Genomic DNA, 57,671 nt, shown 5'->3' on the forward strand with positions numbered 1-57,671 from the left:
GTTATAAACTGAGAAAGAGCCGGAGTATCTTTACATAATAAAGTAAAGTCGTAGCCATTGAGGTGGCGATTTCGCGGATGCATTAAATAAACCTATCTGTTAGCAATGTTCAGTACAGATTGTATCAAATTAATCATTACAAAGTGTTGTTTTTAGGTTTTTTTAAACAGGCAGGGTGGTCAGAAATTTTATTGGTTTCTGTTAGCATAAAATGACTAAAAACCAATTTTCATGCATTTAACTTTCTAATTTTAAGTGTTAACTGAATTCACAAAGGTAAGCTAAGTGATAAAGTCATGTGTGTTCTTAAATGCAGTTTATCTGTTTGATAATCGAGGTAAAGTAATCTTTTCATTAATACGAGTCATAAAACGGCTATGAATAATAATTCAAAGCTGGTAAATTTTAATTTCAACTAACTGAAAAGTAATAAAAATAATGATAAAAAAAATACTTAAAGGAATGGGTATAACGCTCTTAGTTATAATTTGCTTGTTTGTAATCCTAGCGGTTTGGACTTCATTTAAAGCCTCAGGATATAAAGAAACAGCGATACCTTATTTAACCCCAGCATTAACTGAAATATCTAAATGGGACGCACAAACATTAAAAAGTTACATGACCCCAACCTCAATTGAGGGTGTTTCAGATGACGACTTGTCAAAAATTGTTCGAGCTTTTTCGAAATTAGGCGATTTGAAAGAACTCGGTGAGTATCAATTTATTAATGTCAGCACTAAAGCTGTAACAGGCGATGGATCAGGTAATTTTGTTACTTATAAAATCCCAGCTTCTTTTGAAAATGGTGAAGCACAAATAACAGTGACTTTAAAAGAAGAGGGTGAATCGTTTTCCATTTATCATTTCAATATAAATTCAATGGCAATGATTGAATGATAATTAAAGGTAAACTTTAACCGCTGCGAGTAATTAAAGCTTGCGGCTGGTTTGTGCAGAGGGAAAGTGAATTGTTTGCTTGTGCCTTTAAGTATAGTATTTAGGTACTAATGTGTTGAGTGATCATTTTCAAAGGAGTGTTTATGTCTAAATTTAAAAAAGTTCTTATAGCCTTGGTAATATTGGTAGGGCTTGGGGCCATTGCTAAACAATATAATGAGCAAAATCACATGGAAATGGCCATAGAGCAATGTGGCGACAAAGACAGTATCGCACGGGTGGACTCTAAGGGTTTCGAGTGTAAAAAAACATAGCAAGGAAATCACTTTTCACAGTTGGTTTTCATCCTGAGCTGCATGTTTAGCCAACTGTGAAAAAACGATAATAAGGGAGTTGTCCATGTCCGCTTATCGTCTTTAAGCATGCAACTCAACTCAATTTCATTTGGTTCATTCCGTTATATTTTTATTAAAACTCCCGCTCTTACGTTTACAAAGTCTTGTTGTATTTAAGGGCTACTTACTTGATCACATCATGCTTGCTTTGCTAGTAATACTGACGTAACGTATTGCTGGTACGATGAGTTTATAATAATAAAAAGGTCAACCGTGACATTAAAACAACAGTCTGTATTTATAAAATTAGCTGAAAATCAAACCCTCCATATGCGCCGTATTTGTAAAACTGATGCAACCGGGCCTGCGGTGTTTTTTATGCATGGTGCAGTCGAGAATGGCAAAATTTTTTACACTCACAGCAATAAAGGTTTGGCACCGTTTTTAGCTGAACAGGGTTATGTGTGCTACGTGGCTGATTTACGGGGCCGTGGTGAAAGTAAACCTGCCATATCAAAATATGCGAGCTACGGGCAAACCGAAGCTATATTAGAAGACATCCCCGCTTTTTTAGCAAAAATAGAACAACTTGAAGGTGCACCTGCACGTTATTGGGTTGCCCATTCATGGGGTGGGGTATTAATGAATAGCGTATTTGCGCGCTTTCCTAATCTAATTAATGATGTAAGGGCTTGTGCGTATTTTGGATCAAAGCGCACGCTTTATAATCATCACCCAAGCAAATACATCCAAGGTAATTTAATTTGGTATGGTTTAGCACCTTTAATGGCGAGAAAACACGGGTTTGTGCCTGCTAAAAAATTGAAATGGGGAAGTGACGATGAAACGCGTAAGTCCCATTATCAAAGTATGCAATGGGCTAAGCGCAAGCCCTGGGTAGACTCAGATGACGGCTTTGACTATGCAAAAGCGCTGCAAGATATAGCTCTGCCCCCTATTTTTCATGTGGCGGGTATAAAAGATAAGGCGCTTTGCCAACCGATTGACATTGAAAAGTTCATGGCTGAGTCAGGTGTAGGTGTGCAAACAATGACAATTTATGGTCGAAAATATGGTCACAAGGTGAATTATGACCATATTAATATGCTTACTCACCCTGAGGCGCGCCACGATCAGTTTGCTGATCTTCTTGAGTGGTTTTCGGCTCATTCACAAGGCGATTCATAGCCGTTTCGTAACGCTTATATTTATCTTTAGCTTTGTCAGTTAATGGTTGTCTGACTGCTGCTTTACTCAGTGTTGCGACTGGCTTATTCGACTTGTAAAACTCTAAAAAGCGATTGCTGTACTTAACGCCTAAAAATTCACACAGAGCACTCAACGTTTGCTCAGGCTCTGTGACGAGTAGCTCATATTGTAAGTCAAAAAGTGCATCGGGCATTACGCTATGCCAGTGCGACATAAGTTGCTGATATAAATCGTAATACTGCTTAAATTCAGACAATGAGCAAAAGTAGGGCTCATTTTCTGCAAAGTAATTACTAAATACTGACCACGCAACAGCCTGATAATCACGTTGTATATTTATAAATTTTGCGTTTGGAAATAATAGATAGATTAATCCAAGTGATTGATAATTTGCTGGCAGCTTATTGATCATATACGGGCGTACATGGGGAGATTGCTTTAATCTTTCTATATAGATATCGCGCGCCGTACTGATCAGCTTTTGATCCAGTTTAGATAGGCACTCGGGGTAAGGTAATTGAGTTTGTTGCTCAATATACGCAACAACCTGATTGCTGATACTGGCATCCTCTCCTAGGCTTGCAAAACTTTCGTGACTAACTAGCATTTGTTCAAGCAAAGTAGAGCCACTTCGTGGCATGCCGATAATAAAAACAGGGGTGATCGTGCCCGTAAAACGTTTATAGCGTGAATCAATTAACGTTGCATCACTTTGGCTGATGATTTGCTGATAAAAAGGGGCGAGTTCATTGGTTTTAAACGTAGTCAGTTGTGACTGTAGTTTATTAGCGAGGGTAAAATAATTAAATGCTTGCTCGGTATCATCTAATAAATCATAGCTTTTACCTAATGCGTAGTAGCAGACCATTTTTAAACGTAAGTTATTGGTGAGTGTTAAAAAGTGATGCAGTTCATTGAGGTAGTTTTGCTCGTGATTAAAGCGAGAAAATTGCACAAGCTCAAAAAGTATATAGGCCTTAACTGGGTATTCACCCATGGCGAGCGCTTGTTGTAAAATACCATAGGCTTTGTCGAGTTCACCATAGGTTAAATAGTGTTGAGCTAAAAAGTAGTGAGGCTCTGGGTTATGACTTGCTATTGACTTTGCATATTCAAGTACAGTGAGCGCATCTTGAGGTGAATGCACGCCATTAAACGCATCGGCAAGTGCATGCAACGGTTCAAGCAGGTAGGGCAGCCTTTCACACGCGCGCTGCAATAGATATACAGCAGCATCATAGCGCTCTAATCGAAGTGCGATTCTGCCTAAACCAAACAATGCTTCACCATTTTCAGGGTTCGCATCTAACAAGGCTTTAAAATGAAACTCAGCTTCTTTTAGTTTGTTTTCAGCAAGTAATTGATTGGCTTTTTCTAGCAGCATAAATACTCTGAAGCGCAAATTAGAGATATTATTATAATGTATATGATGAATAGCTGTTAATGTATATAAGCCAATGAAGATAAATCATCATTGGCTTAACTTACAAATGTATATTGTTAAATATTAAAATTTATAACTCGCTTTGATGTAGTAAAATCCGCCATTATAGTCAAATGGGCCACTTTCGTAGTATTTACCACCTACAATAGCTCGCGAGCCATATGAGCCATCACTAGATACTTCTTGTAACTTTTCAGCCTCAGTATCGAAGATATTATTCGCGCCTATAGACAGTGTAATTGCGTCAGTTGCATAGTAACTCAATTCAGCATCGAAGGTTACTGCAGAACTCCCTGTTTTAGACCAACCATAAGTGTCACCAATATCTGGCTCATCAGCATGTGTTGCAAAGTACTCGCCAAAGTAGTTTGTTCGAACAAACATACTGAATGTTTCCCAATCTTGTGCAAATGTAAATGTTGCACGATGTTCTGGTATGCCTTGTTCAAGACGTTTAACTTTGAAGTCAGAAGTGTATAAGCCAGCATTGTCAACTTCAGTACTGTTGTAATTGTAGGCTAAAGAAAGTTTAGTATCGCCACCGAACAGTTCCATTGTGTAGTTTGCTACAACATCAGCACCTTGTGTATGTGTGTCGAAGTCATTTGCAAAGAAAGTTATTGAACCTCCAAGTAACAACTCTGGGTTAGGATACTGACCTTGTAAAGCATTTACATCATTTTGGTCGATAAATAACTTATCTGTTTGTGCTATACGATCTTCTACTTTAATGTCGTATAAATCGACAGTAAGGAAAAAGTCGCCACTTTGATAAACGCCACCAATAGCAAAACTTTTAGACTCTTCTGGAGTGAGTTCTACACCACCTTTTTGAGCTGATACTGGGTGCGTAGGTGGGTATGTTGCTGATTGGATTAATTCACCATTAACAAGAGAAGTCTGGGTATTTACGACATTAGCTTGGCCTACCGTTGGAGCACGGAAACCTGTTGAATGAGATGCGCGAAGTGAAAACTCGTCTGTTATTGAGTATTGGGCTGTTACTTTATAATTTAATGTATCTCCGAATGTTGAGAAGTCTTCATATCGAAGTGCAGCACCAACTAAAAAATCTTCAGTTAAGTATGTTTCAACATCTAAATATGCGGCGATGCTTTGGCGTTTGCTTATACCTTGAGATTCTGGCGAAAATCCAGCGAAACCATGAGAGCCAACACTAAAGCCTTGTTCTGCTAAAGGCCCTTGTTGCCAAGAAACCTGTTCACCTGAAATAATTTCAAAGCTTTCTTGTCTCCATTCTGCACCAAAAGCGACGTTCAGCATCTCGTCTAAACCAACATCATATGCTTTTGAAATGTCTAGGTTGAATGCTTTTTCAAGCTGAATATAAGAGCCAGCTTCAAAACTATTATCAGCAGGTTGGTTAGCTCCTAATGATGGGTTTACTGTGTTAACCAGTGTGTAGGTTGATTTGTTACGGCCAACCGAACCACTGAAATCATAATAAGCGCCATCTAAAAAACCATCTTTAAACTCGCCTTTAGTACCCATAGTTAAAGAGGTATCATTTATCTCGCCAGTGAAAAGCGGAGTATAGCCCCCAGGGAATAATTCGTTGAAAGCCCAGCAGTTGTCATTATTAGCTACATTATCTATGTAATCTTGTTGAGTTAAAACATTACCTGAAGTGATTGGAATATTTGGACAGGCATCACTATTACCATCCATAGCACCTACTAAAAGGTTTCCGTCAGCATCGGTGTAAACGCCGCCTCTATTTTGAGGATTACGATAATAATAGCCCCCTGTTGCAGTTCTATCTGAATAGTTACCGAACATGTAGAAACTCTTTCCATCGCCCAGGTCTAAGCCAACATTAGCAAACAGAGTTAGATCATCATCAATCTCTGGGTTACCCCAAGTTTGTGCAGGATCATTAACTGACGTGTTACCTGCAGTGATTAAAGCTGCTGCATCTGGGCGCTGTAAAGTACGGCTTGTTGCATCTGCAGTTTTATATTGAAAAGATAAATTAGCAAAACCTTCGTCAGTGAATGGTAGACCAACATTACCATCAATTACTGTCTGATCGCCATCACCTTCGTAATACTCTCCTTGGCGCACAGAGAAAGAGCCACCTTCAGAGGCATCTTTTAATACAAAATTCATTACACCTGCTATTGCATCAGAACCGTACTGTGCTGCTGCACCATCTCTGAGCACTTCGACTTGCTTCATTGCAACAGAAGGGATTACTGAAATATCAGGGCCTTGTGCACCATCATTTACGCCGCCGCCTTGAAAAGCAATTACCGACGCGCGATGACGACGTTTACCATTAAGTAGAATAAGAGTTGAGTCTGAAGATAAACCCCTTAAGTTAACTGGACGAATAAACGATGCAGCGTCTGAAATAGGCTGCTGTCGAACGTTAAATGATGGAACAGATGCTTGAAGCATATCTAACATATCAGTAGAACCATTTTTGCTCAGTTCATCCCCACTAACTATATCAATAGGAACAGGTGAGTCACCGATAGAACGCGGCGCTGAACGAGTACCAACTACTGCGATTTTTTCAACATTTTTGTTAACTTTAGTCTCTTCGGTTGACTCATCTGCAGCAACCACAGAACCCGACACAAACAGACCCGCTGTTGTCGTGGCTAAAGCAAACTTAACAGCTTGTTGTAGCATATTATTTTTTAATTTCATTCTGACTTCCCCAGTTAGAATAGTTATGATTATGCCACCAAATAGGTATTCTAATTTGGTGTAACTAACTTATACCTACTGTTAATTTAATTTGCAAATTATTAACAATATGTTTTATTTTGGGTAACTTGGTCGTGTTTTTTGCAATTATTTGGGGTATGTTACTGAAAACGCATGTGATAAATTATTCGTTGTTTTCTTAAAGGAGGTCAGAATTTATTGTTGAAGCTAAAAAAAATTAAAATTAGTGATTGTTTGTTCGTATTTTGCACTAAAACTGAGTTGGAACGGTTTAATTATTTTGCTTTGATTCGCTTTTTAATTGCCACTGTCGTAATTTCTCACGGTATTCATCCCAAACACACGGGCAACAACTACCGCCTCCACAACATTCGTCAGGCGCAGGCTTTTGTGGCTTAGGTTCATTTACGTGGCGATCTTGGCACATTTAAAAAATAAAACGAGTTAAGAAAAGTGTGCGAAGGGTAAAGCAAAATCTACTATAAGTAAATTATGCTTTGTGAAGTGAGATGCTTATGTGAAAATAACCGAATGCGATTATATAAAGTTATTCATCGGGCCCCATTTCGAGTGGCTAAAATTACCAAAAAGCGTCAGCAATTACGCTTTAAGCGCGCTATGGTGGCACTTAAAATCGCACTTGCCCAAGAAAAGCAAGAAACCAAAGAAATGCTGCAAATCTATAGACGTTATACACAAGGCCACGCAACTAAAGAAGAGCTGCATACGGCCAATGAACAATTTTTAGATATTCTAAAAGGGATTGGGCTGGGTGTGTTTGCTGTATTGCCTTTTGCACCCATTACGATTCCGCTAGTTGTAAAACTAGGGCAGTGGGTTGGTGTTGATGTTCTTCCGAGTTCATTCAATATCAATAAGTCACTTAAAGAGATAGATCAGCAAGTTGCAAAAGAAGAAGCCGAAGAAAAAGATCACAAGTAAGCTGCGTTTATCAATCTGATTTCGCCTATACCCTTTAGCTCAAGTTATTGGTATGCTTAATTACCTTTTCTTTATATTGAGTCGTTTAATGAGTTCATTAATTCGTCATTCTTCTACGGGTATTCCGCTCTCTTTCATTGAAAAAACGCATTTAGCATCGTGGTTATCTGAACAGCCGCAAGCTTTGCAAAACTGGTTAAGTAATTGCGACTTTAAAAACAAGGGGCTTGCGCTCGTAGCTGACAGTGAATCAGGTGATTTGGTTCATGTGTATTGCCTTGTAAACGATATTAACGATTTTTGGCTTGCAGGTGACTTGTCGACTAAATTGCCGGCTGGTTGTTACCAAATTCAGGGTGACAGTGCCTTTGTCGAACAGGTTGCACTTGGCTTTATGTTAGGTGGTTATGAGTTTAGTGAATATAAAGAAAAACCATCGCCACGAGCACAACTTGCTATCAGTGATGAAAGCCTTGCCAAGCGCTTGACTGAATTCGCAAGCGCAATAAATTTAGTACGCGATCTCGTAAATACACCTGCAGCCGATATGATGCCACAACATTTATCACAAGTGATGGCTGATCTGGCTGATAATTTTGATGGTGAGTTTAGTGAATGGGTTGGCGATGAGTTGCTTGAGCAAAATTATCCCACAATTCACATGGTTGGCCGTGCAAGTGAAAACAAGCCACGTTTGTTAGACTTACGCTGGGGCGCAAAAGATGCCCCTCAAATTACCCTTGTGGGCAAAGGGGTGTGCTTTGACTCGGGCGGTTTAGACTTAAAACCAAGCTCGGGCATGCGCAACATGAAAAAAGACATGGGGGGCGCAGCTCATGTCATTGGCTTAGCGCAGCTAATTATGGCAGCGAATTTGCCGATACGTTTACGTGTCTTGGTTCCTGCTGTAGAAAATGCTGTATCGCGTAATGCATTCAGACCGGGTGATGTTATTAAAACCCGAAAAGGTATCACTGTTGAAATTGATAACACGGATGCCGAGGGGCGTTTAGTGTTATGTGATGCGTTAGCAGAAGCACAAAACGACAATCCCGATCTTATTATTGACTTTGCAACGCTCACAGGAGCGTGTCGTATTGCACTTGGTACTGAACTGCCAGGCTTTTTTGCGAACGATAACGAGGTGGCCAGTAAGTTGATGAGCGCCGGAGAAAAGTGCTTTGATCCTGTTTGGCAGTTGCCTTTATTCAGTCAATACAAAGCGTTATTAAAGAGTGATGTGGCTGATATTGCGAACTGTGCATCAACCCCATTTGGTGGAGCTATCACTGCTGCACTTTACTTAAAAGAGTTTATCGAACCGACTACGCCTTGGGTTCACTTTGACGTTATGGCGTGGAACTTACGCCCATTGCCTGGTCGTCCAGTGGGAGGGGAAGCACTCGGTATTCGTGCTGTATTTAACTACCTACAAGACCGTTTTCAATAAGTGTTATATTTGATACAACTCTAACGGTAAATCATCGGGATCAGCAAAAAACGTAAATTGCTTCCCGGTGATTTCATCGACACGAATATCTTCCACATCTACACCTTGTTGTTCTAAGTACTGTTTAGCTTCCGTTATATTGGCCACTTTAAAAGCTAAATGGCGCAGTCCTTGTGCTTCAGGATAACTTGGTCTTGTGGGCGCATTTACAAATGAAAACAACTCTATTTGACTGCCGTCTGGCAGTGCAAGGTCTAGCTTGTAAGAATCACGTTCTTTTCGGTACTGCTCATGGATAATTGGCAATTTTAAAATTTCAGTGTAAAAGTGTTTTGAATGCTCATAATCACTACAAATAATCGCTACATGGTGAACACCTAATAATCCGATTGTTTTCATATATCAACAGTATCCTTGAAACAAAAAAGCGCGGACAATTGCCGCGCTTAATTCATAATATATAGCTTGTTATTCAGCCGCTTTACATGCTGCAACAGCCGGAGCAACAAGTTCTAAGCCTGTTTTATCGCAGGGTGGAAGGCTTGCGTCTGAAATTGAGATAGGCGTTACGCGCTCGCCCCATTTAATGTAGCTTGCAGCCCACGTTAAACCGGCACCAAATGCCGCAGACATAATATTCGAGTTTGGTTTTATAAGGCCTTGCTCAACAGCTTCGCAAATCGCAATTGCAATCGTTGCAGCTGATGTATTACCGTAATCAGCAATGTTGACCATTACTTTTTCGTCAGCCACCTTTAAGCGCTGCTGAATAGCTTGAATAATGCGTAAGTTTGCTTGGTGCGGAACAAGTACATCGATGTCATCAAGTTTTAACTGCGCTTGATTAAGCACATCATCACACGCTTCGCTCATTCCTTTAACGGCACGTTTGAAGATTTCACGGCCTTCAAATAATAAGTTAGACGGGCCAATTGGCGCGTACTTATTAAGATCGCTACCAAAATTTTCGATATGCAAAATATCACGATCTTCGCTATCACAGCCTGTTTTAGTTGCCAATAAACCAGATGGAGTATCAGACGCTTCTAATACAACAGCGCCCGCACCATCACCAAATAATACTGCACTGTCACGACGTTCCCAATTGATGTACCAGGTCATGCGCTCTGCTGCGATAACCACCGCTTTTTTGATCATACCAGCACGAATTTGTGCAGTAGCTGCTTGTAGTGCGTATAAAAAGCCTGAACATGCCGCGTTTGTATCCATTGCTGCTGCACCCACCGCACCAATATTCTTTTGTACAAGTGAGGCTGTATTAGCCACCATTGTTGAGGGGGTACATGTTGCGAGTAAAACAAGATCAATGTCTTTCCCATCAACACCTGCGCATGCAAGTGCGTGTTTTGCAGCGACAGTTGCTAAATCAGCAGTGCTAACGTGGCTTACACGACGAGATTTAATACCCGTACGCGTTGTGATCCATTCATCGTTAGTATCAACGATATTGCTGATTTCGTCGTTGCTAATGCTTGCTGGTGGTATACATTTACCCCAGCCAGTGATTTGGGCATAAGACATAATGTGTTCTCTTTATGTGGTCAGACTTGTTAAAATTTTGCCGAAGTTATATCAAAATTCACTTGTTAAGACTAGCGTAACACACTGCTATGTCGCAAATAATGGCTTTTACTCGGTATTTAAGTTAAACCTAGTATAAAAATGAGGCGAATATGAAAAAAATAAATCTAAAAATAGGCACCTTATCGGTACTGGTTTCTTTGTGCACATTTTCAGTGAGTGCTGACACGTTGCTGATCCATGCAGGGAAAATGTTGGTTGGCGTTGAGCAAGCTGTAAAACAACAACAAACCATCGTGATCAAAAACGATAAAATTACAGCAATTGAAGCTGGTTATTTAACTAAAGAGCAATTAAATCTTACAGATGCAACGATTATTGATTTAAAAAATCAGATGGTGCTCCCCGGTTTAATCGATATGCATGTGCACTTAACATTTGAACGAGATACTAAGCGAAACCCCCATCAGTGGTTAACTGAGTATGAAGCGGATGATGCTCTGCGTTCACTCAAGTATTTAAAGCGCACAGTCGACGCAGGTTTTACCTCAGTGCGTGACTTAGGCAGCCGTTATCAAGTTATTTTTCCATTAAAGCGTGCAATTGAGCGGGGTGATATACCTGGGCCAAGAATTTTTGCGGCAGGCGATATGATTACCCCAACGGGAGGGCATGCCGATATGCACGGGTACCGCCGTGATGTTAGCCAAGCCATTGGCGGTGGTTTAGGCGTGTGTAATGGCGCTGATGATTGTACTCGAGCCGTAAGAGATGTAATAAAAAGTGGGGCCGATGTCATTAAAATCACTGCCACGGGTGGGGTGTTGAGTAATACAGCTGCTGGTGTTAATCAGCAGTTTACCGATGATGAACTTACTGCAATCGTTAATACGGCTCATCATTTAGGTCGCCCAGTTACTGCACATGCACATGGCACAGAAGGTATTAAAGCGGCTTTACGGGCGGGTGTAGACTCAATTGAACATGGCTCTTTTTTAGATATAGACACTGTAAAGCTATTTAAGAAACAAGATGCGTATTTAATCCCAACATTACTCGCAGGTGCTACAGTCAAACAAGAAGTATTAGAAAACCCCAACATGCCAAAAGCAATTGCTGATAAAGTTGAGTTTGTGGCTCCAAAAATGGAGGCATCGTTTAAATTAGCGTTAAAAAATAAGGTTAAAATAGCATTTGGAACAGATTCAGGCGTATCAAAGCATGGTGATAATGCAAAGGAGTTTGAGCTACTTGTTAATTATGGCATGACACCAAAAGAAGCAATAAAATCAGCCACTGTCGAGGCCGCTAAATTATTAGGGCAAAGCGAGCACCTTGGTGACTTGAGTGTTGGTAAACAAGCAGATATTATCAGTGTTAATATGAATGTACTTGATAACATTAGTGAACTTAGAAATGTACGCTTTGTTATGAAAGGCGGAGACGTGCTCAAACAGTAAGGGTAACTACGATGAGCGGTAAAATTAAAGCGACGTTATTTAATCAGCTCATTGAGGCTGAAAGGCAATTGCTAGAACCTGAGATCCGTCAGTCTGCAGATGCACTCGATGCGTTGCTCGATGATGACTTTATTGAAATTTCAGCTAATGGCACGTCGTTTAATAAGTTTCAGGTTTTAACACGTTTACCGACTGAAGTCGTTCCTCAGTTTTATAATCAACACTTTAAAGGGCGGATGCTGAGTGATGAGATTGCCCAATTGAGTTATCAAGCTGCTTTTAGGCGTTCCGCCCGTGCTGAGTTTAATTATTCAATTCGCATGTCGCTATGGCGCTTTAATGGTCAACAATGGCAAATGGTGTTTCATCAAGGAACACCTTGCGCTCCCTTTACTATTTCTATGGATGACGATTAAGTCTCTTAACGCTTTTTATGCAAACTGATCCGGCGATTAGCCGCTTACTTACTTTAAGAAGTGCAGCTATTGCTGTGCAATTTTTTGCTGTTGTTTCGGTATACTTTTTATTTGATTATCAAGTTGCCATCTTCCCTTTACTGGCTGTGATTAGTGTAGAAGCACTGTTCCAATTGCTCAGTATTTTAGCGTATCGCAAAGTGAACCACGCGAAACCGATTGCCGTGTTGATGCAGTTGACTGCTGATATCTTATTTTTATCGATATTGCTGTCTTTGAGTGGGGGCGCCACGAACGCATTTGTGTCGCTGTTACTTTTACCAATTATGATTGCTGCCGTGTCGGTTAATGGTAAAGGATTAGCTTATATAGCTGGGCTTGCCATCGCGGCGTATAGCTATTTGCTGTTTAAAATGCCTGATCACAGTATGCATCAAATCGACATGACTCATCACTTTATTGGGATGTGGGTTAACTTCGTGATAAGTGTGATTGTAATTGCATTTATAATCGGTGCGCTAAATCGGACGATTAAAGCACGCGATGCCACTATAGCAAGAGGCCGAGAGCAGCAGCTCAGGCACGAGCAATTGTTAACATTAGATGGTGCAGCTGCACAAATTACCCATCAGTTAGCAAGTCCTATAGCAAACCTGCAATTTCTTTACGAAGAGCTTAAAGAGCAGCAAGCTGACGACCCCATTATACAAGAAATGGCCAAGCCATTGGAGCAGTGCAATGAGCAACTAGCGCATTTTAGAGCGCTATCATCTGCGCTTAGAACAGGTAAAACGCAAACAATAATACCGGTCGATGTGCTGCAAAAAGAAATAGCAGATGCTGCATTATTACATCATCCAGAACACACGCTTGAATGGTTAAATGAACCACCTAAATGCACTATTCTGAGTGATGCAATGTTATTACCCGCTATTTTGAATTTGCTACAAAATGCAGTATTAGCAAACAATCAGCAGCACTCTCACATAGAAGCTCGTTGGCAGTTTAACGCGGATTCGGTTTCTTTATCTTTACGTGATTTTGGTCAAGGTTTAAGTGAGCAACAAATGGCAGCATTAGGGGGTCAACTTATGCCGAGTCAACATGGTATGGGGATGGCAGTAATGCTTTCTAATGTGACTTTGGAACGCTTAGAAGGCTCACTTACAGTGAGTAATCATAAAGAGCAGGGGGCTGTAGCTACAATCACCCTGAAAGTGGCATGAATTTATTAATAATCGAAGACGACATTAATCTAGCCAACACGCTAGCCAGACGCTTTACAAAACATGGCTTTTGTTGTCAGCTTGCCCACAGTTGTCAGCAAGCAATTGACATTTGTAGTGCTTTTTCACCCAGTCATTTTTTAGTCGATTTAAAGTTAAAAGATGAAAATGGCTTAACGTTAATAAAGCCAATGCGCCAGCAATTTCCGCGTTCACGCATTATCCTTCTAACAGGCTTTGCAAGTATTGCCAGTGCGGTTGAAGCGATTCGTCTCGGTGCAGATGATTATTTACCCAAACCCGTCGATTTTGTATCGTTATTGAGAACATTACTTGAGGGCAGTGAGGCAGAGCAACCTACCCATACTCTGCCACAAACACAAATAATGTCGCCAGAACGACTCGAATGGGAACATATTCAACACGTATTGCATCGTAATCATGGCAATATATCTGAAACAGCAAGGCAGTTGAACATGCACAGACGAACCTTACAACGTAAACTTCAAAAGAAACCCGTTCAGCAATAAAGATGATATTTAAGTATTGTTAAATTAAGTAGCACAACATAAAAAAGGTATTTAGTATTAGAACCAAATACCACTCGTCACATTTGATTTGCTGCTTTGGGATTCCTTAACTAAAGTCAAATTAACCCTATTGGTTGTATGAGTCTGGTGTATGGATTTTTCTCAACTGAATTTTTTTGCCGTATTTCTTGCTGCGCTTGCTTCTTTTCTTCTTGGGGCTGTTTGGTATTCTCCGTGGCTTTTTAAACGCATTTGGATGGAGAGCTGCGGTTTAACAGAACTTGATCTTCAGCAAATCAATCATGTCATGGTGTTTGGTGGCAGTTTTGTGCTGTGCCTATTAATTGCTTTAAGTTTATCTTTATTTATTGGTAGCAATGTTAATGTAGGCGTTGCCGTAGGCACAGGGTTTATAATCGGTTTATGTTGGGTAAGTTGCGCACTTGGCATTGGTTATATTTTTGAGCAACGACCCCTTAAATTGTTTTTAGTGAACGCTGGCTATTCTATTTTACAGTTCTCTTTAACGGGTTTGGTTTTGGGGCTTTGGCCATAGACATGGTAGCATGCGTTTTTTAATCGCGTTTAGTGTGGAGTTTATGGCTAAACCCAATAAAAAAGGCCCGACGAAAACCGTTGATATATTTTGTAGTCAGTGCAAGTGCCAATTATTTAAATACCGCAAAGGCGGCAAAGGTGCATTAGTTAAGTGCTTTGTTGAACGTATAAGCCAAAATTTTACAGCACAGACGGGTGTTTGCCCGCAGTGCCATCGTCATTTTGCCCGCGAAACAATGATAAGAGGCACACCCGCATTAAAAATTATTGGCGGTAAAGTGACGCATAAGTAGCTTATACATAGAATGCGGACATTTATCCTCGTTTAAGTTATCTGCTTTGATACCATTGTTCGGTTTGCTGTTTCAATGAATGAAAACAACCCTCCCCATGGATTGGGCCAGTTGTTTGGGTATAAACAAATGAACAATATGGATTCACGTACGTGATAGCACTTTTATTTGATATTATTGGTATGACGGGTACTTTCTTGGTAGTAGGTGCCTTTTTCATGTTACAACTAAATAAAGCATCCCCGACAGGGCTTGTGTATAACATGATGAACTTAACTGGCGCGGTGCTGCTGTTAATTAGTTTGTGTTATAACTTTAACTTGGCCAGCTTTGTCATTGAAATATTTTGGATTGCGGCATCATTGATTGGCTTATACAAATATTTAAAAACTAAGCGCAGTGAGCGTGTTAAGCAGTTTAGCTAAATGAGACGTTAAACTAATGATACAAGAGCCCATAACTATAAAGTACATGGGCTTTTTTATTACACCAAGTACAGAGCGTCAAAGACTGTATAAAATTAAGTGAATTGGTATAAAAAGATTGCAAGCTTACCCATCTTTTGTATTAATAGTGTAAACAGAGTGTTGCAGTGCAACATTTAATCATTATTACGGGTGTCTCGCAGCATGAAGTTTTTACTATGTTCAACACTTTTTTTAATCGCAAATTCCCCAGCAGCGCTATTCGGCGCAGAAGCTTCTGAAGATGAAGATTTATTTTCACTAAGTTTTGAAGATTTACTCGATGTACATGTTGATATTGCGAGTAAAACAGCGGAAACCCTGTCATCAGTTCCTTCAACAATGAGCGTGTTTAGCCGTCAGCAAATTCAAGCGCTCGGTGTTGATAATGCGTATGAAGTGATGAATTTTGTTGCGGGTATGCAATCAACCCGCGGTGATTGGGTAGGGGCTGTGCCTAAAGATCATGCCCGAGGAGTATACCTAGATAGTGGTAATGTGTTGGTGATGATCAACGGTGAGCGCGTCAATGAATCATCATTTGGTAAGGCTTCGGTCTACATGCCTTACATACCTATTGAGGTAATAGAAAAAATAGAGTTTATTCGTGGGCCGGGCTCTGCTTTATACGGTAGTAACGCCTTTTTAGGTGTGATGAATATTGTCACGACAAAAGAGCGTAATGCATTACAGGCTGTAGCAGGCAACAATGGTCGTTACGGAGCAACAGCACAGTTTTATAAGCATTTTAGTGACACGGTGTCGGCGTATGCGACGTTATCATACGAAAGTAAATCGGGTGAACGCTACCCACAAGACGTAAAAGACCCTCTAAAAGCGGTGTATATTGAGGCAGGGTTAGATTATAAAAAACTTTCACTTCATACACGTTACAATGAAACGCAACTTGATGAGTTTTTAAATCTTGCCGGTTATTCGAAACAAAACCAACACACCAGTGATAATACGTTTATAGGCATTAAATATAATTGGCTTAATACCGATAAATTCAAGCTAGATAGTCATTACTCTTACAGTAAACATGCAATATCAACGGCTGGGTTGATTGCTGAATTTGACGATATGCCAGACTTTTTATTAGGGCCCGATTGGCAAACCTATGACAGTAAATTTTCAACAGAATTAAGTTATCAGCTTGATAATCAATGGCAATTAGCTGCAGGCGTTGAATATGCTGAGGCAAAGCAGCAAAAAGCCGATGTACGTACTAACTATTATGACAGTGACTCACAACAAGTTATCCTCGCGCCTGCTTATTATCAAAATGGGATTGTACGTATTAAAGATTTTCCTTTATTTGCGTCATTAAAGTATACCTTTGAAACGGTGAGTGCTTACGGGCAATTAAAGATTCCATTTTCTGACTCGTTCACGTTCTTTATAGGGGCACGCTATGATGATGTTAAAGATATCGACAGTAAATTATCACCTCGATTAGCAAGCATTTACGAAATTAATCAGTCACATACATTAAAGCTTCAATATGGCGAATCGTTCAGAACACCGGTGACGAATGAACTTTTTTCTAATGACTCTGTGACGAAAGGTAATCCATCATTACAATCTGAATCAGTTAAAACCACTGAACTTGTTTGGCACTATCAAAACGCGACACTTCAAACAAATGCGGTACTTTTCTATAATGAACTTAATGACTTTATTGAGACTGTGCCCTTTCAAGGCAGTGACACACTGTTCACTTTTGAAAACTCACTCAACACTGATAACCGTGGTTTAGAGCTGGATGCTACATGGCAATATAATAAAAAATTTGCGCTTACGGGAACCTATACACACTATTTCCATGAGCCGATAAATGCCAGTTTTAAACGCTTTGCCAGCTTAGTTACCCGTTATAACTTAAACGATAGTTGGCAGCTAAGCCTAAACATTTTATGGCGTGACCAAGTGAATGCGGCTTCATTAAACGGTGATGAGTTTAACCAATCGGCTTATAGTTTATTAGGAGGCACGGTTAAATGGCAATTGAATACGCATAGTCATTTAATGTTTAAGGCTGAAAACGTATTGGGTAAAAACTATAACGTGTTTGATCCACGTGTTGAGAATGGCTCTGTCGCTGGTACAACAGAAGAATTATCGCTACACTACCAAATCAATTTCTAGCAGTGTCGTGTTTAAGGTCTGAATGTCATCATTAAGTAAAAAGTTAGTTGCGGCAGGTGCTATTTTAATATTGCTGCTTGTATTGGTTTTTTACATTGGTCGACAACACGATTACACAAAAGCCAGTCAATTAAGCCGTGTGCAAGCGGTTCAATTAAGTCACTATTTTTCAAGTGAACTTGAACGGTTTCAAACGATCCCTGCCTTAGTGAGTGCTAATGATTTAGTAAAGACGTTTGTAACTAACCAAGGTGTTGGTGAACAAGCCGTCAATTATTATCTTGAAGATATCCAGCGTGCAAGTGGTGCATCAGATGTTTATTTAATGGACTTATCTGGCTCTGTTGTGGCCAGTAGTAATTGGCAAGTCGATTACACTTTTCTTGGCAGTAACTTTGCGTTTAGGCCGTATTTTTATTTAGCGAAAAAAGGTGAAAAAGTTGCTTACTTTGCACTAGGAATGCGCTCAAGTGAGCGGGGTATATACTTCTCTGAACCGGTTATTGCAGACGGTAAAGTTATTGCCGTCGTGACATTAAAAGTGAATGCAAAAAAGTTTGAGCAAGACAGGCAATTGCTAAATGCGTCAGACAGTACGCACTTTCATATTTCTCTTGAAGACAGTGTTATCGTGATGTCTGATGTGCAAAGCTGGCGTTTAAATTCGTTAAAAGCGCTTAGCGAAAAGCAAATGGAAACGCTTGTAAGTTCAAGGCGATACCTATCACATACGCCAAGTTTATTAGCTTATACTTCTAAGCCTTTAAGTGATAATACGGCTGAGCAAACCATCGAAATAAATAATAAGCGAGTGCGATTTATTAGCGCGTTCGAAACCATCGATATTATCAATGCGAAGGCCAGCGTGCTGGTAGATATAAGCGGTTTAGAAGTTGCACAAATACCACGTTTACTGTGGTTTAGTGTGTTTTATATGATAGTTGTCGTGCTGATACACATGAGTATGGTTCGTTTCGCGGGTTATAAAAAACTCTTATTTTCAAGACACAGTCTTGAGCAAGAAGTGATAGAGCGTACGCATGCACTCGAAAAAGCGCAAAAGGCACTTGTCCAAGCTGCTAAGCTGGCTACGATAGGCCAGTTAAGTGCGGGTATTAATCATGAAATAAACCAGCCATTAAGTGCCATGAACACTTATTTAGTCAGTGCAAAGCGATTGCTTATGAAAGGCAATATTGAACAAGCATCAGAAAACCTTGTATTGGTGCAATCGCTCATTGAGCGTGTACATAAGATCGTTGCTCAACTTAAGCATTTTAGTAAGCCTGCACAAACGCAACTGCGTGAACAGAGCTTATCACGGATGCTTAAAAATGCATTAATGATCGCCAGTGCTCAATTAAAGCAAGATGATATTGATGTTAAAACAGCCGACATCTCAGAACATATCACGGTATGGGTCGACAGTGTAAAGTTTGAACAAGTATTAGTGAATGTAATCACCAATGCCAGCCAAGCGATGGCTGAATGTGAAAAACGCGAATTGAGTTTTGAGCTTGAATTATTTGACGACAGAGTGAAGTTTTCGATATTAGACACAGGCCCAGGCATTGACCAACATGCATTAGGCAGTATTTTTGAGCCATTTTACAGTACCAAAACCAGCAATGGTTTGGGGTTAGGGCTGTCTATCTCCCGACAAATTATCGACTCATTCAATGGTCGATTAAGTGCCCATAACCGCCCTGAAGGGGGCGCACAGTTTATTATTACACTACAAAGCAATAAGGAAACCTCATGAGTTTAGTTGCCAATGCCTGCCAACAGGTGATCGTTATTGATGATGAAGCGGTGATCCGTGATTCATTAAAGCAACTGCTCGAGATTGAAGGCTATCAGGTGCAATGCTTTAGCGAACCAACGGCGGCGTTATCTAAACTAAGTCGTCGTTTTGAGGGGGTTGTATTAAGCGATATTAATATGCCTAAGATGGATGGTTTAACCTTTTTAGAACAAGTTAAGGCATTTGATAGTGAACTACCGGTTATTTTTCTAACGGGCTTTGCAGACGTGTCTGTCGCAGTAAAAGCCATGCAATTAGGGGCTTATGACTTATTTGAAAAGCCGCTAACTGAGCAGCTATTAGATTGCATTGCGCGAGCATGCGATAAACGCGCGTTGGTGATGGAAAACCGTGCATTGAAAATTGCTGTCGAAAAAACATCAGCACCAGGCGTGCGAATTTTGGGTGAAACCGAACAAATGCAGCAGATGATGCATTTACTCAATGCCGTGATTGATACGCCAGCAGATGTATTAATTGAAGGCGAAACAGGCACCGGAAAAGAGCTAGTTGCTCGCTACCTCCACGACCAAAGTAATCGTTCTTCAGCAAATTTTGTTGCCATAAATTGTGGCGCAATTCCTGAGCAGTTAATTGAGAGTGAGTTATTTGGTGCAGCCAGTGGCGCGTACACGGGGGCAACACAATCACGACAAGGTAAGTTTGAATTTGCTAAAGGGGGAACGGTATTTTTAGATGAAATAGAATCGACCCCAGCAAGTTTGCAGGTTAAGTTATTACGCGTGCTTGAAGAGCGAAAAGTTACTCCCGTTGGTGACAATCATGCTGTTGATCTTGATGTGCGTATTGTTGCAGCAACCAAGGTTGATCTACTTTCTTTAGTCGAAGCGGGTGAGTTTAGAGCCGATCTTTATTATCGACTGAACCTCGTTAAAGTGAGTATCCCTGCGTTACGTGATCGTAAAGCTGATATACCGTTGCTGTTTAAACATTTTAGCTCCATTGCGGCGACTCGATTCCATAAACCACCTGCAACACTGAATAGCGAAGCTAAACAACGTCTGTTAGCCTACGATTGGCCTGGCAACGTGCGTGAACTTAGAAACCAAGCAGAACGCGCTGTTTTGTTGGGCTCTGACTTAGCATTTGCCACTAATAATGATAGTAACAACGAAATTCAACTCGCCCAAGATCTCAGTCTCGCTGAAAAAATGAGTTTTTATGAGCAGTCACTGATTGAAGAAGCACTTGAGCGAAACAATGGCAGTATTAAAAATACCATGCAAACCCTGCAAATCGCCCGTAAAACACTCTATGACAAAATGAGTAAGTACGGTATTAATCGTGAAATGTTCAAGGATTAAGCAATCACAAAGTGGGTGTGGGTGGATTAAGTGACATCGCATCTTAAAAAATGTGTGGAAATCCGCACATAAAAACAATGCCAATAAATTGATTTAATCATAACTATATGTATTTTAAGTTTTTTAAATTTATTGTGTGAGTTGGCAATTAATTTGCCTCTAGTGTTAGGAACAACAATTTGAACCTAATATAAAGGGGCGCATAATGACAACAATAGTAACTTATACAAAAACTCGCGTTGCAGCGGGTATAATTTTAGCGTGTTTTGCAAGCTCATCAATGGCTGCTGACTACGCTGTATATGGAAAAGCCGAAGTTCAAATAGCCAACACTGATACTGGTGTGATGCGCTATGCTGATGAAGGTACGCAAATTGATGCACCTTTTTCTCGTATAGGCATCAAGGGCAGTCATAAACTCACTGAATCATTAAAAGCTGTGTTCAAATACGAAGTACAAGTAAAAGGCTTTGAACACGATGATACTAATGAGCCATTCTCAGCACGTAATACATATTTAGGCTTAGCGGGCGATTTTGGTGAAGTTGTCGTTGGTCGTAATGACACGCGCTTTAAATATTCAGAAGGCAAAGTTGACGGTTTTAACGAAACACAAGCTGATATTGCGCAGTTGATCCCAGGGCAAGACCGGATTGGCGACACCATTACCTATAGCTCTAAAACATACGCGGGTGCTTCATTAGCGTTAACATACGCGCCAAAAGACGATAGCAGTAATGATGAGTCAGGGTTTGCTGCAACCGTTATTTATGGTGACCGTGCATTAAAATCAGCTAATTATTATGTTGCAATCAGTCATGTTGATGCTCTTAATAAATTAACGGCAAGTCGCGTTGTCGCGGCGTGGAAACACGAAAATCTTCAGTTAGCCGGTTTAATCCAACGTAGTGAATCAACAGACGGGACTAAAGAAGGCAATGGTTATGCTGTAAGTGCAAGCTATGCAATTGATAAATGGGTCCCTAAATTACAATACGTAAAAGACGACTCTAAAATTCGCCATGCTGAAGAAGGTAAACAATGGACAGCAGGTGTTGACTATGTATTTGATAAACAAACAACTGCATACTTATTCTATACTGATTTAGACCTTGATATTGAATCAGATAACAGCATTGCACTTGGCCTTAAGTACAAGTTTTAAGGAGTCGGTATGTCATTAGTTAATCAAACAAAAGACGGCACAGAGCAACGTCCGTTGATGACCACTGTGATGCTTTTATTGGGTCCATTAGTGATGCTATTAACATGCTTAATAGACCCACCAGCAGGGATGAGTGAACCCGCACTTAGAACAGCAGGCCTTGCATTTTGGATGGCATCTTGGTGGGTGAGTGAGGTTGTGCCAATTCCAGCTACTTCATTATTACCACTGGTTATATCACCTCTTGCTGGTATTGCAGCAATCAAAGGGGTTGCAGCACCGTATGCTCACCCTTTGATCTTTTTATTCTTGGGCGGTTTTTTAATTTCTATCGCGATGGAGCGTTGGGGGCTACATAAACGTATAGCACTTAATACAATGCTTCGTGCGGGAACGAAACCTAGCCTACAAATTTTAGCGATGATGTTGGTGACGGCATTTTTATCAATGTGGATGTCAAATACAGCCACTGCGGTGATGATGCTACCGATTGCTATGTCGATCACGATGTTAGTAAAGCAATCTAATCCTGATAACGACCAATTTGGCAAAGCATTATTACTATCTATCGCGTATGGCGCGAGCATTGGTGGTATTGCCACGTTGATTGGTACTCCGCCAAATGCATTAATGGCAGCGTACTTATCAGATAGCTATAAAATTGATATTGGTTTTGCACAGTGGATGAAAGTGGGTGTCCCGCTTGCAACAGTTATGCTTATTTTATGCTGGGTATGGTTAACTAAGTTTGCTTATAAAGTGGATACACCGTGCGCGCAAGATGCGAGCCAAGATACTAAATCATTATTTTCAACCCAGCTTAAAGAGCTTGGCGTAATGCAGCGTGCTGAAAAAGGCGTGGCAATAGTGTTTGTACTTGCTGCAGTGTGTTGGATTTTCAGACCGTTATTGGCTGATTCAACAGGGTTAAAAATATCGGATACAGGCATTGCGATTGCTGCTGCTTTACTGCTGTTTGTGTTACCTGCTAATAAAGGGGACGGCGAGCGTATTCTCGATTGGGAAAGTGCAGCAAAAGTGCCCTGGGGTGTGTTATTACTGTTCGGGGGTGGTTTAACACTTGCTGCGCAAATTAAATCATCAGGCCTAGCAGAGTACATCGCTCACATGATTGAAGGTGCAAGTGTGATTCCGTTAGTACTGAGTGTCTTGGCTGTTGCAACATTGATTACTTTCTTAACTGAGATCACAAGTAATACCGCAACTGCTGCTGGTTTCTTACCGCTATTAGGTCCGGTTGCTGAATCTGTATTTGGAACGCCTTTAGTGTGGGTTATTCCTGCAGCGATTGCATGTAGCTGCGCATTCATGATGCCTGTTGCAACCCCTCCTAATGCCATTGTGTTTGGGTCGGGGCAAATTCAAATGCGTGATATGATCCGATCAGGCTTTGCACTTAATATCATTGCGATTGCGATGATTACGCTAATTACAATGACCATCGCGGCCGCTGTGTTTGGTTTTTAAGATACATTTATAATATCCAACCTATTCCAACCAACAACAGCGCTCACCCTGAGCGCTGTTTTTTTACTTCTATGAAAGTTGCGGCGGTTATTATTGATCGCTATAGTTGAATTTGTCGCTATTCAAGAGATCACATTTTGACTGATATTCAAAGACTTCTACATTCTCAATTCCAGCAACTCAATCGTACTTTTTTGGCTGAACCTTATTTGCCAATCGAGCAGCGTATTAGCATTTTAAAACAGATAAAAAATAGCCTGATTACTAACGAGCAAGCCCTTGTTGCGGCGACGAGTAAAGATTTTGGATACCGCACTGCTTTTGACACCGTACTGGGTGATTTATTACCGACAGTAAAACTCATCAGTGACACAATAAAACGGCTGCCCAAGTGGGCTCGCAATGAGTCGCGTGGTGTGGGTATTAGTTTGTGGCCCTCTAAGGCTCATATTAATTATCAGCCAAAAGGTGTTATCGGTGTTATTGCGCCGTGGAATTATCCTATACAGCTCGCACTGGTTCCTGTCATTACCGCATTAGCGGCAGGTAATCGAGTGATGCTAAAAGTCAGCGAATTTACACCCCATACCAATGAGATTATAAAGGATATATTTTCTGGTGAGTTAGCAGCGCATTGCCATATTGTTGAAGGGCAGAGCGAGGTTGCTGCGGCGTTTAGTGAACTGCCTTTTGCACACATATTATTTACAGGCTCCACAACAGTAGGTCGTAAGGTGATGCAGGCAGCGAGTCAGCATTTAACACCGGTTACTTTAGAACTTGGCGGTAAATCACCGGTTGTGATTCTTGACGATGTGAATATAAAATCAGTGGCGAAAACATTGCTGTTTGGCAAGCTAAATAATGCAGGGCAAATTTGTGTTGCACCTGATTATGTATTCGTGCCAAAAAAACATGAGCATCAATTACTGCAACAGCTATGTGAGCTCTATAAACAGCATTTTAAAGACGGCGTTGAGGGAAAAAACCTAACTTCAATCGTCTCTGACTCTCAATATCAGCGTTTAAAATCATATTTAGTGGATGCTGAAGATAAAGGGGCTCAAATTTTTAAGCCGCTTGAAGAGAATCAATATGACGATTTAAAACATCGTTTGGGTTTGCATATATTGACGCAAGTTAATGATGCGATGAACGTGATGCAAAATGAAATATTTGGCCCATTACTGCCGATAATGAGCTATGAATCATTGCAACAGGTTATTGACTATATAAATAGTCACCCTCATCCCTTAGCATTGTATATTTTTGGCCACGATAAAGAGAGGATTTCGTTTGTGAGTCAGTCGATTCGCAGTGGCACCTTGGCAATAAATGATGTGTTGATGCAAGTGACCGCAGATCAGCTTCCTTTTGGTGGGATTGGTGAATCAGGAATGGGTCACTACCATGGAATAGAAGGGTTTAAAACTTTTAGTCATGCCAGAAATACATTGGTATCTGGTAAATTTAATCCAAGAACACAGCTATTGCTTAAGCAAAATAAATTGCTTATTACGCTATTAAAATGGATGTACTTGCGTCGATAGACGCAAGTACTTCGTGTCATTATAAACGACCGTCAGGGGCGTATAATCCCGCTTGTATTTTTGCGTAAATAGCGTCGGCTTTTTCTTTTGCAGCTTCAACTTCTGCTGGCATCATGTTTCGCTCGTCAAGTTTACGACTATGACTGGCATCCATATTGCCATTGTATTCAGCAATTGTGTTCCAAATATATGACTTTTCAAGGTTTTTTGGAACGCCCAAACCATCATAATACATTAACGCCATATTATACTGCGCAAGCGTAAAGTTATTTGCAGCAGCCTTTTGATACCAGCTCATTGCTGTGCGGTAGTCCTGTAAAACACCTTCACCATTGGCATACATAACACCTAAATTATATTGTGCTGCAGGGTGGTTTTTTTGCGCTGCCATTTCGTAAAGTGATATTGCTTTCTCTTTGTCTAGTTTTACCCCTTTACCTTCTTGGTAAAGTACACCAAGTGCAAACATTGAATCTGCGTGAACTTGCTTAACGGCTTTTTGGTAAAGCTCTGCTGCTTTACGGTAATCACGCTGAACACCGAACCCACCTTCGTACATTTTAGCTAATTCATAAATAGCGGGTGCATAGCCACGATCTGCAAGGTAATTAAATTCTTGAAGTGCTTCTTCAAAACGTCCTTCATTCGCTGCGAGTTGAGCATCTTCTAGGCTTGCATTGGCAAACGGTGAAAGAAGTAACACGCTGCTTAGCAATAGTGATTTTAAATTAGGCTTGATCATAGTCTGCCTCCAAATGTGTGTTTAAATATCAATAATTAGGGTATTGATAAAAGCCTTGCCGTATCAGCAAATGGGCAAAACATATTGTTAGTTTAGACCCAACTACTGCAAATGCCTAATTTATAGACACCGACACGCTTAGTAATTAACAAGTAGGCTTAAGATACAGATTTTAATAGAAAAACTAAAGAAATAAAAAAAGCCCAGAGTGGGCTTTTTGAGGTCATATCTACCGTCACCGATATGAGCAATGTAGCAAGTAAAGTGTAACGTTTTATGTCGGTGCTCGGGTCGAGGAAGCAACCATCATTCAAGAGTTACGTCTTGAACAAACTTGGTGGAACAGCATCAAACCCTTGTAGGTATCGAAACTGCGGTATAAACAGTTTAGCGAACCAAGTTGTTGATAACGATTATTACTTAGGTTTAACTGTTCGTCAATAGTTAAATGAGAATTAATTTCATTAAAATGCAGGCATTGCATATTTACACTCTCTATCAACTTGCTAAAGTAATTAGACAGGAACAGGATTTTACAAATACAAATGAAAAAAATAGCAAAGTACCTTATTGCACTTAGCATATTGCTTGGCATTGCAGGATGTTCACCTAGTTTTACCTATAACAACCTTGGCTGGTTGTCTGGGTTTTGGATAGACGACTATGTCGACCTGAATAGCGACCAAGCAGATAAGTTTAAACATATAGTCCAAACTAGCCGTGATTGGCACAGAGAAACGCAATTGCCTTTGTACAAGCGTGATCTCGAACATTTAAAATCATTACTTGATAAAAATGTTAGTCATGATGAATTAAAAACCCATTTCTTAGCTGCCAAACTGCATTGGCAAACATTAGTGACAAAACTTGAACCTGAGTTAATTGCATTAGCAAATACCTTGTCTTACAAGCAGCGTGTTGAGTTTGTGGCTGCGTTACAAGAGAACATTAACGATGAATATGAAGAGCATGAACAAAAAACGCCAGCAGAGCATGATAAAGCGCGTTTAGACGACAACCTTGATACCTATAAAGAGTGGCTTGGTACAAAGTTATCAACTGAACAAAAAACATTGGTTGTCGATTTCACTCATCAGCGTGTCGATACTTTTTTGCTCTGGATGCAGTACAAACAAAAACGTTTAGATGCACTTAAAACGTTATTTTTACAAGAAACCAAGCCCGCCGATTTTGATCAACAACTTGCGGTTATTATTAACGACCGAGTTGCGTTCATGAGCCAAGCACTTATTAACGCTGACGACAAAAATTTAGAGAATTACGTGAAACTATTGTTAGCACTTAAATCAACATTAACAGACAAACAGCAAAAAAATGTACGCAATGAATTTAATGATCTGATCGAAGAAGTGACAGCGTTAATCAACGATTAGTTGTTTATTTTGAACTGAATATTTAAGCCGGTTCTGTTATTAGCGTGTGCTACTAATCCAAAGAGATACTGTGTAGTAATAATAGGGATGTAGTGTAAAGAGCTTACCTTAACGCTGTTCACTGTTAATAAAATGTTCCTAATTAATTTGTTTCACGCTAAAATCAAGTAATCATAACAAAGCGAGAAACTTGATGGATATTGGTGCGCTGAGAGGCACTCAGGCTTTACGAAATAACGTTCTTAAATGGATGAGCTTTTGTTTGGGCGTACTTGCAACAATATTCGCTTTTTATAATTTACTCTATAACGACTTTGCTGTGCTTGGCATACTCGAAGTTTTCTTTGCCGTTTTTTGTTTCCATACCTATTTTTACACACGACAACACTATGGCCATCTGTGGCAATCGCTCACTTTGTGCGTTTTTTTGAGTCTGCTTGTTGTTATTGGTACGCATTTTGGAGATATTAAAAACCTGCTATTTATTTGGACGTGCGCTCTGCCCATTTTGTATTATTTGTTATTAGGCAAGCGATATGGGCTATTTTTCTCGTTTGGAATAGCCATCATCCAAGGCATTACTTTACTCAGTAAAGAGACCTTAGTACCGTTAAACTCTGTTAATTCGTTACTCAACCTCTCGTTTGTCTATATCAGCATTTGGGCTGTGTCGCACAGTTTTGAAAATAGTCGTGCAGAATATGGAAAACGTCTTGAAAATTTAGCCTTGTTAGACCCTCTCACAGGGGCTGGCAATCGACTCGCAATGACTCATTATTTCGAAGTTGAGCTGACTCATAAAAATGGTTTGTTTATGTTAATGCTCGACCTTGATTACTTTAAAAAAATTAATGATCAGTACGGTCATGAAGTAGGCGATAGAGTGTTAATAGAGGTCACCAGTTTCTTTAGGCAACGGCTTAATAAAGGCTATGTGTTTCGTATTGGTGGCGAAGAATTTGCTATCTTTTTACCTGCAAGTGACCCACAGAGTGCGTTTGAATTTGCGGATATGTTGCGTGAGCAATTAGCCACAATTGACTACCAAATCGATGAGCACACAATTAATGTAACCATTAGCATTGGTGTTGCGTGTTATATGCCAAAGCAAACCCTTAAAAACTTTATAAAACGGGCTGATGACGCCTTATATCAGGCAAAACAGCAAGGACGTAATCGTGTTGTTACAGCCTATGAGTTAAATATTTCTCAACTGTTTTGCGATACAGATAAAGCAAGCTAAGTACTTTTTTGATACATGGCATCGTAATTAGGGATATTTGCTTCCCAAATGGGGATATCTTTACCTATGTATTCACGCATCGCATCAAAAAATAAGCGTGTTCTGACTGGCAGGTCTCTGTGTGGATACACAGCATACACCGCACTGTAATCAAGTAATTCAATGTTGGTCAAAATAGGCACTAAATCACCTCGCTTTACTTCATTTTCAAGTATAAAGGCAGGAGCGAGCACATACGCGTTTCCTGAAATAGCCTTCATAAGAAGTACTTCTGCGTCATTAGCCCTGAAAACACTTTTAATATTTTGCTCGATAATATCGCCATTAGCATTGCGATAACGAATACCACTTATACGCTTACTCGGACTGGTGTAGCTGGCTGCTGGCAGTTCTTTTAAATCTTCTACAGATGTTGGCATACCGTAGGTTTCAATAAACTCAGGCGAGGCTAAGAGCAACATCCGGTTACGTGCAATTTTACGCGCGATGAACGAGGAGTCTTTTGGTTCGCCAACACGAAACGCGAGATCGTAACCCTCAGACACTAAATCAATTAATCTGTCGTCTAGACGAAGTTCCACTTCTACTTGCGGAAAACGTTTTTGAAAGTCGTTAATAACCGGTTGAATGTAGCGTTTGCCAAGAATACTTGAGGAAGTGATTTTAAGGGTTCCTCGCGGTTCTTGGTGATAGTTTTCAGCTAGTCGCACTGTTTCATTTAAGAGATCTCTGAGTTCAGCGGCTTTTTTGATCATTTCAGCCCCTGCTGCAGTTAATGAAAACGAGCGCGTGGTTCTATTAAGCAAGCGAACACCTAACTCGTCTTCTAGGCGGCTAATTTGTTTAGAGATAACTGAGCGGTCGATGTTTCTCGATTCAGCGGCTTTTGCAAACGAGCCTCGTTCTATTACCTCAAGTAGCATTAACAGGCGGCTGGTGGTATCCATAGCAGTTCCTAAAACATTATTGATGCCATTTTGGCATTAAAGAATTTAGAAATCTATCATTTTTGTCATCTAATTAGTGCCGTAACATTGTCTCCAATCTATAAACAGGAGAGTCGTGATGAACAAATCTATTCTTGCAGTGGCAGTGGCCATTGCGAGCTTAACGCTTGCAGGGTGTGGCACAGAAGCCAACCAAGCAGCGCAGCAACAGCATTTACAACCTATTGATGTAGCACAAGTACTCGTTAAGCCAGTACAAAATTGGCACACCTATACAACACGTTTAGAAGCACCGCAAGAAGTTGCGCTCATGCCACGTGTTTCGGGTGTGATCGATAAAATTAACTTTAAAGAAGGTGACAGCGTTAAAGAAGGCGATTTGCTTTTCACGCTTGATGCACGCCCTTTTGCTGCGGTGGTTGATAGCTTAAAAGCGCAAATTGAAAGCGCCAAGGCAGCACTTGAGCAAGCTAAAAGTGAAGCAAAACGAGCTGAGCGCTTAACAGAACGAAAAGCTATTTCAATTGAGCAAGCAGAGTCTCGTAAATCAACCCTTAGACAACGCGAAGCGCAATTGCTAGCTCTTCAGGCAGAACTGAGTGCAGCTAAGCTTGATTTAGCATTTACCCAAGTTCGTTCACCCATTGATGGCGTAGTATCGCGAGCAAATATCACCAAAGGTAACAACGTACTTGCCGGTCAAAGTGTGTTAACACGCATTGTTTCAAACCAGCAAATGTATGCTTACTTTGATATTGATGAGCGCACGTGGAATCAGTCATTTTCTGATGTTACAGCGCAAAGCGAGCAAGCGGTCGTGATGCAAAAAGTGGGCGAAACGAGCTTTAACTTTAATGGCAAAATTAATTTTATTGATAATCAAATTAACGAAACTACCGGTACTCTTCGCGTTCGTGCCGTGTTTGAAAACGATGAGCAACAACTGCGTGCGGGGTCATTTGCTCGTATTAAGCTTGCAGCCAATAAAGTAAGCGAAAAAGTTATCGTACCAGAGCGTGCAATTGGTACAGATTTAAAGAACCGTTTTGTACTCACTGTGGGTGAAGGCAATGTTCTTGAATATAAATTAGTGACGGTGGGCGAGCGTTACGGCAGCCTACGCGCGATTACATCAGGCTTAAATGAAAGTGATGTGATAGCCGTCAATGGCCCTGCTCGTGTAGGCCCGGGTATGCCTATCTCACCAAACACCGTCACCATTAACAGCGACGGAATAGCATTCACTCTTTCCAGTACAAATTCAGACTTGGTCGCAAAACAGTAGGGCAAAATGAAATTTTCACACTTTTTTATTCAGCGACCCATCTTTGCTGCGATGCTGTCACTTATCTTTCTTATCGCAGGGGCCATCTCGTTATTTCAATTGCCAGTCAGTGAGTATCCAGAAGTGGTGCCGCCAACGGTTGTTGTGACGGCAAGTTACCCGGGTGCAAACCCAACGGTGATTGCTGAAACAGTGGCGACTCCGCTTGAGCAAGAAATCAATGGTACCGAAAACATGTTGTATATGTTTTCGCAAGCAACCAGTGATGGCCGCATGACACTAACGGTAACGTTTGCGTTAGGTACTGATTTAGACCGTGCACAAGTACAAGTGCAAAATCGTGTAAATAGTGCACTACCGCGCTTACCACAAGAAGTTCAGCGTTTAGGTGTCGTAGCCGAAAAATCATCACCCGATTTAACCATGGTGGTGCATTTATACTCACCTGAAAAAACGCACGATACGACCTACTTAGCGAACTATGCTGACTTGTATATCAAAGACCAAATTGCACGTCTTCCGGGAGTGGGTGACGTACGTATGTTCGGTGGTGGCCAATACTCGATGCGCGTTTGGCTAAATCCAGATGCGCTATCGGCACGCGATTTAACAGCCATGGACGTAGTAAATGCATTGCGTGCGCAAAACCAACAGGTTGCTGCGGGTAGCTTGGGTGCACAACCTACGTCGAAAAGTAACCAATTCCAAATTCTAATGAATGTAAAAGGGCGCTTAAGCTCACAAGAAGAATTTGAAAATGTGATCATTAAAGTCGGTGAACAAGGTCAGCTTACACGCCTAAGTGATGTTGCACGCCTTGAGCTTGGCCAAGACACGTATGCACTAAGAGCGATGCTAGATGGTCAACCAGCCCTTGCTATGCCCGTATTCCAACGCCCGGGTTCTAATGCGATTGAGCTTTCTGATCAAGTGCGCGAAACCATGAAGGTGTTAGCTAAAGACTTTCCATCAGGAGTAGAATACGACATTGTTTATGACCCCACTATTTTCGTACGCGGCTCGATTGATGCTGTAATTAAAACGCTTTTAGAAGCAATCGCGTTAGTTGTTATTGTTGTGGTGGTGTTTTTACAAACATGGCGTGCATCGGTTATCCCACTGATTGCTGTGCCAGTATCTTTGATTGGTACGTTTGCGGTAATGCAATGGTTAGGCGTATCTATTAATACCTTATCGTTATTTGGGCTCGTACTCGCAATTGGTATTGTTGTCGATGATGCCATTGTTGTGGTTGAAAACGTTGAACGAAATATCGAACAGGGCTTATCACCACTAGAAGCAACTCGTGTTGCGATGACAGAAGTAACCGGGCCAATTATCGCTATTGCGTTAGTATTGTGCGCGGTATTTATTCCTACGGCTTTTATTACTGGTTTATCGGGTCAGTTTTATAAGCAATTTGCACTCACTATTACTATTTCAACGGTTATCTCAGCATTTAACTCGTTAACATTATCGCCTGCGTTATCGGCGTTATTATTAAAAGGCCATGATGCAAAACCAGACCGTTTAACTAAGTTATTAAACCGCCTATTTGGCAACTGGCTATTTAAACCCTTTAACCGCGTGTTTGATAAAGGCGCAAATGGCTACGAAAAACTCGTGCAAAAGCTTATTCGTATGAGTGTGATTGTATTAGTTGCTTATGTTGCGCTTGTTGGTGGCACCGTTAAATTGTTTGATGCTGTTCCGGGTGGCTTTATTCCACAGCAAGACAAGCAATATTTAGTGGCTGTTGCACAGTTACCTGATGCGGCAAGCTTAGACAGAACCCAAGAAGTCGTGCAAGAAATGGAAAAAATTGCACTACAAGTCCCCGGTGTTGCAAACACTGTGTCGTTTCCTGGTTTATCTGTAAATGGTTTCACCAATAGCCCAAATAGCGGCATTGTGTTTACTCCGCTTGCACCTTTTGAAGAGCGTCAAGACCCGAGTATGTCTGCAATGGCGATAGCGGCGCAGTTAAATCAAAAATTTGCCGCTATTGATGAAGCGTTTGTCGCGGTGTTCCCGCCACCGCCAATTCAAGGTTTAGGGACTACTGGCGGCTTTAAACTGCAAATTGAAGACCGTGCTAACAAAGGCTTTGAAGCACTCTTTAACAGTTTACAAGCAACCATTACTAAAGCGCAGCAAGACCCTGCATTAATGGGACTTTACTCTAGCTTTAGAATTCAAGTGCCACAAATGGATATCGACATTGACCGAGAGCAAGCGCTTATTCAAGGCATTCCTCTTGATGAAGTATTTAATGCCTTACAAGTCTATTTAGGTTCTGTGTATGTGAATGACTTTAACTTGTTTGGTCGTACTTATCAGGTAAATGCGCAAGCTGATGCTGATTACCGTCAAGATCCAGAGCAAATTTTGAATCTAAAAGTACGTAACCGTATGGGTGAGATGGTGCCATTAGGTTCTGTATTAACGGTCACACCAACAACAGGCCCAGATCGTGTGATGCACTATAACGGTTATCCTACAGCTGAACTAAATGGTAGCCCAGCACCAGGTTATAGCTCAGGCCAAGCACAGCAAGCTATTGAAGCAATCCTTGCAGACACACTCCCCAATGGGATTGAGTTTGAATGGACAGAAGTAACCTATCAGCAAATATTAGCGGGTAACACCATGGTGTATGTTTTCCCACTTGTTGTATTGCTTGTGTTCATGGTACTTGCGGCGCAGTACGAGAGCTTGAGATTACCACTGGCTATTATTCTGATTGTGCCTATGACTATTTTCTCGGCCTTGTTAGGAGTGTGGCTTGTGGGTGATGACAACAATATCTTCACACAAATCGCACTAATCGTACTGGTTGCGCTAGCAAGTAAAAACGCCATTTTAATGGTTGAGTTTGCACGAGATCAGCATAAAACGGGAATGTCTCATCTTGAAGCCATTATTAAAGCGTGTCGCTTACGACTTCGCCCAATTCTAATGACATCAATTGCTTTTACGGCAGGTGTTGTACCACTTGTTCTTGCCACTGGTGCAGGTGCTGAGATGCGTCATGCTATGGGTAACGCGGTATTCTCAGGCATGATTGGTGTAACCGTGTTTGGCTTATTGTTTACCCCGGTGTTTTATATGTTAGTAACGAAAAAATCGCAGAAGGAGCAACACGATGCATAAGCCTCTTGATGCAATCTTTAAGCAAGGCAAACTTGTAAGTGCAATGCTGTTAGCTGGTGTATTGGCAGGCTGTGCACAAAGCGTAGATATACAAGAGCAGCAAGTTAGCCTGACACAATTTGTCAGTGATACACAAATTGGTGCACAAAACGAAGGTGCGAGCGAGAATAACTGGTGGCGTCGTTTAGATTCAGCGCAGTTAGACAATTTAGTGACTGATGCATTAGCAATGAATCACGACTTAAAAACCAGCCAACTTCAACTTGATGCAGCCATAGCTCGTTTAGGTGCAGCCCGCGCGGATTATTATCCGCAGGGCAGCCTAAGCGTAATCGCAGAGCGCAGTAGCTTAGATGGCGCTATTACGCGCCAATCAAACGCGGGTGTTAATGTAAATTGGCAGCTTGATTTATTTGGTCGTATTACAGCTTTAGTGGATGCTGCGAATGCTGGCGCACTAAATCAAGCCGAGCAGTTAAGGGCATTGCAGGTTGAAGTGGTTTCAGCCGTAGTGCAAGGCTATGTAAGCTATCAAGGTAATGTGCAAAAGCAAGCGATTATTGAGATGCAAATTGAGGCGTTAGAGCAAAGTATTGATGTGCTAAGAGCGAGAGTTGAAGAGGGCGTTGCCAATGAGTTGGACCTTAATCGTACCCTTGCTCAGTTAAAGCAGCAACAAGCGCTTATTCCTGAGCTTAGTTACTTGCAATATCGCGACTTAGCAACCCTTGCGGTGCTAACTGGCCGACTTGCAAGCGACATAACGCTGATTGAAGAGTCTGAATTATTGAGCCGCGATTTTAGCGTGTCGTTTTATAAAGCGAGTGAAGCAATGGCACTCAGACCGGATATTACCAGTGCCTTGTATCAGTTCAGTCAAGCTTATTCACTCAGTGTTGCAGCCTCTAAAGCGCTTCTGCCTGATATTAGCCTAGCAGGGTTTGCAGGTGTGGTGAGTTTAACCAGTAATGGTTTAGACGATACCGTGCAACAATGGCAAGTGACGCCAAAAGTTGAATGGTCATTACTCAGCTATCCTGCATTATTGGCTCAACGAGACGCACAACAATTTTTAAGCGAAGCGGCTTACAGCGACTATCAAAGTAAAGTACTAAAAGCGATAAGCGAAAGTGAACTTACCTTGCAACGCTTAGTCAAACAACAGCAACAACTTGATTTTGCTAATCAGCGTTTTAATTATGCGAATAAAGCATTTGAACAAGCTCACGCTATGTATGAAGAAGGACAAATTCCTTACTTAGAGTTGTTAGATGCGAGACAGGATGTTTTAATAGCGCAAGAAAATGCTGTTGATTCAACTATTGCATCTGTCCAGGCCAAGGTAAGCGCATATAACGTGTTTAACGGTCGTTGGAGCTTTGAACTTAACAATCTTTAACCCAGAGTATTAAATGTCACATATTCAACAAACTACAGATCTTCCGTCAACAATGCGCGCGCTAGCAGTGGTTGAGCCCAATGACGCTATTACGTTATCTGAGCTTTCTGTGCCAGTACCGAGTCCTGAAGGGAACGAACTTTTGATTAAAGTTGAATATGTGGGCTTAAACCATGTTGATGCTAATTTTGCAAAACAAGGTTTTTGTAAATGGCATTACCCGCATGTATTAGGCCATGATGCTGTTGGGGTGGTTGTTCAGGCAAATAAAGGTGTATTCCCTGGTGTTGGTGCACGCGTTGTATGGCACGCCAGTCTTGGCGACCAAGGTGTGTTATCTGAATACACAACGGTGCCAAACTATGCTGTATCGGTTGTGCCAGATAACGTATCACCTGCAGACGCTGCAACCTTACCTTGTTCAGGTATGACGGCATTAATTGCCCTTGATAAGTTGCAGCTGAGCGAAGGGGATTCACTGTTTATTGATGCTGGTGCTGGCGGGGTTGGCCAATTTGCTATTCAATTTGCTAAGCAACGTGGTGCAACGGTGTTTACCACCGCCAGCAAACACAATCATAAGTTACTTAAGCAATTAGGTGCAGATGTCGTGTTTGATTATAAAGACCCTAAACTTGAAGATAAAATTCGTCGTGAACTAGGGCCGCAAGGCTTTGATGCTGTGCTTGATTGTATTGGTGGCGATACTACCATTCGTAACGTTGAGCTAATGCGCTTTTGTGGCCATATTGCATGCTTAAACGAACTCCCGAAATTCGAACAAGAACTGATGTTCAGACGCGCACCTAATATTGGTATTGTGTCGCTTGGTGGGGCTTGGCTTGCTAATAGCTTATGTGCACAGCAAAAGCTAAGTTTTATGGGCAATTTATTACTCGATAATGCAGCGCGTGGTGAGATAAAACTGCCACAAATCCATGCCGTTGACTTTAGTGCCCACGCGGTTTCTGATGCACTGAATAAACAACTTGCTGGTGGCTTCACAGGGAAACAAGTTGTGCAAGTAAGCGGTTAAACTTGCATACTCACTGCCCAGTCATTTTGTTTGATGGTCAGTGAAATCTGTGCCATTTTTGTGTTCGTTTTATTCTTCGCTTTGATAAACAGATAACCTTTAAGTTATGCCCAATGCAAAGCGATAAAGGTGAGCGTTTATTAAAAGCGCATGAAGTTAAAGATCCACTTTCCTCAATGTTAGTGATTGATAAAAACCAGCTATATAAACAAAGTGATGCTGTGTTATTTATCGCAAATGAATTAGGGTTTCCATTCTCAATTGCTAAAGTGTTTTATCTGCTCCCAAAGGGCTTTCGCGATCATATTTATGATTGGGTAGGTCGTAATCGCTATCGTATTTTTGGTAAACAAACTCAGTGTAAGTTACTGAGCGAAAAACAAAAGCAACATTTTTTATAAACATTTAAAGTAAATTTTGCTATTCTCTTTATTGGGAACAAATAAAAATAATAAGAATATGAAAATTCTCTTTCTAATCCTTTGCACCTTTTACATTGCTTTACTGCTATTTATACCTGCATTATCTCAACCCTCTATGGCGGTATTTAAAGCATTACCAATCGGTGTGTTGATTGTGATGGTGTTAAAAGCACGCAATCAGATACAAAATCGCATTTTGATCACGCTATTAGTAGCACTTAGCTTTTCGGCACTTGGTGATGTGCTACTCGTCTTTGATACAGGGCAGCTTTTTATAGGCGGTTTAGCGGCATTCTTTGTAAGTCACGCTTTTTATATCATTACCATGTTACCTATTAAACACTGGCGAATAGAAGTCGTATTACTTTATCTCTTTTTTGCAATCATCGTTTTTTGCTTATTCTATCCAAACCTGAATGACATACTCATTCCCGTGCTTTTTTATATGTTGGTGCTCACCATAATGGCAAGCCTTACTTGGATGACGGATAAATCGAACGGTTTTTTAGTCTTAGGTGGGGCAGTGTTTGTTGTATCAGACTCTATTCTTGGCCTTAATCGTTTTTATTTTGAAATTGTGCATGCAGATATCGCAATCATGTGTAGTTATTATTTAGCGCAATTTTGTTTGATTAAAGGGTTCTTACCAGCAATAAGCAAACAGAAATAGCCGCAGTGGCTCAGTTTAGTTTGTCGTGATAAAATATCTGCGTTTTAATTTTCGAGATACTCCATGGCCAATACAGCACATGCATTGCATATTTTAGTTAAACATAAAGAGCAAGCTGAAGATATCATTAAGCAACTTAAAAAAGGGGCTAAGTTCCAAACCCTCGCTAAAAAATATTCAACGTGTCCGTCAGGTAAAAAAGGCGGGGATTTAGGCGAATTTAGACGCGGGCAAATGGTACCGCAGTTTGACAAAGTTGCATTTGGCGGCGAGATCCTTGAACCGCATTTAGTGAAAACCCGCTTTGGTTGGCATGTAATTAAAGTGCTATACAGAACCTAAAGTTTAAAGCCTTAGCATTTAAATCATTATTGGACAGAAATGAGTTTTAGTCGACGGGCGGTTCTGTGCCAGAAGCGGACGGTGGTAACGGCCGCCACAAACGCGATCAGCGTGTTGCGAAATGAGCCGCGCAGCGGCGTTTAAATGGCGCTTATTATGTGTTTTGGGCACTTAATTTTTTCCCTTTGAGATAGCACCATATAAAAGTTAAAACACAGGTGGCTTTAAGAGCCAATAGTTCCAACGGTTTCCACCATGCTCCTGTCTCAGCTTCGATTATGTCTGATACGCCAAATAGAGTGAATGCAACCGTAGCTACCAGCAAAAGCGTTAGCCAACGATTATCTCTGCGCCTAATGACAGCAGTAATTAGCATCCCTAAGCCAATACTGAACCATAAGCCAGCTTCAATATGGTTGAATGTTTCTATGGTCATAATTTACACATAACGCCGCGTTAAGGGGTGAACAACGCCAACCACCTAACCTAAGCCATTGTGTCGTAATCACTTAAACCGATTCAAACTAAAAATGCCAAGCGTTGTGAATCCCTCTTAAACGCTTTGTTATGCATATTTTCTCCTATTCGTGTGGATGTTTAGGAAATTGTTTTGCGCGGTCTCCAATTTTAAACCAATGTGGCTTTTCCGAAACAAACTCATGAAATTGATTTTCTATTTCAAACTCAGTATCTAAGCAATTAGCATTGATTGGAAACGAATCCATTTCAGATAGAACCTCACCAAGAGAAGTCCCACAAACTGAACAAAAACATCTGTCGTATTCATATGGCGGCTGAGCTTTAAACGTAGCTATTTTATCTCGACCTGTAGTTATCTTAAACTTATCAGACTTAACAAAAACTAATGAACTCGCACCAACTTTACGACAACGACTACAATGGCACATACCCATCATACTTGGCTTTTCAACTAATTCGAATTGAACCGAGTTACAACAGCAGCTTCCTTTAATCATCTTGATCCCTTTTATAAACGCAGTTTGTTTAACAAGATAATAGCACTAGCTGTATATATGTACAGGTTAAATTATGCATAACATGTTTATAGCGAGCGAATCGCGCGTTTTTCTACCACTGCGTCGCTCGCTTTTCTGAATGACTCATTTGTAACAAACTTCTTAACTAATTGCCATTACTACTAAAATGCAGTAGTCCTAGCTTTTGCCTCAGGACAAAAACGAGCGATTGTGTTGCTTTCCTGACTATGCAAGCAATATACCTTGACGAAATAGAAAAGCAATTGTGAACGGCCGAAGTTCACTATTTTTAGAAATTCTCCTAAACACGTCTTGGGGCAGAAGCGAGTTGCGGCTTATGGTCAGGTTTTGCACAGGCTTGTCCTTTGACTCCAACTCCATTTTATCCAAAAATGTGTTGTTACAAAGAACTCAAAACATGTAAAAAAAGCGCCTAGGGCGCTTTTTTAATATCAACTAGCTTAATTTAGTGTGGGTTGCACATCTAGCCCATAACCAAACATAACTGCGATTACCAGTACTATTGATGCGGCAGCCATTAGTTTGATAAGCAGTGGTAAACAGAATCTAAACCAATGGCCGTAGGGTACGCCAGCCATACCTAAAATACCCATAAGTACGGCATTGGTAGGAATGATCATATTTGAGAACCCATCACCAAATTGGTAAGCAAGTACTGCAACTTGACGTGGCACACCGACTAAATCTCCTAGTGGTGCCATTAGTGGCATCGTGACATAAGCTTGACCAGAACCTGATGGAATAAATGTATTTAATACAGTTTGAATCACTAACATGCCAATCGCTGATATTTCGGCAGATACATAAGACAACGGTAACGACATGCCATGCACTAAACTATGCAGAATCTGACCATCCTCTAAAATCAGCGCAATACCCCTTGCAACACCAATCAAAATTGCGGTTGTTACTAAGTCTGACACCCCCTCAATAAATTTATTGGCCGCTTCATCAGCAGATAACTTGCCTAAAATGGCTACAACGACACCCCATGCGATAAAAACACCACCTAGCTCATATAAATACCATCCTTTTGATGCGATACCCCAAACAGCAATCGCAAGGGTAATAATAAAACTACCTAAAATAAGTTTATGGCGAAGAGCAAGTGTTGGGTAACTTGCAGCCGTTTGATTTTCAAGCGGGCAAGGTACACCTATCATCATCGACTTAGACGGATCATTGGCCACCATTTTGGTGTATTTCCAAACATGATGAAAACCGATAAGAACAAATGGAATGAAGATGGCTAAACGTAACCATAGGCCAGAGTAAACAGGAATACCTGCAATTTGTTGTGCTATTAATACGGTGAAGGGGTTAAATGCCGATACACCATACCCAATACCATAGCCTGCGACTATCATACCGACTGCGGTCATCGCATCGAGGCGCATTGCTTTACACAGCGCAACTAAAATAATAACAAACGGGATGTACTCACCTGCAGTACCAATACTGCTCGATGCAAGTGCAAAGCAAAATACCACCATAAATATTAAACGCTGTGGTTTTTCACCGTGGCGCTCAAGTAAGCGACCGATTAGTGCATCAACAGTACCTGTTGCGCGTGCTATGGCTAATACACCCCCGACGATTAATACAAAGAAAATTACATCTTGTGCCGCGGCAAAAGCGCGAGGAATTGCTTGTAATAAATCCCAAGGAGTTAAATAGTGACGTTCTGATACTGTTTGATAAGTACCCGCAACGACCATTTCTCGGCCTGAGTCACTGAGTGTTGTGCTGAAGAAACCCTGTGGTACGAGCCATGTTGCGATTAAAGCAATGACCATCATACTGAGTAGTAAAATTAGCGTGTGGGGAACTTTAAAATGCAAACCCATTTATTCTCCATAATATTTTTATAGGTAAAATTCTTGAAATAATACCATGGCTTAGACAAAAAAGGTGACCGAAAAGTAAGCGTATTGTGAACTAATGTAATATGTGAAGTGCATAAAGACAGGGAAAGAGACAGGCCACAATACAGTGGCCTGAATAAAACTTATTTACTTAAGCCAAACGGGTCATCAATGCTGTGTGCCGGTTCTGTAAACCAGCATGGACCCGATTCCGTCATGTAAAAGTGATCTTCTAATCGAATACCAAATTCGTCAGGAACAACAATCATTGGCTCGTTACTAAAGCACATACCCTTAGCAAGTTTAGTTGTATTACCCCCAACTAAATAAGGCCATTCATGAATATCTAAACCAATGCCATGACCTGTTCTGTGAGGACATCCCGGTGTTTGATAGTCTGGGCCCATACCATTAGCTGCGAGATATTGCCGTGCCGCATCATCGACCGAGCCGCAACTAGCACCAATTTTAGCGGCGTTGAATGCAGCTAATTGTGCATTTTTTTCATGTTGCCAGAACTCACGTTGGCGTACAGTTGCATCTCCAAAGACATAAGTACGTGTAATATCAGATAAGTAATCATGTACTTTACAACCTGTATCAATCAACACCACATCCCCTTTTTTAAGGGTTTGTGGGTTCTTTACACCATGCGGGAAAGACGACGCTACACCAAATAATACAATGCAGAAATAGTTTCCTGGTGCGCCTACTTTTTGGTGTGCTTTTTTAATAAAGGCTTCGACTTCGGTGGTTGTTATCCCTTCGTAGAGCATACTTGCAGTGGCTTTATGAACTTCAAGAGTCATATCCATAGCACGTTGCATAAGAGCAAGCTCATTCGCTGATTTATGCATACGGCAATGCGCTGTAACACATTGGGCATTAATGATGTTGTAATGGCTGTTGGCTTTATTTATCCCATCATAAATAAAGAATTGCGCGCTTTCATCTATACCAATCGTAGCATTTTTATCGATACCCATTTCACACAGTACATCAACACACAATTGATACGGGTTTTCATGTTCTTGCCAGCCGCGTATTGGACCGTCAATCACCATAAAATCATTTAAACTACCAATTTCAAAATAAGGGGCGATGTATTCAACATTGCCTTTCGCAGGTAAAATAGCGCCAACTAAACGTTCACTTGCATACCAACGCATTCCAGTAAAATAAGCAAGGTTGGTTCCTGCATTCAGATAAATTGCGTCTATATTATTGGCTTGCATATAGGCTTGCGCTGCGCTGATACGGGCTAAAAATTCATTACTTTGTATCGGGGTTAAATCTGTTGTCATATCTGATAAAGAAGCCAGAGCTTGCTCTGGTGACTGAATACCGATGCCATATGTTGTCATTGTTTACTCCTTGGTTTTTTCACATTGTGACCTGAGTGTGTAACGGGATGCAAATTCACTGCGACTAATCGCATCTAATTCGTTTTTAAATCGAATGCTGCTAGCATGCGCAAAAAATAAGGAGTGATGATGCAAGCAAACTACCTACAAAGACAAGCTGAATTTAAAGCCCGACTCGAACAGCAAGGCTATAGCGCCATGTTAGTTCTTGGTCATGAAAATATTCGTTACTTAAGTGGTTTTAGTGGCAATGCCGCCTACGCATTGATCACAAAGAACGACTGCATACTGATAACCGATTATCGCTACCATCAGCGTGCTACTGCAGAGACTTCGGGGTTTGATGTGGTGTGCCGTGACCGTGATACTGAAAGTCTTGGTGACTGCATCAACCGTCATTTAGCTGCTAAAAGTCATGTTGCTTTTGATGCAAGTTATATCACAGTTGCAGTATGGCAAGATGTAGAAAAAGCGCTAAGTAATCACACCTTTGCCCCGGTTACTGGTCTTATAGAACAGCAAAGACGTGTTAAAGATGCTTGGGAAGTTGAGCAGATTAAAGCGGCTGCAGCAATCGCGGATCAGGCTTTGGCAGAGACCTTACCTTACTTCAAAGAAGGGGTTACTGAGCGTGATTTAGCCTTAGAACTTGAATACCGAATGCAGAAGCTAGGATCCGAAGGCATGTCTTTTGCCACTATTATGCTATTTGCTGAACGAACAGCGCTGCCACATGGTAATCCGTCTTCACAGGTGTTAAAACACGGCGACTTTATCACCCTTGATTTTGGGGCTGTGGTGAACGGATACCGCTCCGATATGACACGAAGCTATATACTGGGTGAGGCATCAGATAAACAAATATCGATTTACAAAGCTGTACAAGAGGCGCAACAAGCATCACTTGCGTTTGTTAAGCCCGGTATCAACTGTTTGGCGTTAAATGCGGCATCACAGCAAGTATTAGATGATGCAGGATATGGAGAGTATGCAGGTAAAGGACTCGGGCATGGGCTAGGGCTTTTCTTACATGAAGTGCCTTTTATTAATACCTTGACTGATTACACCCTTGAGGTTGGTAATGTGATAACCATAGAACCTGGCATCTATATACCAGGTTATGGTGGGGTGCGTTTAGAAGACGATATCGTCGTTACTGACACAGGATACGAAGTATTAACGCACGCACCTAAGCCATTTATTATCTAAGCCACTATTTTTTAGCGTACGCTAAGCGGGCAAGTCGTTCAGTCGTGTGATAACTGTCGAGCCCGCTTACTGCGACGGTCTCTAACGATTCGATATCGACAAACCCATCGTTGTCTATACTGTGTTTATCAAGGTGAATAGCAGTAATTTCACCAATAATGAGTTCGGTGCCATTGATTTCAAGGTGGTGGTGCTCTTTTAACTCAACGCCATATTTAAGCCGGCTGTCTTTCACGTAAGGGGCTTTGAAGTCAGCGAGATATTCTGCTTCTAAACCCGTCGCAATAAACTCAGATTCCGCTTTATCATAGCGTGCAGATGTTTGGTGTGCCTGTTGATAAATTGTTTTATTAACGTGGTTAATCGTATAAAACCCCGTCTCTAAAATGTTTTCTAATGTATGTCTAGGCACAGAATGTGGACGGATTATCATGCCTACCAACGGCGGGTGTGCGCCTAAATGAAACACTGAGCTGACAATGGCTAAATTTGTATGCCCTTGATTATCTTGTGTGCCAATTAAATTAGCACTTTTGAACCCCGATAAACTATTAATGAAATGGGCTCGGTATCGACTGTCTAAATTTTCAATGGTGTTTTTTGAAAAGTACATAATTTTCCTTGTTACCAATCAATGGTTTTTCCCTGCCAATCAATGTAAGCAGGATTATCTAACTGAGATAAAAAATGAGTATCTGCAACAAACTTATAAAGCTGCTTAGCAACAAATTCTGGTGTAAAAAGCTTATCTGCTGGGACATTAGCTTGAAAAGGTTTAGATAAAGGTGTGTCTGTTGTGCCAGGATGAAACAGCACACAGTGGTTATGTTGAAAACGACGTTTGATCTCAATCGCAGCCGATTTAAATAGCATGTTAAGTGCAGCCTTTGAGGCACGATAACTGTACCAGCCACCCAGTTTATTATCAGAAATGCTGCCGACACGGGCACTCAATGCACAGATAACACTCGGGGTTTTACGGTTAAGCAAAGGTACAAAAGCATTAACGCAAGCAATCGGTAATAAAGCATTCGTTTTCATGCTGTCGATGAAGTGTGCCTGCGATATGTCTGATAATTTACGCTCTGGAGCATGATCCGAATTATGCAGCATGCCATTGAATATCATCAGTTGCGACAACGGAGTGTCGTAGCGTGCAAGCTCAGTTGCCACAGCGGCTAAACTGGCATCACTGTAATCAGTGATAAAGTGCTGATGGCGCACATTATGTTGAGTTGTGCTATTAAAACTATTGTCAAAATCACTTCTGCTCAGAGTCACAATGATGGCATCGGTTAATTCATTGTGTAGCTCATTAAAGTAGGCTTTTGCAATATCACTGCTTGCGCCAGATAAAATAATTAGTTGCATTTTTAGCTCAATTCTAAATTTTTTAAAAAATATTTTTTCTCGTTCAACATAAAAAAGTCGCTTAAGAATGGGCCGTTTTTTATTCTTAAACTAAAAAGACAGACATAATTCAACATCTAAAAGCCTTACCAACTGTTTTTTGAACACGCCTTTATTTACACGGATTTTGCCTAAAATATTGGTAAGTCCATTTTACCAATTGAATGGATGAAACATGGTTTGTTAAGGCTAAGCTGCATAATTATTACGCTTTTATGTTTATATATTGGTTATTCTTTTTTACGAACATGTTAGAAAATTCGATCTATTAAATTGACGCTGACAATGATATTAATAGAAAGGATCAGTATTTTGTAGGCGTTTTGCTTAGCAAAATACTGTGCAGTAAGTACTTTCAACTTAGTAAAAGAAAGGAGTATGAGAATGAGTGAACAATACGCTGCACTTCGCGGTAATGTTAGCATGCTTGGACAAATGTTGGGTCAAACGATTAAAGATGCACAAGGACAAGCCATTTTAGATAAAGTAGAAGAAATTCGCGCTTTATCTAAATCGTCACGTAGTGGTAATGAAGCCGACAGACAGGCCCTTATTGATGTACTACACGCTCTCACAGACGAAGAACTATTACCGGTTGCACGCTCATTTAATCATTTTTTGAACCTTGCTAATGTTGCCGAACAATTTCACACTGTGTCACGCTTTAATGATGTTGGCTTTTGCCAACTTAATCCTCTCACTCAAACATTAAAAGCGTTAGCAACTGCGGCAAATCAAGGCCACATTGATGTTAATCATTTAGCCGAAACTCTCTCAAAACTCCACATTAATTTAGTGCTCACCGCGCACCCTACAGAGGTGACGCGTCGTACTATGATTAACAAACACGTTGAGTTAAGTGATTGCTTAGCGTCATTAGAGCGCAAAGACAATCTACCTACAGAGCGTGCAGAACTTCTTAACCGTATAGAGCAGCTAATAAGCCAAGCATGGCATACGGATGATATTCGACGTTCACGCCCGACCCCTATTGATGAAGCAAAATGGGGCTTTGCCGTGATCGAAAACAGTCTATGGCATGCTGTGCCACGTTTTCTGCGTGAATTTACTGATGAGGTTAAATCTGAACTCGATTTAAGCTTACCAATTGATTACAGCCCGATAGAGTTTACATCGTGGATGGGCGGCGACCGTGACGGAAATCCATTTGTCACCGCTGAAGTGACGCAACAAGTGCTTGACCACGGTCGTTGGATGGCTCTCGATTTATATTCTCGTGATATTGAAACCCTGAGTAACGAACTATCAATGTCAGATGCAAGTGATGAGCTCATTGCGCTGGCAGGTCAAGAATTCGAACCATACCGTGCGGTGCTGAAAAACTTAAAAAATCAGATTGCTGAAACAGTTACGCACCTTGGTGCAAAAATTAAGCGTAAACGTACAGATTCTGAGGATTTAATTACCGACATAGCACAAATAAAACATCCCATTGAAGTGTGTTATCGCTCGTTAATTAAAACCAACATGCGAGTGGTTGCAGACGGTTTATTACTTGATGTGTTACGACGCATAAATAGCTTTGGTTTACGCCTAGCTAAGCTAGATGTACGTCAAGATTCGTCGCGCCACAGTGATGTGTTTTCTGAGTTAACACGCTATTTGGGCTTGGGCGATTATCACCAATGGCAAGAGGACGATAAGCAAGCTTTCTTACTTGCTGAGTTAAATTCGCGCAGACCGCTTATTCCTAAGCATTGGAAACCGAGTCCCGATGTACAAGAAGTACTAGATACCTTTGATGTTATTGCTGCACAAGATGCACACACATTCGGTTTATATATCATTTCTATGGCACGCACTGCGTCTGATGTATTAGCTGTGCAATTGCTTCTAAAAGAAAGTGGTTGTAAGTTTAAATTACCCGTGGCTCCTTTATTTGAAACGTTGGATGACTTAAATGCGGGTAAAGATGTTATCGAGTGCCTACTTGATAACACTTGGTATCGTGGTCATATACAAAACCAACAAAATGTCATGATTGGCTATTCAGATTCTGCGAAAGATGCGGGCATGATGGCTGCTGGCTGGGCGCAGTACGAAGCCATGGATAAACTTGTTCAACTTGCTGAGCAACGTGGCATTGAGTTGGTATTGTTCCATGGACGAGGTGGCACCGTGGGACGCGGAGGCGCTCCTGCGGCGCAAGCACTGCGTTCTCAACCGCCGGGTTCATTAAAAGGGGGATTGCGTGTTACTGAACAAGGCGAGATGATCCGCTTTAAGTTTGGTCTGCCTGCCGTTGCGCTACAAAGTCTTAATATTTATGCTGGTGCAGTGCTTGAAAGTAATTTGTTACCGCCTCCTGAGCCTAAGAGTGAATGGCGTGATGTGATGCAGCTTATTAGCGCCGAGTCATGTGAGCATTACCGCGATGTGGTTCGTCATGATGAAAACTTTGTTCCCTATTTTAGAATGGCGACGCCAGAGCAAGAGCTTTCAAAATTGCCATTGGGTTCACGCCCTGCGAAACGAAACCCACATGGCGGGGTAGAAAGTTTGCGTGCAATCCCATGGATTTTTGCATGGAGCCAAAACCGCCTAATGTTACCGGCTTGGCTTGGCGCATTAAGAGGTTTACAAGCTGCACTAGATAAGTACGGTATTGAAACCTTGCATGAAATGAGTTTGCAATGGCCATTTTTCCGTGCGCGTTTAGAAATGCTAGAAATGGTATTTAGTAAGGCGGATAGCTGGTTAAGCGCACACTATGATGATGCGTTAGTGACAGATCAATATAAACCGCTCGGTGTGAAGTTACGCCAAGAACTTAATGAAGCAATTGAATTGGTTCAATCATTGAGTCCACAAAAAAGTTTACTTGCTGATCAACCGTGGATCAAAGAGTCTATTGCTTTGCGTAACCCGTACACCGATCCACTCAACTTGTTACAAGTTGAATTACTACGTCGCTCGCGTGAAGCAGATGCTAGTTCAGCGGGTGATATTGATAATGCACTCATGATCACCATGACAGGGATTGCTGCGGGTATGCGTAATACCGGTTAATCACTCTTCATCTACTAATCGTACGTCGATTGGTAAGGTAATTATAAACCGTGCGCCGTGATCAGATGACTCGGCGCATATTTTGCCTTTTAAGTTATACTGCACTGCGTTAAAAACAACATTTAAACCCAGCCCCAAATGCTGGCTACCCATATTGGATGTGTAAAAGGGGGTGAAAATTTCTTTAAGAATTCCGTCTTCAATTCCTACACCGTTATCTTGATAGATAATATCAACACACTGCGCATTCTGCTTAATTACAATGTCTACTTTGCCTTCATCACGGTCAATAAACCCATGTTCGCAGGAGTTAATCACCAGTGTTTTTAAAACATCACCTAAAATAGAGGGGTAAGACATAATCGTGACATCATCACCACTCACTTCGTAATAAATATGTTTTTCTAGATAGATACTCAGCGGTTCTAATCGGTCGTGCATATACTCAAGAAGCACAATATTTGACATCGGTTTATCAAGATTAATAGAGACATTGAGCGATTTAAATTCTTCAACAATGCTGGCGAGTCGATTAACACTACTGATCACCAACTCTTTTGCACTGCTGGTATCATTTATAAACTCGTGGAAATGCTTGCTGGTTAAATTCCGGTTTTCAAACTTATCAGATAAGCCCGTTAAGTATTTATCTATTAGCGAGCTGGCTGTCACAATGGTGCCTATCGGGGTATTTAATTGATGCGCCATGCCTGAGACTAATGACGTAAGCGACGCTATTTTTTCGATTTCTATAAGATGGCTTTGTGTATCGTGGAGGCGTTTGAGCGTGGCTGCGAGTTTATGTTTTTGTCTGTTAATACTTCGTATGGCTATAAATGAGCCGATAATAATCAAGAATAGACACATCGAGATGGCAATTGTTAAATCTTGGAATGCTTTTGCTTTGGTTGCTTTTATTTGCTCTGTTTTGGTTAGTTCAGAAATTCTCACTTCTTTTGCAGCTAAATCAGCTTCGGCTAAGGCTTTGGTTAAATTAACACTTGCCTGACGTTTCAAAGCGACCGTTTGTATGTCGTTGTACTGTTTATAAGCTATCAGTGCATTTTGATAATTGCCTTGTTTTTCATAGAGACTTGCCGTGAATTTTGCGACTTCTAGCTGTGTTTCAAAATGCGTATATTTATCAGAATCGAGATCGATTGATGTGATCAAACTAATTGCGTGTTCAATTTTACCTTGTGCTTCATATGTCGCTGTAAGCGCTAAAATAGCACTCATGTATTCACTGCTTACATCATGCTCTTTTATTAAATCAACGGCGTTTAATAACACGTTTTCAGAGGCTTCTAAGTCACCTAGCAGTCGAAGAATTTTGCCTTTCAGGACTAAACTTATACTCTGGTGTGTGATGTAGTCATGCTTTTCTTGCAAAATGAGTAGCCCATCTAAAACTGCCATCGCTTCATCGTATTTTTTAAGCCCAACCAGTGCGGTCGCAATATTCATTGATGCAAACGATTCGTTGAGTGTTTGATTATTTGTTTGTGCGTAGAGTTTGTAATTTTCGAATGTGGTTAATGCTTCTTTAAAGCGTTCTAATTCTAAGTAGATAAGCGCTATATTGTTTTCGACTTGATAAACAAGAAGTTGATTTCGTTGTCTCGCAAAGGGAATTGCATCGTTATAGTAGTTGAGGGCTTCTTCGTAAAGGCCAAGTCGTGAATAGATTCCACCAGAAAGGTTGTAATACCCATACATTAAACTCTTTTCACTCAGTCGAGAGACCATGCTTTTGTATTCTACCACTGACTGCATCGCATCTTCGAACTGATTGTTTTCAAATAAAAACCAGGTTTTGTAGTTGGTAATCATAACTCTTTGTTCGAGTGAAAAGTCATCTGTTTCGAGTAAAGAGTTGACTAAATTGAGCCCTTCGGTTGGGGAGTGTGCGTAGCTTTCCCTGATTGTATTGCGTATTTTTTCAAACTCATCTGCTGTTTTAACGTTAGCTTGACCCGCAACGGGGAAGCTAAACACCAGCAGACTAAACAAAAATGTAATGAGTACTCTGGCCATGCATGAACTCAATAGATAAAAAATAAAGTATTAATACCAGAATAGTTCATACGTTCGATTTCGTTCAGGTACAAACTGTATATTTTATTAGTAATGTGAATTATCAGAAAAAACGTATTGTTGGTTAGGAAAAATTACAGGTATCTAACAAGTAAACACAACGTGAAATATCGCTACAGATATTTAATTATTATCTAGCACTAAATTATTATTTACTTGTCTGGTCTGACCTATTTTATTGCTAGGTGTTGACTCAGTTGTAGATATCAATAAAATAGCGCGGCTTTCTCATTCAGCCTAGATTAAGCCCATTTAAAAATTACCCACAGACTTTTAGAGTAACTTTATGACCAATGTGTCTACTTGCATCACATATGATGCATCGACGTCGCTTGTAATGATGACGTTAAGAGGGATGGCAAGTGCACAGGATGTGATAAATTTTTACCAAATAGCCCATCAATACTCTTTATTGTATGGATCAGATAAAATTTTGGTCGATGTATCCGAGTTAACCCATAACTTTGAGCCTGCAGACTTATTTACCATTATGCCCGTTGTTGCAAACACTTTAAAGCGAGCTGTAATCGCAATTGTGGTCAGTTTTGATGGGTTTATGCATGACCTGTTTGTGCAAAAGGCCAAGCGTTATAACGTGCATGCAGAAAATTTCGAATGTTTTCAAACAGCAAAAAATTGGCTTATAGAACAGTAATCTCAAAATGTGACATACACACCTGGTTCTACTTTAAAGCTGCAGATAATTAGCCTATTAAATCGGGACATAATTGAGCTTTGCACGCCTTAGAGTCTAGTAATTACGGGCATAACCTTTTACACTGTATAGCCAATTAATAATTATAATTTGTTATGACAGCAAGTAGTAAAGAACTGAGCCAAGAAGCGCTAAATTTAGCGTCATTTAGTTTTTCTTTAGAGCAAAAAACAGCGCTTTTTACTCAGTTAAAGCAGCAGCGCGGTATTCTATTTCAGCGCGATATTATTGCTCTGTGTAATGAGCATAAACTCACAGAAACACAGTTACTTAAAGCGTGTGTACCCGTTGCGAGTTTATTTTCTGTTGCGCCTATATCGCAATTTTATGTCGGTGCAATTGTACTGGGTATTAATCAGCAGGGCGAAACTCAGTTCTATTTTGGTGCGAATGTTGAGTTTACCCATCAAGCATTAAGTTTAGTTGTTCATGCAGAGCAGTCAGCGATAAATAATGCCTGGCTAAATGGGGCAAAATCAGTCATTAAAATTGCAATTAGTGATGCGCCGTGTGGTTATTGCCGCCAGTTCATGAATGAGCTAGACACAGCCGATTCGCTTGAGATACTCCTACCAGAAAAGCACTTTAGTTTGCATGACTTACTGCCTAATGCGTTTGGTCCTAAAGACTTGGGTAATGAAATAAGTCTTATGTCGCAGTCAGCGAGTACGCATCAATTTTCAGGTATTAGTAACGCGTGTGATGAAACACTCATTAAAACAGCATTAAATGCCTACGTGCCTTATACAGGGAATTTTAGCGCCGTTAAAATTAGTACGTATCAAGACGGTGATTTTTATGGCAGTTACGCAGAAAATGCGGCATATAGCCCCAGTTTGTCACCTTTACAAAGTGCGTTGAGCCAGTTTTACCTTAGCGGATTAAGTTTTGACGATCAGACGGTTAAGTCAATCACTTTACTTGAGACAGAAGACGCGAAAAATCAATTAGAGGTGGCGAAAGCAGTGCTGGCAAGCTTTGAAAACCCACCAGCATTTGAATACATTACAGCGGCTTTAATTAAGTAACAGTTTGGCCGCTTCTATGACGACGGCGACCGACTTTTTCTCGATCTCGCCGTGGTCTACATTAGGGATTTCTTGCTTAGTTCTATTTACTAATACCCCAGCTACACAGGCTGCTCTGAGGCCTAAAGCAGCACACATAGTAAAGAGTGTTGCCGATTCCATTTCATAATTCATGACACCAAGTTTTTGCCACTCTTCACAACTACCTTGCAAAGCACGTGGTACATAACCTGAATAGGTATCGTAGCGTTCTTGCCCAGGATAAAATGTATCACTCGATGCCGTAATACCAATATGATAATTGATGGCTAAGTTATCGCAGGCATTAACCATTGCTTGTGTGGCAAAAAAATCAGAAACCGCAGGGTAACTTAACGGGGCAAAGTGTTGGCTTGCTCCATCTAAACGCACAGACGCTTGGCTAATTAAAATGTCACCTTCGTTAATATGTGGTTGAATAGCTCCGGTTGTCCCAATGCGTAAAAAAGTATCAACACCCAGTTGTGCTAATTCTTCTACAGCGATTGATGTCGAAGGTCCACCAATGCCAGTCGAACATACCACAACGCTGTGGCCATTTAGTTCACCACGATAAACATGAAATTCACGGGTTTTTGCTAAGCATTCAGGGTTATCAAGAAAGGTTGAAATACGCGCTGAGCGGTCAGGATCGCCAGGAACGATTGCCAAAGTGGCACCTTTTAAGTCGTCACGTGAGAGTCCTAAGTGAAATACCTTTTCCATTTTTGAACCTTATTTTTATCTAAAGCGTAATACTTAAATCATCTGCTTGTAAAGTACAGGACAGATGTCCTATTTAGGGTGAAGGTTGCAAGAATCGAACAGATAACCTAAACCTAAAGATGTAATGATAAAAGAGGATATATTATGCCTGCGTCATCTTCTATGAGTAAACATCAACAATTTGCCCGCTGCTTAGAAAGTTCACACGTATCAGCCTCGGCGCCTTTTCACTGGTTGTCTTTGGCGTTTAAAGATATCGCTAATGCACCCATATTAAGTTTAGTTTATGGTTTAGTGTTCACCCTAATACCCGCTACGATTATGTACTTTGTGTATCAATTTGATACCCATCTAGTGATTTTACCGGCTGTTGTTGCCTTTGCATTAATTGGTCCTGCATTTGCAGCAGGCCTATATGATGTTGCTTGGGAGCTTGAAAAAGGGCATAAACCAACTTTATTTCATAGTTTAAAATCAATGTTTAGAAACCCTGCCGGTGAATGGGGATTTGCTTTCTTACTCATGGTGATAATGATAGTGTGGATGCGATTAGCTGCACTTATCCATGCCTTGTATCCAAACGTTGTAAACCCTAGCTTTGAGCAATTATCGGCATTTTTAACCCTAGGCACGATTGTCGGTGGTATTTTACTTGTTACTGTGTTTGCCATTTCGGCCTTTACACCGCAAATTATGATGGAGCGTCGTGTGGACTTGATGACGGCGGTCATCTCGTCTATTAACGCCGTTAAAACAAACGCGGCAGCAATGATTGTGTGGGCTGGGTTAATACTGTGCTTGGTATTTGTCGGGTTTATCACTGGCACGGCCGGTTTTATTGTCATTATGCCTTTACTTAGCTATGCAAGCTGGCATGCGTATATTGCGGTGATCAAGACTAAGAAACCGCGAGGCTACGAATAATGAGTATTCACTCTGCATGAATATAAATCTAGTGCAGTAATCTCACCGATTGCTGCACTATTTGACTTTAACTTAACGTATGTTATACCTGCCTCATTAGATTGTTTATTTAATTCATAAGCAAATTCAACTTTTCTGTTTGAGAAAATAAATATATTAAATTCAATGAGTTGTTTTTTCTAATTTTCATACGCTGTTTAATACTAGGCTTATCTAGTTTTGAACTTTGTGCTAAATGCATAAATTTTTGTTAGCGCATGATTATGCAGATAATTATCAGCGGAGTAGATATGAGTAACACACAAAAAGCATTCCACGAAAAATTAAGTCACTGCCTTTGCCCACCAGGAGACGGTGTTTTTACGGTTAATACAGCTAAAGAGCGTAAGGATGCCCTTCGTACCAAGCTTTATGGCCAAACAGAAAATGTTGATGTGCTGTGGAAAGAATCACTCGAGACATTAGCAGACTCTGAGCATAAAGCTGTTATTTTAGGGATTAGTTCAGATTGTGGCGGTGGTATTTTACGTGGGGCCAATTGGGGACCACTATTTTTACGTTCGACATTAATTGATCAACAGCCTCAAGCACGTGCTTTTGATTTAGGTGATGTGCGTGTTATTCCACATTTATTGCATGATAAATATTTGAACGATGCAACGATTAGTAACTGTCAAAAAGCGTTATATGCTGACGAAAATAGTGAATATCATGTTTCACCACTTTCTATTACAGAAGACGTATGTGATGGCTTTTATGCACACTACCCAGAAAAAGGGATTTTTGGAATAGGGGGCGACCATTCAATTAGTTACCCGTTAACCAAAGCGTATTTAAAAGCAAAACGCGATGCAGGTAAACGCACTGCTATTATTCATTTTGATGCGCACACCGACCTATTAGTTGAACGATTAGGGATTGATTTGTGTTTTGGCTCGTGGTGCACACATATTCTTGAGTATTTACCCGCTCCGCGTAATTTGATCCAATTTGGTATTCGTTCAAGTGGCAAACCAAAAGCGCATTGGGAATCAACATTCGGTGTGAAACAGCATTGGGCGCATGAAATAATCGAACGCGGCGCAAAAGCGGTTGCAGATGAGGTTATTGCACAACTTAAAGCAGACAATATTGATGAGCTATACGTGAGCTTCGATATAGACGCGCTTGATGAAAGTTTCGCTTCGGCTACCGGTACGCCAGAAGCGGGGGGATTAACTCCTCAGCATGCACTGGATATTTTGGTGGCGTTAGCCGATGAGTTTCCGATCACAGGGGCTGACATGATGGAAATTGCCCCCTTTACGGACAGTTCGTTGATTGGTCAAACAAGTTCAGAAACAACGTTGAGAGAGGGTGCAAAAATCTCAGCATTTTTAATCGGTGCAATGAATAAATAATACGTTAATAATGCAAGGGCCTGTGTATTAGGCCCTTGTTCTGGTCACAATTGTTAATTCTATTTCAATAATGGCTACATCAGGCTATATTGATAGTTAATAATCATATTGTGGTGTTGTTGCTGTATGCGCAATTTACTAATTTTGTCTTTGTTGCTTTTAATATTTCCTTGTTTTGCAGCAATTACAGTAGTGACTGAAAACTTACCAAATTTTCACTATCAAAATGAAAAAGGCGAACTTGTTGGTACTGTCGTTGATAAAGTAAAGGCAGCATTAACGCGCAGCGGCGTTAACTACACACTATCGGTTAATCCTTGGTCTGTTTCATACAATGCAGCACTGCGTGACAGTAACACCTGTATCTTCTCTATGGCGAGGCTTCCAGTCAGAGAAGCGCATTTTAAATGGATTTCCAAGCTGTCTAACTTTACCGTCTCGTTTTATAGCTTCAAGCCAGAGCATATCAATATTGTAAATCTGGGTGATGCGAAGCGATACCGTATTGCCGTTTTAAAAGACAATTACAGTCATATTTATTTAGCAGAACATGGTTTTAATGAAAAAAACCAACTCATCTTATTAAATAGTTTTGACAACATATACGATATATTAAAAAGCCGTCGTAATAGTATCGATTTAGTGGTGCTCAGCGATGAACAATTTAACTTCGCGCTCCAGCAAGACCCCTCACTCTCGTCATTAAAACCTGTTTATGAAATCCCAGTGGGAAGCCAAGAATTGTATTTTGCTTGCAATAAAAATATCAACAATTCAACCTTGGAAAAATTAACCAACGCCTTTGCATTTGACGATAAAAAATAGCACTTGTTGATTGCATTAAAGTCGCTATAATCAGCTGCTTTTTGACCATTCTTGCAAAAGTGTAACGTCTAAAAAGTACTGTGTATTCAAAAGATTGAATGCGATTCTATATTTAGGAGCTGCAATGAGTGATTTACTCATTATTATGTTATTAATTTTGATTAGTGCGTTATTTGCGATGAGTGAGATAGCCATCGCTGCATCACGCAAGATCAAATTGCGCGTTATGGTTGATGAAGGTAGTAAAAAAGCGCAGGCGGTTTTAACACTGCAAGAGCAACCAGGTGCTTTTTTTGCGATGATTCAAATTGCGCTGAACGCCATAGCGATTTTAGGCGGGATAGTGGGTGAGCAAGCCTTATCACCTTACATTGAACAAATTTTGGTCATGGTCTACCAAGGGCCGTTGCTTAGTCAGATAAGCTTTTTAATCTCGTTTTTTTGTATTACGTCGCTCTTTATCTTATTTGCAGACTTGCTACCAAAACGTTTGGCGATGATCATGCCGGAAGTGGTCGCAGTGAATGTTGTTTCAATCATGCGCTGGGTAACTTTTGCGCTAACACCGTTTGTGATGTTTTTTAATGGCACCACTAATTTTATTCTGCGTGCTTTTAAAGTGCCGGCAGAACGAGAAGACATTGTAACCACAGAAGACATTGTTGCCATGATGGATGCAGGTGCTGAATACGGAAGTTTACAGCAGCAAGAGTATGAGATTATTGGTAATGTATTTGACTTAGAAGCTCGCTTTTTATCGAGTGTGATGACACCGCGAGATCAAATTGTGTTTTTCGATGTGAAAGCCGCTGCGGATGATGTCGCTACAAAAATTATTGAACACCCACACAATCACTTTTTAGTGTGCGATGGCAGTTTAGATAAATTAATTGGTTCGGTCGAATCAAAAGATATTTTGCGTAAGGTACTCAAAGGCCAAAATGCTGACATAGATGAGGAACTGATCAATAAGGATATCTTTTATTTACCTGAAACCCTCAGTTTGTCAGAAGCGTTAAATACTTTTAAAACCGCCGCTGAGCCGTTTGCTGTTGTTGTTAATGAATACGCATTAATGGTTGGCATCGTCACGGTAAAAGATCTTATGAAAGGCTTTATGGGAGACTTAATATCTCACCAAGGTGAGGAGCTTATCATCAAGCGTGATGCAAATTCGTGGCTGGTGGACGGGCTTACGCCAGTGGTTGAACTGGCAAAAGTGCTTGAGCTTGAAGATTTTCCTGATCAATCTCATTTTGAAACTGTTGCGGGCTTTTTAATCTACACAATGAAACGTTTGCCTAAGCGCGCTGAGTTTATTCATTATGGCGGCTATAAATTTGAAGTTGTGGACGTTGAAGGTGTAAAAGTAGAGCAGTTACTTGTTTCTCGATTATCATCCAGTGAAGGCGCATAAGCGCCTTTTCCTTCCATTTAAAGTGGCATTAATTGTCTGTATACTGAGGGAGTTTATTATAATTTAAGACTTTTTATGTGCCTTATTAAAAATGTTTATGGTGCCTTTCGTGCTGCACTGCTTGTTTTTTTCTTACTATTATCTTTTTTTAGTTTTGCAGTAAAACCTACTAACCAAACTCTTGTTATGGTCGGGGGCGAGCTGGCTATGTGTTCAAGTGCAAATAGTCAACACTGTACAAGTGAAGAGGCAATTTCAGGTAAGCAATCAAGGTTGTTCAAAATTACCCGTGAAGCAATCAAAACCGTTAATCAATCGTGGCCGACTAATAATAAAGCGAATAAAAAAGCGGTTAATACCTTATTAAATACACTTGTAGACACTCATTCTAAATCAATGCGTAAAACACAGTTGCTGTGGGCATGGCGTGATACCAATAATGAGCTATTAAGTGTTTTACATGTCAGCGAATTCAACTATGTGTTAGATATGCTAGAGATTGCCGTCGTCGATCAGCAGCAAAATAGAATAAAAGAACGTGTGTTTCCTGCCTATAATGTGGAGTCTTCAAGCACTGATATCCTTGACTTTGTTGCTGCGAGTATAAAAGTAAACAGCCAAACCCCGAAGGTTTTGGTGATCACCGCATCTAGCCGCGATCCTTATGCGAGTGCTGATTATTATGAGTCATTACTTAATCATAAAGGTATTCAAGCAGAGTGGTTACCTTTAACGCCCGCGTCAGCGTATGCCCTTGTTAATGATAAGTGTAATGAACTCAATACATTGCGCCAAACCGAAATGCACTTATTTAATCGAGAAAAGGTGTATAGAGATAGAACCGACACCGAACTGGCCTTTTGCCAGCAAGGTATTAATGCATTACATAAGCAGTTAAACACGGCCACCGCGGTGATATTTAACGACGGTGACCAAGCACTTGCTCAGCAGGTATTATTTACTCGTTCTGGCGAGGCTTATCCGTGGTTTACAAAACTTCAATCACGCCCTGTTATCATGGGGGTGGGCAGTGGCAGTATCTTACAAA

At 40.8% G+C, this 57,671-nt stretch carries 52 protein-coding genes (2 of these 52 cut by a window edge); 36 read left to right on the forward strand and 16 right to left on the reverse strand.

The genetic code is table 11. The annotated features are described in order from the left end of the window. Positions 1 to 83, reverse strand: partial view of a 23S rRNA (adenine(1618)-N(6))-methyltransferase RlmF gene (gene rlmF, locus BM378_RS10145; RefSeq protein ID WP_074989116.1) — the 5' end (the start) only. 823 nt of this gene lie to the left of the window's left edge; the window shows 83 of its 906 coding nt (coding positions 1-83); the start codon lies at positions 81 to 83; its stop codon lies off the left edge, out of view. A gap of 355 nt (positions 84 to 438) precedes the next feature. Between rlmF and BM378_RS10150 the strand changes: the two genes are divergently transcribed. From BM378_RS10150 to BM378_RS10155, 3 genes are all read left to right on the forward strand, one after another. Beyond that, the gene (locus BM378_RS10150; RefSeq protein WP_074989117.1) at positions 439 to 897 is read left to right on the forward strand and encodes a hypothetical protein; all 459 of its coding nucleotides are present in this window, start codon (positions 439 to 441) and stop codon (positions 895 to 897) included. A gap of 143 nt (positions 898 to 1,040) precedes the next feature. Beyond that, on the forward strand, positions 1,041 to 1,211 hold the full coding sequence (locus BM378_RS20410) for a hypothetical protein (protein WP_155950861.1): 171 nt from the start codon (positions 1,041 to 1,043) through the stop codon (positions 1,209 to 1,211). Positions 1,212 to 1,505: 294 nt separating this feature from the next. After that, the gene (locus BM378_RS10155; protein WP_036972821.1) at positions 1,506 to 2,420 is read left to right on the forward strand and encodes an alpha/beta fold hydrolase; all 915 of its coding nucleotides are present in this window, start codon (positions 1,506 to 1,508) and stop codon (positions 2,418 to 2,420) included. Here BM378_RS10155 and BM378_RS10160 read toward each other — a convergent pair. The 3 genes from BM378_RS10160 to BM378_RS10170 all read right to left on the reverse strand — a co-directional run bounded on the left by BM378_RS10160 (position 2,341) and on the right by BM378_RS10170 (position 7,009). Further along, complete coding sequence (locus tag BM378_RS10160; RefSeq protein ID WP_074989118.1) at positions 2,341 to 3,825, reverse strand: tetratricopeptide repeat-containing sulfotransferase family protein; 1,485 nt, start codon at positions 3,823 to 3,825, stop codon at positions 2,341 to 2,343. The genes BM378_RS10155 and BM378_RS10160 overlap by 80 nt on opposite strands. A 123-nt stretch (positions 3,826 to 3,948) precedes the next feature. Further along, the gene (locus BM378_RS10165; protein ID WP_074989119.1) at positions 3,949 to 6,561 is read right to left on the reverse strand and encodes a TonB-dependent receptor plug domain-containing protein; all 2,613 of its coding nucleotides are present in this window, start codon (positions 6,559 to 6,561) and stop codon (positions 3,949 to 3,951) included. A 292-nt stretch (positions 6,562 to 6,853) separates the two neighbouring features. Next, a complete protein-coding gene (locus BM378_RS10170) occupies positions 6,854 to 7,009 on the reverse strand; it encodes an oxidoreductase-like domain-containing protein (protein WP_074989120.1) in 156 nt (51 codons plus the stop codon). A 104-nt stretch (positions 7,010 to 7,113) separates the two neighbouring features. On the opposite strand from BM378_RS10170, the gene BM378_RS10175 reads away from it, so the two are divergent. Together BM378_RS10175 and BM378_RS10180 are read left to right on the forward strand one after the other, a co-directional pair. Next, on the forward strand, positions 7,114 to 7,524 hold the full coding sequence (locus BM378_RS10175; RefSeq protein WP_036972817.1) for a hypothetical protein: 411 nt from the start codon (positions 7,114 to 7,116) through the stop codon (positions 7,522 to 7,524). An 88-nt stretch (positions 7,525 to 7,612) separates the two neighbouring features. Continuing rightward, a complete protein-coding gene (locus tag BM378_RS10180; protein WP_065979117.1) occupies positions 7,613 to 8,974 on the forward strand; it encodes a leucyl aminopeptidase family protein in 1,362 nt (453 codons plus the stop codon). Positions 8,975 to 8,977: 3 nt separating this feature from the next. Here the strand turns inward: BM378_RS10180 and gloA2 are convergent, their stop codons facing one another. Next, positions 8,978 to 9,364 carry an SMU1112c/YaeR family gloxylase I-like metalloprotein gene (gene gloA2 / locus BM378_RS10185; protein WP_036972994.1) on the reverse strand — a complete coding sequence of 129 codons (387 nt, stop codon included), beginning with the start codon at positions 9,362 to 9,364 and terminating at the stop codon, positions 8,978 to 8,980. A gap of 78 nt (positions 9,365 to 9,442) precedes the next feature. After that, entirely contained in the window at positions 9,443 to 10,516 is a 1,074-nt protein-coding gene (locus BM378_RS10190) for a ketoacyl-ACP synthase III (RefSeq protein ID WP_065979118.1), read from the reverse strand. A gap of 152 nt (positions 10,517 to 10,668) precedes the next feature. Between BM378_RS10190 and BM378_RS10195 the strand changes: the two genes are divergently transcribed. From BM378_RS10195 to BM378_RS10255, 13 genes are all read left to right on the forward strand, one after another. Further along, positions 10,669 to 11,976: a metal-dependent hydrolase family protein gene (locus BM378_RS10195; protein ID WP_083422903.1), complete on the forward strand. Its 1,308-nt coding sequence runs from the start codon at positions 10,669 to 10,671 to the stop codon at positions 11,974 to 11,976. A gap of 11 nt (positions 11,977 to 11,987) precedes the next feature. Next, the gene (locus BM378_RS10200) at positions 11,988 to 12,392 is read left to right on the forward strand and encodes a nuclear transport factor 2 family protein (RefSeq protein WP_036972813.1); all 405 of its coding nucleotides are present in this window, start codon (positions 11,988 to 11,990) and stop codon (positions 12,390 to 12,392) included. A gap of 17 nt (positions 12,393 to 12,409) precedes the next feature. Continuing rightward, on the forward strand, positions 12,410 to 13,618 hold the full coding sequence (locus BM378_RS10205) for an ATP-binding protein (protein ID WP_074989121.1): 1,209 nt from the start codon (positions 12,410 to 12,412) through the stop codon (positions 13,616 to 13,618). Next, positions 13,615 to 14,148 (forward strand): response regulator transcription factor, encoded by a 534-nt coding sequence (locus BM378_RS10210; protein WP_065979120.1) that lies wholly within the window; start codon positions 13,615 to 13,617, stop codon positions 14,146 to 14,148. The genes BM378_RS10205 and BM378_RS10210 overlap by 4 nt, the downstream gene beginning before the upstream one ends. A 151-nt stretch (positions 14,149 to 14,299) precedes the next feature. Continuing rightward, positions 14,300 to 14,704 (forward strand): DUF1761 domain-containing protein, encoded by a 405-nt coding sequence (locus tag BM378_RS10215; RefSeq protein WP_074989122.1) that lies wholly within the window; start codon positions 14,300 to 14,302, stop codon positions 14,702 to 14,704. Between the two features lie 43 nt (positions 14,705 to 14,747). Next, complete coding sequence (locus tag BM378_RS10220; protein ID WP_036972993.1) at positions 14,748 to 14,999, forward strand: hypothetical protein; 252 nt, start codon at positions 14,748 to 14,750, stop codon at positions 14,997 to 14,999. Positions 15,000 to 15,151: 152 nt separating this feature from the next. Then, entirely contained in the window at positions 15,152 to 15,424 is a 273-nt protein-coding gene (locus tag BM378_RS10225) for a CBU_0592 family membrane protein (RefSeq protein ID WP_036972808.1), read from the forward strand. 204 nt (positions 15,425 to 15,628) lie between these two features. Continuing rightward, positions 15,629 to 17,611, forward strand: a complete 1,983-nt coding sequence (locus BM378_RS10230) for a TonB-dependent receptor plug domain-containing protein (protein ID WP_074989123.1) — start codon at positions 15,629 to 15,631, stop codon at positions 17,609 to 17,611. 22 nt (positions 17,612 to 17,633) lie between these two features. Beyond that, complete coding sequence (locus BM378_RS10235) at positions 17,634 to 19,373, forward strand: sensor histidine kinase (protein WP_036972806.1); 1,740 nt, start codon at positions 17,634 to 17,636, stop codon at positions 19,371 to 19,373. Continuing rightward, positions 19,370 to 20,740, forward strand: coding sequence for a sigma-54-dependent transcriptional regulator (locus BM378_RS10240; RefSeq protein WP_036972805.1), 1,371 nt, complete (start codon positions 19,370 to 19,372; stop codon positions 20,738 to 20,740). Before BM378_RS10235 ends, BM378_RS10240 begins: the two co-directional genes overlap by 4 nt. A gap of 205 nt (positions 20,741 to 20,945) precedes the next feature. Further along, the gene (locus tag BM378_RS10245) at positions 20,946 to 21,905 is read left to right on the forward strand and encodes a porin (RefSeq protein WP_065979122.1); all 960 of its coding nucleotides are present in this window, start codon (positions 20,946 to 20,948) and stop codon (positions 21,903 to 21,905) included. Between the two features lie 57 nt (positions 21,906 to 21,962). After that, complete coding sequence (locus tag BM378_RS10250; RefSeq protein ID WP_227006889.1) at positions 21,963 to 23,393, forward strand: SLC13 family permease; 1,431 nt, start codon at positions 21,963 to 21,965, stop codon at positions 23,391 to 23,393. Between the two features lie 134 nt (positions 23,394 to 23,527). Beyond that, positions 23,528 to 24,943, forward strand: coding sequence for a coniferyl aldehyde dehydrogenase (locus BM378_RS10255; RefSeq protein WP_074989124.1), 1,416 nt, complete (start codon positions 23,528 to 23,530; stop codon positions 24,941 to 24,943). A gap of 19 nt (positions 24,944 to 24,962) precedes the next feature. Here the strand turns inward: BM378_RS10255 and BM378_RS10260 are convergent, their stop codons facing one another. After that, positions 24,963 to 25,685 (reverse strand): tetratricopeptide repeat protein, encoded by a 723-nt coding sequence (locus BM378_RS10260; protein ID WP_036972801.1) that lies wholly within the window; start codon positions 25,683 to 25,685, stop codon positions 24,963 to 24,965. 545 nt (positions 25,686 to 26,230) lie between these two features. On the opposite strand from BM378_RS10260, the gene BM378_RS10265 reads away from it, so the two are divergent. After that, positions 26,231 to 27,079 carry a DUF6279 family lipoprotein gene (locus BM378_RS10265; protein WP_074989125.1) on the forward strand — a complete coding sequence of 283 codons (849 nt, stop codon included), beginning with the start codon at positions 26,231 to 26,233 and terminating at the stop codon, positions 27,077 to 27,079. Positions 27,080 to 27,272: 193 nt separating this feature from the next. After that, the gene (locus BM378_RS10270; protein WP_074989126.1) at positions 27,273 to 28,322 is read left to right on the forward strand and encodes a GGDEF domain-containing protein; all 1,050 of its coding nucleotides are present in this window, start codon (positions 27,273 to 27,275) and stop codon (positions 28,320 to 28,322) included. Here BM378_RS10270 and BM378_RS10275 read toward each other — a convergent pair. After that, positions 28,319 to 29,269 carry a LysR family transcriptional regulator gene (locus BM378_RS10275; protein WP_036972798.1) on the reverse strand — a complete coding sequence of 317 codons (951 nt, stop codon included), beginning with the start codon at positions 29,267 to 29,269 and terminating at the stop codon, positions 28,319 to 28,321. The two genes, BM378_RS10270 and BM378_RS10275, sit on opposite strands and share 4 nt — an antisense overlap. Positions 29,270 to 29,387: 118 nt before the next feature. Between BM378_RS10275 and BM378_RS10280 the strand changes: the two genes are divergently transcribed. The 7 genes from BM378_RS10280 (at position 29,388) to ppiC (ending at position 37,576) form a co-directional block, all read left to right on the forward strand. Then, positions 29,388 to 30,554, forward strand: a complete 1,167-nt coding sequence (locus BM378_RS10280) for an efflux RND transporter periplasmic adaptor subunit (protein ID WP_074989127.1) — start codon at positions 29,388 to 29,390, stop codon at positions 30,552 to 30,554. A gap of 6 nt (positions 30,555 to 30,560) precedes the next feature. Further along, positions 30,561 to 33,707, forward strand: a complete 3,147-nt coding sequence (locus BM378_RS10285; protein ID WP_074989128.1) for an efflux RND transporter permease subunit — start codon at positions 30,561 to 30,563, stop codon at positions 33,705 to 33,707. Then, complete coding sequence (locus tag BM378_RS10290; RefSeq protein WP_074989129.1) at positions 33,700 to 35,106, forward strand: TolC family protein; 1,407 nt, start codon at positions 33,700 to 33,702, stop codon at positions 35,104 to 35,106. The genes BM378_RS10285 and BM378_RS10290 overlap by 8 nt, the downstream gene beginning before the upstream one ends. Positions 35,107 to 35,119: 13 nt before the next feature. Next, positions 35,120 to 36,142, forward strand: a complete 1,023-nt coding sequence (locus tag BM378_RS10295; protein WP_074989130.1) for a zinc-binding dehydrogenase — start codon at positions 35,120 to 35,122, stop codon at positions 36,140 to 36,142. A gap of 47 nt (positions 36,143 to 36,189) precedes the next feature. Beyond that, complete coding sequence (locus tag BM378_RS10300) at positions 36,190 to 36,543, forward strand: thiol-disulfide oxidoreductase DCC family protein (RefSeq protein ID WP_083422904.1); 354 nt, start codon at positions 36,190 to 36,192, stop codon at positions 36,541 to 36,543. Between the two features lie 58 nt (positions 36,544 to 36,601). Next, positions 36,602 to 37,234, forward strand: coding sequence for a lysoplasmalogenase (locus BM378_RS10305; protein ID WP_074989131.1), 633 nt, complete (start codon positions 36,602 to 36,604; stop codon positions 37,232 to 37,234). 63 nt (positions 37,235 to 37,297) lie between these two features. Further along, a complete protein-coding gene (gene ppiC, locus BM378_RS10310; protein WP_036972789.1) occupies positions 37,298 to 37,576 on the forward strand; it encodes a peptidylprolyl isomerase PpiC in 279 nt (92 codons plus the stop codon). A 154-nt stretch (positions 37,577 to 37,730) separates the two neighbouring features. Here ppiC and BM378_RS10315 read toward each other — a convergent pair whose 3' ends face one another. From BM378_RS10315 to BM378_RS10330, 4 genes are all read right to left on the reverse strand, one after another. Continuing rightward, on the reverse strand, positions 37,731 to 38,012 hold the full coding sequence (locus tag BM378_RS10315; RefSeq protein WP_065979132.1) for a hypothetical protein: 282 nt from the start codon (positions 38,010 to 38,012) through the stop codon (positions 37,731 to 37,733). 145 nt (positions 38,013 to 38,157) lie between these two features. Then, a complete protein-coding gene (locus tag BM378_RS10320; RefSeq protein WP_065979133.1) occupies positions 38,158 to 38,553 on the reverse strand; it encodes a GFA family protein in 396 nt (131 codons plus the stop codon). Between the two features lie 482 nt (positions 38,554 to 39,035). After that, positions 39,036 to 40,442, reverse strand: coding sequence for a YfcC family protein (locus BM378_RS10325; RefSeq protein WP_036972786.1), 1,407 nt, complete (start codon positions 40,440 to 40,442; stop codon positions 39,036 to 39,038). A gap of 161 nt (positions 40,443 to 40,603) precedes the next feature. After that, on the reverse strand, positions 40,604 to 41,824 hold the full coding sequence (locus BM378_RS10330; RefSeq protein WP_074989132.1) for a M24 family metallopeptidase: 1,221 nt from the start codon (positions 41,822 to 41,824) through the stop codon (positions 40,604 to 40,606). Between the two features lie 129 nt (positions 41,825 to 41,953). On the opposite strand from BM378_RS10330, the gene BM378_RS10335 reads away from it, so the two are divergent. Continuing rightward, positions 41,954 to 43,033, forward strand: a complete 1,080-nt coding sequence (locus BM378_RS10335) for a M24 family metallopeptidase (protein ID WP_074989133.1) — start codon at positions 41,954 to 41,956, stop codon at positions 43,031 to 43,033. A 4-nt stretch (positions 43,034 to 43,037) separates the two neighbouring features. On the opposite strand, the gene BM378_RS10340 is transcribed toward BM378_RS10335, so the two are convergent. Further along, positions 43,038 to 43,646, reverse strand: a complete 609-nt coding sequence (locus BM378_RS10340) for a flavin reductase family protein (RefSeq protein WP_074989134.1) — start codon at positions 43,644 to 43,646, stop codon at positions 43,038 to 43,040. A gap of 11 nt (positions 43,647 to 43,657) precedes the next feature. Next, positions 43,658 to 44,404, reverse strand: coding sequence for an SDR family NAD(P)-dependent oxidoreductase (locus BM378_RS10345; RefSeq protein ID WP_074989135.1), 747 nt, complete (start codon positions 44,402 to 44,404; stop codon positions 43,658 to 43,660). Between the two features lie 423 nt (positions 44,405 to 44,827). Here BM378_RS10345 and ppc point away from each other — a divergent pair, with 423 nt between their 5' ends. Next, positions 44,828 to 47,473, forward strand: coding sequence for a phosphoenolpyruvate carboxylase (gene ppc, locus BM378_RS10350; protein WP_074989136.1), 2,646 nt, complete (start codon positions 44,828 to 44,830; stop codon positions 47,471 to 47,473). Here ppc and BM378_RS10355 read toward each other — a convergent pair whose 3' ends face one another. After that, on the reverse strand, positions 47,474 to 49,510 hold the full coding sequence (locus tag BM378_RS10355; RefSeq protein ID WP_074989137.1) for a tetratricopeptide repeat-containing sensor histidine kinase: 2,037 nt from the start codon (positions 49,508 to 49,510) through the stop codon (positions 47,474 to 47,476). 397 nt (positions 49,511 to 49,907) lie between these two features. Between BM378_RS10355 and BM378_RS10360 the strand changes: the two genes are divergently transcribed. Beyond that, positions 49,908 to 50,225, forward strand: coding sequence for a hypothetical protein (locus BM378_RS10360; RefSeq protein WP_227006865.1), 318 nt, complete (start codon positions 49,908 to 49,910; stop codon positions 50,223 to 50,225). 155 nt (positions 50,226 to 50,380) lie between these two features. Continuing rightward, positions 50,381 to 51,313 carry a cytidine deaminase gene (gene cdd / locus BM378_RS10365; RefSeq protein ID WP_074989138.1) on the forward strand — a complete coding sequence of 311 codons (933 nt, stop codon included), beginning with the start codon at positions 50,381 to 50,383 and terminating at the stop codon, positions 51,311 to 51,313. Here cdd and udp read toward each other — a convergent pair. Next, complete coding sequence (gene udp / locus BM378_RS10370) at positions 51,302 to 52,057, reverse strand: uridine phosphorylase (RefSeq protein ID WP_074989139.1); 756 nt, start codon at positions 52,055 to 52,057, stop codon at positions 51,302 to 51,304. The genes cdd and udp overlap by 12 nt on opposite strands. Before the next feature lie 144 nt (positions 52,058 to 52,201). On the opposite strand from udp, the gene BM378_RS10375 reads away from it, so the two are divergent. The 5 genes from BM378_RS10375 to BM378_RS10395 form a co-directional block, all read left to right on the forward strand. Next, positions 52,202 to 52,981: a DUF2189 domain-containing protein gene (locus BM378_RS10375; protein ID WP_036972774.1), complete on the forward strand. Its 780-nt coding sequence runs from the start codon at positions 52,202 to 52,204 to the stop codon at positions 52,979 to 52,981. 290 nt (positions 52,982 to 53,271) lie between these two features. Next, positions 53,272 to 54,381: an arginase family protein gene (locus BM378_RS10380; protein ID WP_036972773.1), complete on the forward strand. Its 1,110-nt coding sequence runs from the start codon at positions 53,272 to 53,274 to the stop codon at positions 54,379 to 54,381. Positions 54,382 to 54,507: 126 nt separating this feature from the next. Continuing rightward, the gene (locus BM378_RS10385; protein ID WP_036972772.1) at positions 54,508 to 55,206 is read left to right on the forward strand and encodes a substrate-binding periplasmic protein; all 699 of its coding nucleotides are present in this window, start codon (positions 54,508 to 54,510) and stop codon (positions 55,204 to 55,206) included. Between the two features lie 124 nt (positions 55,207 to 55,330). Then, a complete protein-coding gene (gene paeA, locus BM378_RS10390; RefSeq protein ID WP_036972771.1) occupies positions 55,331 to 56,623 on the forward strand; it encodes a polyamine export protein PaeA in 1,293 nt (430 codons plus the stop codon). Between the two features lie 75 nt (positions 56,624 to 56,698). After that, positions 56,699 to 57,671 carry the 5' portion of a type 1 glutamine amidotransferase family protein gene (locus tag BM378_RS10395; RefSeq protein ID WP_074989140.1) on the forward strand. The gene runs 698 nt beyond the window's last position, so the window shows 973 of its 1,671 coding nt (coding positions 1-973); its start codon is at positions 56,699 to 56,701; the stop codon falls past the right edge of the window.

Origin of the sequence: Pseudoalteromonas lipolytica, from assembly GCF_900116435.1 — a bacterium.
GTDB classification, from domain to species: domain Bacteria; phylum Pseudomonadota; class Gammaproteobacteria; order Enterobacterales; family Alteromonadaceae; genus Pseudoalteromonas; species Pseudoalteromonas lipolytica.

Coding starts and splice junctions, on each gene's coding strand:
- BM378_RS10150 (WP_074989117.1), top strand. CDS start 439: ATGATAAAAAAAATACTTAAAGGAATGGGTATAACGCTCTTAGTTATA.
- BM378_RS20410 (WP_155950861.1), top strand. CDS start 1,041: ATGTCTAAATTTAAAAAAGTTCTTATAGCCTTGGTAATATTGGTAGGG.
- BM378_RS10160 (WP_074989118.1), bottom strand. CDS start 3,825: ATGCTGCTAGAAAAAGCCAATCAATTACTTGCTGAAAACAAACTAAAA.
- BM378_RS10165 (WP_074989119.1), bottom strand. CDS start 6,561: ATGAAATTAAAAAATAATATGCTACAACAAGCTGTTAAGTTTGCTTTA.
- BM378_RS10170 (WP_074989120.1), bottom strand. CDS start 7,009: ATGTGCCAAGATCGCCACGTAAATGAACCTAAGCCACAAAAGCCTGCG.
- BM378_RS10175 (WP_036972817.1), top strand. CDS start 7,114: ATGCGATTATATAAAGTTATTCATCGGGCCCCATTTCGAGTGGCTAAA.
- BM378_RS10180 (WP_065979117.1), top strand. CDS start 7,613: ATGAGTTCATTAATTCGTCATTCTTCTACGGGTATTCCGCTCTCTTTC.
- BM378_RS10190 (WP_065979118.1), bottom strand. CDS start 10,516: ATGTCTTATGCCCAAATCACTGGCTGGGGTAAATGTATACCACCAGCA.
- BM378_RS10195 (WP_083422903.1), top strand. CDS start 10,669: ATGAAAAAAATAAATCTAAAAATAGGCACCTTATCGGTACTGGTTTCT.
- BM378_RS10200 (WP_036972813.1), top strand. CDS start 11,988: ATGAGCGGTAAAATTAAAGCGACGTTATTTAATCAGCTCATTGAGGCT.
- BM378_RS10205 (WP_074989121.1), top strand. CDS start 12,410: ATGCAAACTGATCCGGCGATTAGCCGCTTACTTACTTTAAGAAGTGCA.
- BM378_RS10210 (WP_065979120.1), top strand. CDS start 13,615: ATGAATTTATTAATAATCGAAGACGACATTAATCTAGCCAACACGCTA.
- BM378_RS10215 (WP_074989122.1), top strand. CDS start 14,300: ATGGATTTTTCTCAACTGAATTTTTTTGCCGTATTTCTTGCTGCGCTT.
- BM378_RS10220 (WP_036972993.1), top strand. CDS start 14,748: ATGGCTAAACCCAATAAAAAAGGCCCGACGAAAACCGTTGATATATTT.
- BM378_RS10230 (WP_074989123.1), top strand. CDS start 15,629: ATGAAGTTTTTACTATGTTCAACACTTTTTTTAATCGCAAATTCCCCA.
- BM378_RS10235 (WP_036972806.1), top strand. CDS start 17,634: ATGTCATCATTAAGTAAAAAGTTAGTTGCGGCAGGTGCTATTTTAATA.
- BM378_RS10240 (WP_036972805.1), top strand. CDS start 19,370: ATGAGTTTAGTTGCCAATGCCTGCCAACAGGTGATCGTTATTGATGAT.
- BM378_RS10245 (WP_065979122.1), top strand. CDS start 20,946: ATGACAACAATAGTAACTTATACAAAAACTCGCGTTGCAGCGGGTATA.
- BM378_RS10250 (WP_227006889.1), top strand. CDS start 21,963: ATGACCACTGTGATGCTTTTATTGGGTCCATTAGTGATGCTATTAACA.
- BM378_RS10260 (WP_036972801.1), bottom strand. CDS start 25,685: ATGATCAAGCCTAATTTAAAATCACTATTGCTAAGCAGCGTGTTACTT.
- BM378_RS10265 (WP_074989125.1), top strand. CDS start 26,231: ATGAAAAAAATAGCAAAGTACCTTATTGCACTTAGCATATTGCTTGGC.
- BM378_RS10270 (WP_074989126.1), top strand. CDS start 27,273: ATGGATATTGGTGCGCTGAGAGGCACTCAGGCTTTACGAAATAACGTT.
- BM378_RS10275 (WP_036972798.1), bottom strand. CDS start 29,269: ATGGATACCACCAGCCGCCTGTTAATGCTACTTGAGGTAATAGAACGA.
- BM378_RS10280 (WP_074989127.1), top strand. CDS start 29,388: ATGAACAAATCTATTCTTGCAGTGGCAGTGGCCATTGCGAGCTTAACG.
- BM378_RS10285 (WP_074989128.1), top strand. CDS start 30,561: ATGAAATTTTCACACTTTTTTATTCAGCGACCCATCTTTGCTGCGATG.
- BM378_RS10290 (WP_074989129.1), top strand. CDS start 33,700: ATGCATAAGCCTCTTGATGCAATCTTTAAGCAAGGCAAACTTGTAAGT.
- BM378_RS10295 (WP_074989130.1), top strand. CDS start 35,120: ATGTCACATATTCAACAAACTACAGATCTTCCGTCAACAATGCGCGCG.
- BM378_RS10305 (WP_074989131.1), top strand. CDS start 36,602: ATGAAAATTCTCTTTCTAATCCTTTGCACCTTTTACATTGCTTTACTG.
- ppiC (WP_036972789.1), top strand. CDS start 37,298: ATGGCCAATACAGCACATGCATTGCATATTTTAGTTAAACATAAAGAG.
- BM378_RS10315 (WP_065979132.1), bottom strand. CDS start 38,012: ATGACCATAGAAACATTCAACCATATTGAAGCTGGCTTATGGTTCAGT.
- BM378_RS10320 (WP_065979133.1), bottom strand. CDS start 38,553: ATGATTAAAGGAAGCTGCTGTTGTAACTCGGTTCAATTCGAATTAGTT.
- BM378_RS10325 (WP_036972786.1), bottom strand. CDS start 40,442: ATGGGTTTGCATTTTAAAGTTCCCCACACGCTAATTTTACTACTCAGT.
- BM378_RS10330 (WP_074989132.1), bottom strand. CDS start 41,824: ATGACAACATATGGCATCGGTATTCAGTCACCAGAGCAAGCTCTGGCT.
- BM378_RS10335 (WP_074989133.1), top strand. CDS start 41,954: ATGCAAGCAAACTACCTACAAAGACAAGCTGAATTTAAAGCCCGACTC.
- BM378_RS10340 (WP_074989134.1), bottom strand. CDS start 43,646: ATGTACTTTTCAAAAAACACCATTGAAAATTTAGACAGTCGATACCGA.
- BM378_RS10345 (WP_074989135.1), bottom strand. CDS start 44,404: ATGCAACTAATTATTTTATCTGGCGCAAGCAGTGATATTGCAAAAGCC.
- ppc (WP_074989136.1), top strand. CDS start 44,828: ATGAGTGAACAATACGCTGCACTTCGCGGTAATGTTAGCATGCTTGGA.
- BM378_RS10355 (WP_074989137.1), bottom strand. CDS start 49,510: ATGGCCAGAGTACTCATTACATTTTTGTTTAGTCTGCTGGTGTTTAGC.
- BM378_RS10360 (WP_227006865.1), top strand. CDS start 49,908: ATGATGACGTTAAGAGGGATGGCAAGTGCACAGGATGTGATAAATTTT.
- cdd (WP_074989138.1), top strand. CDS start 50,381: ATGACAGCAAGTAGTAAAGAACTGAGCCAAGAAGCGCTAAATTTAGCG.
- udp (WP_074989139.1), bottom strand. CDS start 52,057: ATGGAAAAGGTATTTCACTTAGGACTCTCACGTGACGACTTAAAAGGT.
- BM378_RS10375 (WP_036972774.1), top strand. CDS start 52,202: ATGCCTGCGTCATCTTCTATGAGTAAACATCAACAATTTGCCCGCTGC.
- BM378_RS10380 (WP_036972773.1), top strand. CDS start 53,272: ATGAGTAACACACAAAAAGCATTCCACGAAAAATTAAGTCACTGCCTT.
- BM378_RS10385 (WP_036972772.1), top strand. CDS start 54,508: ATGCGCAATTTACTAATTTTGTCTTTGTTGCTTTTAATATTTCCTTGT.
- paeA (WP_036972771.1), top strand. CDS start 55,331: ATGAGTGATTTACTCATTATTATGTTATTAATTTTGATTAGTGCGTTA.